Origin of the sequence: Sporolactobacillus vineae DSM 21990 = SL153, assembly GCF_000377985.1 — a bacterium.
Lineage (GTDB): Bacteria > Bacillota > Bacilli > Bacillales > Sporolactobacillaceae > Sporolactobacillus > Sporolactobacillus vineae.
The window spans coordinates 1-49,598 of sequence record NZ_KB899056.1; the positions used below are offsets into that span (position 1 = coordinate 1).

Annotated in this window: 44 protein-coding genes, 9 tRNA genes, 1 riboswitch and 1 other annotated feature; of the genes, 41 read left to right on the forward strand and 12 right to left on the reverse strand. The window is 50.8% G+C overall.

From position 1 onward, the window contains the following. A partial coding sequence (locus D889_RS15275; protein WP_026291242.1) for an SH3 domain-containing protein occupies window positions 1-1,065 on the forward strand: 1,065 nt, incomplete at its 5' end. Between the two features lie 104 nt (window positions 1,066-1,169). Here D889_RS15275 and D889_RS0112460 read toward each other — a convergent pair. Both D889_RS0112460 and D889_RS0112465 read right to left on the reverse strand, forming a co-directional pair. After that, complete coding sequence (locus tag D889_RS0112460) at window positions 1,170-1,754, reverse strand: LOG family protein (RefSeq protein ID WP_026039110.1); 585 nt, start codon at window positions 1,752-1,754, stop codon at window positions 1,170-1,172. A 153-nt stretch (window positions 1,755-1,907) separates the two neighbouring features. Continuing rightward, entirely contained in the window at window positions 1,908-2,717 is an 810-nt protein-coding gene (locus tag D889_RS0112465; RefSeq protein WP_010632353.1) for an undecaprenyl-diphosphate phosphatase, read from the reverse strand. Window positions 2,718-2,955: 238 nt separating this feature from the next. Continuing rightward, window positions 2,956-3,179: a binding site (T-box leader), on the forward strand. Window positions 3,180-3,405: 226 nt separating this feature from the next. Between D889_RS0112465 and argC the strand changes: the two genes are divergently transcribed. From argC to D889_RS0112520, 11 genes are all read left to right on the forward strand, one after another. Then, the gene (argC, locus tag D889_RS0112470; RefSeq protein ID WP_010632354.1) at window positions 3,406-4,443 is read left to right on the forward strand and encodes an N-acetyl-gamma-glutamyl-phosphate reductase; all 1,038 of its coding nucleotides are present in this window, start codon (window positions 3,406-3,408) and stop codon (window positions 4,441-4,443) included. Window positions 4,444-4,468: 25 nt separating this feature from the next. After that, window positions 4,469-5,683, forward strand: a complete 1,215-nt coding sequence (argJ, locus tag D889_RS0112475; RefSeq protein ID WP_193379230.1) for a bifunctional ornithine acetyltransferase/N-acetylglutamate synthase — start codon at window positions 4,469-4,471, stop codon at window positions 5,681-5,683. 27 nt (window positions 5,684-5,710) lie between these two features. Continuing rightward, on the forward strand, window positions 5,711-6,514 hold the full coding sequence (gene argB, locus D889_RS0112480) for an acetylglutamate kinase (RefSeq protein ID WP_010632356.1): 804 nt from the start codon (window positions 5,711-5,713) through the stop codon (window positions 6,512-6,514). Then, window positions 6,507-7,703: an aspartate aminotransferase family protein gene (locus tag D889_RS0112485; RefSeq protein WP_010632357.1), complete on the forward strand. Its 1,197-nt coding sequence runs from the start codon at window positions 6,507-6,509 to the stop codon at window positions 7,701-7,703. The genes argB and D889_RS0112485 overlap by 8 nt, the downstream gene beginning before the upstream one ends. Before the next feature lie 16 nt (window positions 7,704-7,719). Beyond that, the gene (locus D889_RS0112490; RefSeq protein ID WP_010632358.1) at window positions 7,720-8,808 is read left to right on the forward strand and encodes a carbamoyl phosphate synthase small subunit; all 1,089 of its coding nucleotides are present in this window, start codon (window positions 7,720-7,722) and stop codon (window positions 8,806-8,808) included. Then, on the forward strand, window positions 8,792-12,028 hold the full coding sequence (gene carB, locus D889_RS0112495) for a carbamoyl-phosphate synthase (glutamine-hydrolyzing) large subunit (protein WP_010632359.1): 3,237 nt from the start codon (window positions 8,792-8,794) through the stop codon (window positions 12,026-12,028). The genes D889_RS0112490 and carB overlap by 17 nt, the downstream gene beginning before the upstream one ends. Window positions 12,029-12,031: 3 nt before the next feature. Then, the gene (gene argF, locus D889_RS0112500; protein ID WP_010632360.1) at window positions 12,032-12,997 is read left to right on the forward strand and encodes an ornithine carbamoyltransferase; all 966 of its coding nucleotides are present in this window, start codon (window positions 12,032-12,034) and stop codon (window positions 12,995-12,997) included. A gap of 31 nt (window positions 12,998-13,028) precedes the next feature. After that, the gene (locus tag D889_RS0112505) at window positions 13,029-14,288 is read left to right on the forward strand and encodes an argininosuccinate synthase (protein WP_010632361.1); all 1,260 of its coding nucleotides are present in this window, start codon (window positions 13,029-13,031) and stop codon (window positions 14,286-14,288) included. Continuing rightward, window positions 14,245-15,621, forward strand: coding sequence for an argininosuccinate lyase (gene argH / locus D889_RS0112510; protein WP_010632362.1), 1,377 nt, complete (start codon window positions 14,245-14,247; stop codon window positions 15,619-15,621). The genes D889_RS0112505 and argH overlap by 44 nt, the downstream gene beginning before the upstream one ends. Window positions 15,622-15,868: 247 nt before the next feature. After that, window positions 15,869-17,098 (forward strand): multidrug effflux MFS transporter, encoded by a 1,230-nt coding sequence (locus D889_RS0112515; RefSeq protein WP_010632363.1) that lies wholly within the window; start codon window positions 15,869-15,871, stop codon window positions 17,096-17,098. 27 nt (window positions 17,099-17,125) lie between these two features. Beyond that, the gene (locus tag D889_RS0112520; RefSeq protein WP_010632364.1) at window positions 17,126-17,521 is read left to right on the forward strand and encodes a hypothetical protein; all 396 of its coding nucleotides are present in this window, start codon (window positions 17,126-17,128) and stop codon (window positions 17,519-17,521) included. Window positions 17,522-17,587: 66 nt separating this feature from the next. Here the strand turns inward: D889_RS0112520 and D889_RS0112525 are convergent, their stop codons facing one another. From D889_RS0112525 to D889_RS0112545, 5 genes are all read right to left on the reverse strand, one after another. Continuing rightward, a complete protein-coding gene (locus D889_RS0112525) occupies window positions 17,588-18,115 on the reverse strand; it encodes a YceI family protein (RefSeq protein WP_010632365.1) in 528 nt (175 codons plus the stop codon). 72 nt (window positions 18,116-18,187) lie between these two features. Beyond that, on the reverse strand, window positions 18,188-18,823 hold the full coding sequence (locus tag D889_RS0112530; RefSeq protein ID WP_010632366.1) for an NAD(P)-dependent oxidoreductase: 636 nt from the start codon (window positions 18,821-18,823) through the stop codon (window positions 18,188-18,190). A gap of 55 nt (window positions 18,824-18,878) precedes the next feature. Then, window positions 18,879-19,295 carry an Rrf2 family transcriptional regulator gene (locus tag D889_RS0112535; protein ID WP_010632367.1) on the reverse strand — a complete coding sequence of 139 codons (417 nt, stop codon included), beginning with the start codon at window positions 19,293-19,295 and terminating at the stop codon, window positions 18,879-18,881. Window positions 19,296-19,386: 91 nt separating this feature from the next. After that, complete coding sequence (rpiA, locus tag D889_RS0112540; RefSeq protein ID WP_026039112.1) at window positions 19,387-20,061, reverse strand: ribose-5-phosphate isomerase RpiA; 675 nt, start codon at window positions 20,059-20,061, stop codon at window positions 19,387-19,389. A gap of 241 nt (window positions 20,062-20,302) precedes the next feature. Next, entirely contained in the window at window positions 20,303-21,055 is a 753-nt protein-coding gene (locus D889_RS0112545; RefSeq protein ID WP_010632369.1) for a glycerophosphodiester phosphodiesterase, read from the reverse strand. Between the two features lie 284 nt (window positions 21,056-21,339). On the opposite strand from D889_RS0112545, the gene D889_RS0112555 reads away from it, so the two are divergent. The 6 genes from D889_RS0112555 (at window position 21,340) to D889_RS0112580 (ending at window position 29,644) form a co-directional block, all read left to right on the forward strand. Next, window positions 21,340-22,308 carry a DMT family transporter gene (locus tag D889_RS0112555; protein WP_010632370.1) on the forward strand — a complete coding sequence of 323 codons (969 nt, stop codon included), beginning with the start codon at window positions 21,340-21,342 and terminating at the stop codon, window positions 22,306-22,308. Window positions 22,309-22,567: 259 nt separating this feature from the next. After that, window positions 22,568-24,400: an APC family permease gene (locus D889_RS0112560; RefSeq protein ID WP_010632371.1), complete on the forward strand. Its 1,833-nt coding sequence runs from the start codon at window positions 22,568-22,570 to the stop codon at window positions 24,398-24,400. A 471-nt stretch (window positions 24,401-24,871) separates the two neighbouring features. Beyond that, the gene (msrA, locus tag D889_RS0112565; protein ID WP_010632372.1) at window positions 24,872-25,420 is read left to right on the forward strand and encodes a peptide-methionine (S)-S-oxide reductase MsrA; all 549 of its coding nucleotides are present in this window, start codon (window positions 24,872-24,874) and stop codon (window positions 25,418-25,420) included. 81 nt (window positions 25,421-25,501) lie between these two features. Further along, window positions 25,502-25,615: riboswitch (SAM riboswitch) on the forward strand. 230 nt (window positions 25,616-25,845) lie between these two features. After that, on the forward strand, window positions 25,846-27,723 hold the full coding sequence (locus D889_RS0112570) for a bifunctional homocysteine S-methyltransferase/methylenetetrahydrofolate reductase (protein ID WP_010632373.1): 1,878 nt from the start codon (window positions 25,846-25,848) through the stop codon (window positions 27,721-27,723). A 71-nt stretch (window positions 27,724-27,794) separates the two neighbouring features. After that, entirely contained in the window at window positions 27,795-28,100 is a 306-nt protein-coding gene (locus D889_RS0112575) for a Dabb family protein (protein WP_010632374.1), read from the forward strand. Between the two features lie 236 nt (window positions 28,101-28,336). After that, window positions 28,337-29,644, forward strand: a complete 1,308-nt coding sequence (locus tag D889_RS0112580; protein ID WP_010632375.1) for a dicarboxylate/amino acid:cation symporter — start codon at window positions 28,337-28,339, stop codon at window positions 29,642-29,644. Between the two features lie 92 nt (window positions 29,645-29,736). Here D889_RS0112580 and D889_RS0112585 read toward each other — a convergent pair whose 3' ends face one another. Further along, complete coding sequence (locus tag D889_RS0112585; RefSeq protein WP_010632376.1) at window positions 29,737-30,729, reverse strand: LacI family DNA-binding transcriptional regulator; 993 nt, start codon at window positions 30,727-30,729, stop codon at window positions 29,737-29,739. A gap of 249 nt (window positions 30,730-30,978) precedes the next feature. Between D889_RS0112585 and D889_RS0112590 the strand changes: the two genes are divergently transcribed. The 3 genes from D889_RS0112590 (at window position 30,979) to D889_RS0112600 (ending at window position 35,220) form a co-directional block, all read left to right on the forward strand. Continuing rightward, complete coding sequence (locus tag D889_RS0112590) at window positions 30,979-32,358, forward strand: SLC45 family MFS transporter (protein ID WP_010632377.1); 1,380 nt, start codon at window positions 30,979-30,981, stop codon at window positions 32,356-32,358. A 33-nt stretch (window positions 32,359-32,391) separates the two neighbouring features. After that, the gene (locus D889_RS0112595; protein ID WP_010632378.1) at window positions 32,392-34,068 is read left to right on the forward strand and encodes a glycoside hydrolase family 13 protein; all 1,677 of its coding nucleotides are present in this window, start codon (window positions 32,392-32,394) and stop codon (window positions 34,066-34,068) included. Window positions 34,069-34,329: 261 nt separating this feature from the next. After that, window positions 34,330-35,220 carry a DUF1002 domain-containing protein gene (locus D889_RS0112600; protein WP_010632379.1) on the forward strand — a complete coding sequence of 297 codons (891 nt, stop codon included), beginning with the start codon at window positions 34,330-34,332 and terminating at the stop codon, window positions 35,218-35,220. Window positions 35,221-35,381: 161 nt separating this feature from the next. On the opposite strand, the gene D889_RS0112605 is transcribed toward D889_RS0112600, so the two are convergent. Next, the gene (locus D889_RS0112605) at window positions 35,382-36,539 is read right to left on the reverse strand and encodes an MGDG synthase family glycosyltransferase (RefSeq protein WP_010632380.1); all 1,158 of its coding nucleotides are present in this window, start codon (window positions 36,537-36,539) and stop codon (window positions 35,382-35,384) included. Window positions 36,540-36,671: 132 nt separating this feature from the next. Further along, window positions 36,672-37,277 (reverse strand): DedA family protein, encoded by a 606-nt coding sequence (locus tag D889_RS0112610; protein WP_238537692.1) that lies wholly within the window; start codon window positions 37,275-37,277, stop codon window positions 36,672-36,674. A 217-nt stretch (window positions 37,278-37,494) separates the two neighbouring features. Here D889_RS0112610 and D889_RS0112615 point away from each other — a divergent pair, with 217 nt between their 5' ends. The 3 genes from D889_RS0112615 (at window position 37,495) to D889_RS0112625 (ending at window position 39,910) form a co-directional block, all read left to right on the forward strand. After that, window positions 37,495-38,256, forward strand: a complete 762-nt coding sequence (locus tag D889_RS0112615; protein ID WP_238537693.1) for a DsbA family protein — start codon at window positions 37,495-37,497, stop codon at window positions 38,254-38,256. A gap of 111 nt (window positions 38,257-38,367) precedes the next feature. Then, window positions 38,368-39,381 (forward strand): peptidoglycan-binding protein, encoded by a 1,014-nt coding sequence (locus tag D889_RS0112620; protein ID WP_010632383.1) that lies wholly within the window; start codon window positions 38,368-38,370, stop codon window positions 39,379-39,381. A 247-nt stretch (window positions 39,382-39,628) separates the two neighbouring features. Then, entirely contained in the window at window positions 39,629-39,910 is a 282-nt protein-coding gene (locus D889_RS0112625) for a late competence development ComFB family protein (protein WP_010632384.1), read from the forward strand. A gap of 53 nt (window positions 39,911-39,963) precedes the next feature. Here D889_RS0112625 and D889_RS0112630 read toward each other — a convergent pair whose 3' ends face one another. Continuing rightward, window positions 39,964-40,203: a ferredoxin family protein gene (locus D889_RS0112630; RefSeq protein WP_010632385.1), complete on the reverse strand. Its 240-nt coding sequence runs from the start codon at window positions 40,201-40,203 to the stop codon at window positions 39,964-39,966. A 162-nt stretch (window positions 40,204-40,365) separates the two neighbouring features. After that, window positions 40,366-40,977, reverse strand: coding sequence for a rhomboid family intramembrane serine protease (locus D889_RS0112635; protein WP_010632386.1), 612 nt, complete (start codon window positions 40,975-40,977; stop codon window positions 40,366-40,368). Window positions 40,978-41,140: 163 nt separating this feature from the next. Between D889_RS0112635 and acpS the strand changes: the two genes are divergently transcribed. From acpS to D889_RS0112725, 17 genes are all read left to right on the forward strand, one after another. Next, window positions 41,141-41,515: a holo-ACP synthase gene (acpS, locus tag D889_RS0112640; RefSeq protein ID WP_026039113.1), complete on the forward strand. Its 375-nt coding sequence runs from the start codon at window positions 41,141-41,143 to the stop codon at window positions 41,513-41,515. 43 nt (window positions 41,516-41,558) lie between these two features. Continuing rightward, window positions 41,559-43,052, forward strand: a complete 1,494-nt coding sequence (locus D889_RS0112645) for a bifunctional ADP-dependent NAD(P)H-hydrate dehydratase/NAD(P)H-hydrate epimerase (RefSeq protein ID WP_010632388.1) — start codon at window positions 41,559-41,561, stop codon at window positions 43,050-43,052. Window positions 43,053-43,118: 66 nt separating this feature from the next. Further along, entirely contained in the window at window positions 43,119-44,129 is a 1,011-nt protein-coding gene (locus D889_RS0112650; protein WP_010632389.1) for a LolA family protein, read from the forward strand. Window positions 44,130-44,330: 201 nt separating this feature from the next. Then, window positions 44,331-45,515: an alanine racemase gene (alr, locus tag D889_RS0112655; protein WP_010632390.1), complete on the forward strand. Its 1,185-nt coding sequence runs from the start codon at window positions 44,331-44,333 to the stop codon at window positions 45,513-45,515. A gap of 161 nt (window positions 45,516-45,676) precedes the next feature. Continuing rightward, on the forward strand, window positions 45,677-45,955 hold the full coding sequence (locus tag D889_RS0112660; RefSeq protein WP_010632391.1) for a CopG family ribbon-helix-helix protein: 279 nt from the start codon (window positions 45,677-45,679) through the stop codon (window positions 45,953-45,955). Window positions 45,956-45,959: 4 nt separating this feature from the next. After that, window positions 45,960-46,310: a type II toxin-antitoxin system PemK/MazF family toxin gene (locus D889_RS0112665; protein WP_010632392.1), complete on the forward strand. Its 351-nt coding sequence runs from the start codon at window positions 45,960-45,962 to the stop codon at window positions 46,308-46,310. Between the two features lie 301 nt (window positions 46,311-46,611). Next, a complete protein-coding gene (gene sigB / locus D889_RS0112675; RefSeq protein WP_010632393.1) occupies window positions 46,612-47,400 on the forward strand; it encodes an RNA polymerase sigma factor SigB in 789 nt (262 codons plus the stop codon). 277 nt (window positions 47,401-47,677) lie between these two features. Continuing rightward, complete coding sequence (locus tag D889_RS0112680; RefSeq protein WP_010632394.1) at window positions 47,678-48,181, forward strand: SprT family protein; 504 nt, start codon at window positions 47,678-47,680, stop codon at window positions 48,179-48,181. A 135-nt stretch (window positions 48,182-48,316) separates the two neighbouring features. After that, a tRNA-Asn gene (locus D889_RS0112685) sits at window positions 48,317-48,391 on the forward strand. Window position 48,392: 1 nt separating this feature from the next. Further along, window positions 48,393-48,484: transfer RNA gene (locus D889_RS0112690), tRNA-Ser, on the forward strand. A gap of 218 nt (window positions 48,485-48,702) precedes the next feature. Continuing rightward, window positions 48,703-48,774, forward strand: a tRNA-Lys gene (locus tag D889_RS0112695). A 7-nt stretch (window positions 48,775-48,781) separates the two neighbouring features. Beyond that, a tRNA-Leu gene (locus D889_RS0112700) sits at window positions 48,782-48,866 on the forward strand. 21 nt (window positions 48,867-48,887) lie between these two features. Then, a tRNA-Leu gene (locus D889_RS0112705) sits at window positions 48,888-48,973 on the forward strand. An 11-nt stretch (window positions 48,974-48,984) separates the two neighbouring features. Beyond that, window positions 48,985-49,058, forward strand: a tRNA-Arg gene (locus D889_RS0112710). A gap of 8 nt (window positions 49,059-49,066) precedes the next feature. Beyond that, window positions 49,067-49,140 (forward strand) — tRNA-Pro (locus D889_RS0112715). A 12-nt stretch (window positions 49,141-49,152) separates the two neighbouring features. Further along, window positions 49,153-49,226 (forward strand) — tRNA-Gly (locus D889_RS0112720). A gap of 14 nt (window positions 49,227-49,240) precedes the next feature. Beyond that, window positions 49,241-49,317: transfer RNA gene (locus tag D889_RS0112725), tRNA-Ile, on the forward strand. Window positions 49,318-49,598 lie beyond the last annotated feature (281 nt).

The following is a 49,598-nucleotide window of genomic DNA, read 5'->3' on the forward strand; positions in this document are numbered from 1 at the left end:
TCGGCGAAACGGCTGACGACGCTGAAGAAGGGCAGTACGGTCGAAGTAGTCGGCACGAACGGGGGCTGGCTGCAGATTAAGTATGGCAGCGGTACGGCATATGTGTCAGCGGATTTCGTTCAAAAAGAAGGGTCGGTTGCCACACCTTCGCAGCCAGAACAAACGATCACAGGAACAACAGCCAATGGTCTGATCACCGGCTCGGGGGTTCGGTTCAGAAAGAGTCCGGACGGGGAAATCATGACCAGTTTTCAGAGCGGTACAAAGGTAGACTGGCTGACAGTGACTGATGACAAGCAATGGGTAAAAATCAGTTATAAGGGTACCTACGGCTATGTGTCCAGCGCTTACATTAAACAGGAGACCGTTACAATGGCCAAAGCCGGTGATGTCGCCTATGCTTATACAAAATATCCGCTCTCTTTCGGTCAGGCACTGGCGGCAGAAAAGAAAGTCAATTCATCCTCCCAGCTTGCATACTTTCTGAACCCAAATAATTTCAAGCAGGGCACAGATGATTACTATCAATTTTTGACTCTGTCCACGCATTCAGGCGCTACTGCGGAAGAACTGAATCAGTTCCTTAAGAACATCCTGGCCGGTCATGGATCGGATTTTATATATGCTGCTGATAAGTCCGGTGTAAACGAAGTCTATCTTGCGGCACATGCCATGCTTGAAACAGGAAACGGAACATCAACACTGGCCAATGGTGTCTACTATAAAGGGAAAAAAGTTTACAACATGTTTGGTGTCGGTGCATACGATCTTGACCCGAAAAATGGTGGTGCGGCACTTGCATACCAGCAGAAATGGTATTCACCTTCGGATGCAATCATTGGCGGTGCGAAGTGGATCGCAAACCACTACATTTACAACGCAACGTATCAGCAAGACACATTATACAAGATGCGATGGAATCCGGATGCACTTGTTTCGGGTAGTGCCGCACATCAGTATGCGACTGATCCCGCATGGGCAGACAGCCAGTCTAGGATCATCAGTAACATGTACATGAAAATTAAAATAAAAAATCTCATTTTTAATGTGACACAGTACAGCTGAGAGGCTGAATCCTGAACAAATTCAATCAGAATCAATATAAAAGCAGGGTCTGCATGAGTAATCAATCGTTGCAAACTCTGCTTTATAATTATTGGATCTTTTCTTTACCTACCGGACAGCTGCCGCCATTTATTGCCGAGATTCGGCGGAGTATAGGCATCCATTTTATCGAGCAACTGGTCAGGATCGTCGGAAACACACAGCAGACCGAGATTGGACTGGTTGGCAAATTCATGATCAATGCTGTGCTGAATGAGCTGAAGCAAGGGATTGAAATAGCCGTCAATATTCATCAGACCAATGGGTTTATGATGAATGCCAATCTGGGCCCAGCAAAGGATTTCGAACAACTCATCAAAGGTGCCGATACCTCCCGGAAGAGCAATAAACCCGTCGGAAAGTTCGTTCATTTTATCTTTCCGGGCATGCATATCGTCGACCTCAATCAAATGAGTGAGACCTGAATGGGCCATTTCACCGAGAATGAGCCCTTTAGGCATCACGCCGGTTACCCTGCCGCCCCTTTCGAGCATCCGGTCGGCGATGACGCCCATTAATCCGACGGCTGATCCACCGTACACAAGACCGCAGTTTTTGCGGATAATCGTGTCGGCCAGCTGCTTTGCACCGGCTGCGTATTCGGGATGATCACCAAGATTGGAACCTGCATAGATACATAGAGTACGGATCAAACTGCTCATCCCCCCAGACAATGAATTATGATGCTCTTTTCATTCTATCGTAAATACTGCGGGATTAGGACAGCAGAGAAAAAAGAAAATCCTTCCTGAAAGGGTCATACCGGCACCTTTTCAGAAGGGATTTTTCTTATTCGCTCGTGCTTATAACTGGTTGCTGAAGATCATGTATGCGGCAAACACGATGGCCAGTGCAAACCGATAGACGGCAAAGGGCACCAGTGTAAACCTTTTTAGTAATTTCATAAAGGAAACAATAGCCAGCATGGCAACGATAAATGCCACAATAAATCCGACAATAAAGAATCCCAGATCCGCTTTAATGTAGCTGAGGTCCTTTACAAATTCTACACCGCTGGCGCCGAGCATCATTGGAACGGCGAGGATAAAGGAAAATTCTGCTGCTGTTTTCCGCTCGACACCGGCAATCAGACCGCCGGACATCGTTGATCCCGACCGTGAGAAGCCGGACCAGAGAGACAGCACCTGGAACAATCCGATGACAAATGCCTGGCCATAGCTCAGCTGCGTTGTTCCTTTCCCGGGCCGGCTGGCGGCAATTCGTTCAGCGAAAATCATCAGAAGGCCGCCGACAACAAGCGCGACCAGTACGCTGGCCGGTGTGAATAATTTAGACGTAATGAAATCCTTCAATAGAATTCCGGAAATGCCCGCGGGTATACCGGCGATAATAATGTGCAGCAGGTTAAGATTGTGCGGCCCGCGTTTGGGCTCATTGCGGTAGAACCCGAACAGGCTCCACAGCCTCTTCCAGTAAAGGACAACAACAGCCATGATCGAGCCGAGCTGGATGATGACTTCAAAAGCAGTTGCTGTTTTACCGGTAAAGTGTAATAAACTTGCGACCAGAATCAGGTGGCCGGTAGATGAAACAGGCGCAAATTCAGTCAAACCCTCAACTGCGCCGAGAATGATCGCGATCAGAAAAAACAATAGGTTCACCAACCTTTTAAATTGTTTAATTATATATGTACTTTTCTACCCCTTAAGCTCATTCATTATAGCATAATAACATCGGGGCTCTGCCGGAAGAAAGATTAAATTTTAATGAGAATAGTACGGATAAAGTTTAGATCAAAAAGTGTTCAGTCAGGGTTGACATCTGCATCTGTCCGGGTATAATAGAAGTCACCAAGTCAGAAGTAACTGGCAATTCTAATTAATTGAACGGATAAATTCGATGACGAAGAGAGTAGCAATCAGAATCGTTTAAGCGAACCGGGATGATGAGAGCCGGTACGGGAATTGATTGTGAACCGCACTTCCGAGAAGGCGGCCTGAAGCATAAGGTAGGGTCGGCCGGGAACTCCCGTTACAGAGTCTTAAGCAGATTCCCGAATTAAGGGAATAACCGGAGTGGTACCGCGGGCTATGTGATCAACGCTCGTCTCTTTTATCTAGTAAAAGAGGCGGGCGTTTTTTATTGTCTCCGTTGCTGCGGCAGGTCTCTGAAATGCAATGCTCCTGGACTAAGAAGGCAGCAGACACGTTGATAAGCCCGTGATAAAGGCGCTTTTCTACAGCGGCAATTCACTTCGCTGCCGCGGCAGTGCAGGAAAGGATATTTTACTATTTATTATTATTTGAAAAAGGCAAATGTTCATAACTGGAGGCTTTTCAGGTGAAAGCAGGTATTGTTGGCGCAAATGGATACAGCGGAATGGAACTGATCAGGCTGCTGAATAATCATCCGTCGGTCCGTGTGGAGATGCTTATCTCGCATACGACTCAGGGGGAAGCGGCATCGGAAGTTCTGCCGCACTTAACGGGCATTCTGGATCAGCCGCTGGAGGCATTTGATCCGGATCAGCTGGCAGAACGCGTTGATGTGGTCTTCTTCGCCACTCCGGCAGGCGTCAGCAAAGATCTTCTTCCTGAGTGTCTGAAACGCGGTCTCATCTGCATCGATCTGTCGGGCGACTTTCGTCTGAAGAACCCCGGGGATTATGAAACATGGTATCATCACCCGGCGGCAGATCCCTCGATTCTACAGGATGCGGTTTACGGACTTTCCGAGGTCAACCGAAGGCAGATTGAGGGCGCACAATTCATTGCCAACCCCGGATGCTATCCGACGGCGAGTCTTCTGGGCCTTGCTCCTGCATTGAAAGACGGGGCCATTGATCCGGAATCAATCATCATCGACGGCAAGTCAGGGGTATCCGGTTCAGGCAGAAAAGCGGTCATCGGCAATCTGTTCAGTGAAGTGAATGAAAATGTCAGGGCATATAAACTCGGCAGGCACCAGCATACACCGGAAATTGAGCAGGAAATTGCCGAGATTGGCGGGCAGGCTGCAGCGGTCACGCTGACGACACATGTCATCCCAATGACCCGGGGACTGATGACGACCATTTATGCCAGCCTGAAAAAAGGCTACTCATCCAAAGAGTTTCTTGAGATCTACCAGCGCTATTATGAAAAATCGCCGTTCGTCCGCATCCGACCGCTCGGGACCTGGCCGGCAACCAAAGAGGTGCTTGGTTCAAACTACTGTGATATCGGTTTGAATGTGGACGGCAGGACGCGAAGGCTGACCATTATCTCGGTCATCGACAATGTGGTTAAAGGCGCTGCAGGCCAGGCGATCCAGAATCTGAACATCATCAAGGGATGGGATGAACAGACGGGGCTGGGACTTAGTCCGGTCTATCCGTGAAAGGAAGATAAAAGTGGAAAAAATGATGGAACAGCAAATAAAATTAACAACGATCGAAAATGGCAGTGTCGGAACGCCGAAGGGCTACATTACCGGCGGTCAGAATATCGGCATGAGAAAGAGCAAACCGGATATGGGCTGGATTTATTCTCAGCAGCCGGCATCGGCAGCCGGCGTTTATACAACGAATCTTTTTCAGGCGGCACCGCTTCAAGTCAATCAGGCAAGCCTTAAAGAAGGCGGTATGCTTCAGGCCATTCTGGTCAACACAGTCAGTGCCAACTCCTGTACCGGAGAGGAAGGTCTGAAGAACGCGTATACCACCCGTTCATGGATGGCGGAACATCTTGACCTCCCTGAACATCTTGTCGCGGTCGCTTCCACGGGCGTCATCGGGCTTCAGCTGCCGATGGATAAGATGAAAAAAGGCGTGGAAAATATTTCACTGAAGCATGCGGATGCTCCGTTCGAGAAAGCCATTCTGACAACCGACACACATACCAAACATCTGGCCGTCAGCTTCCAGATTGACGGAAAGACGGTGACGATCGGCGGTGCCTGCAAAGGATCCGGCATGATCAAGCCGAACATGGCGACGATGCTCGCTTTCGTGACCACCGATGCGGCAGTGGATGCCGGATCACTTCATCAGGCGTTGAAACAAGTCACGGACCGGACGTTCAACCGGATCACGGTAGATGGTGATACAAGCACCAATGATATGGTTCTGGTCATGGCCAACGGTATGGCGGGCAACGCGATGCTGACGGATGCCCATCCGCAATGGGCCGTATTTGTTGCCGGGCTCAAAGCCGTCTGCCAGGGACTGGCCAAGTTGATCGCCGGTGACGGTGAAGGCGCGACGAAGCTGATTGAAGTTCAGGTAACCGGGGCAAAGGATGAACATGCTGCGGAAGTCATCAGCAAATCGATCGTCGGCTCAAGCCTTGTGAAAACCGCTGTATTCGGCAGCGATGCCAACTGGGGCCGCGTGGTTTGCGCCATGGGTTATAGCGGCGAACCTTTTGATCCGGAAAAAGTGACGATGGGCATCGGCGACACGACCCTGTTTGTTAAAGGGATGCCGGTACCCTTTGATGAAGAAAAAGCAAAGGCACAGCTCGATAAGGATACTGTCGTGATCAAAGCGGATCTGGGAGAGGGAAACGGCGAAGCAGTCGCCTGGGGCTGTGATCTGACATACAACTACGTCAAAATCAATGCATCCTATCGTTCGTGAAATCGGAAAGTGATTCGGGAGGATAAAATGAACCAATATCTGATTATCAAATGCGGCGGTTCGGTCTTTGACCGCTTAACACCAGATTTTTTCAAAAGCATTCGGGCGATTCAGTCTGAAGGCGAATGGAAACCGGTCATTGTCCACGGCGGCGGGCCGGCAATTTCCAGAATGCTGAAAAAGATGCAGATCCCGACCGCTTTCCATAACGGGCTGCGGGTGACGAGTAAAGACGTCCTGAGTGTCGCGGAAATGGTTCTCAGCGGTTCGATGAACAAACAACTGGTCGCAGATCTCAGTGCAGCCGGAGCGAAAGCTGTCGGACTGAGCGGAATTGACGGCCATACGCTCATGGCGAAACCGTGCACGGATCCGGAACTGGGGTACGTCGGCGAAGTTGCTTCGGCTGACCCGGAACTAATCACCTGCCTGTGCGGACAGGGCTACATCCCGGTCATCTCACCGATTTCCATGGATGCGGCCGGTCAGCATTACAACATTAATGCCGACCATGCTGCCGCAGCGATCGCTTCGTCATTAAACGGAAAACTATGCTTTATCAGCGATGTTCCCGGTATACTGGTCGAACAGAACGGGAAGCTGAAGAAACTGGCAAAGGTTTCCGATCTGGAAATTGCCAGTCTGATTGAAAACAAAGAGATTAACGGCGGTATGGTTCCGAAAGTCAAAGCTGCCGTCGACAGTCTCCGGCAGCATGTCCGGGAAGTTGTGATTGTCAACGGCATGATGCCGGAGTGTCTGATTGATTATACACGAGGTGCCGAAGTCGGTACCCGGATTTTCCTTGAAGGGGAGGCTCTCCATGCTTAACACAGAATCTGTTCAAAAAATGTCTCCGGTCATGTCTGCATACGGCCGTTTTCCGCTGAAGATCGTCAAAGGAAAGGGCTGCTATGTCTGGGATGACACGGGTAAGAAATACCTTGATTTTACGGCAGGCATCGCTGTACTGGCGCTGGGCCACGTTCCCGATGCGGTGGAGGAAGTACTGAAGAAACAGCTTGATACGCTCTGGCACTGTTCCAATCTCTTTCATATTCCCTCTCAGGAAAAACTCGCCGGCATGCTGACGTCACTGACTGATTGCGATCAGGTGTTCTTTTGCAACAGCGGTGCGGAAGCTAATGAGGGCGCCATTAAACTGGCCCGCCTTTATGCCCGTAAGATCAAAGGCAAAAAAGACGGCCACATCGTGACGTTCAGCCATTCGTTTCACGGCCGGACAATGGCTACGCTGACGGCAACGGCCCAGAAGAAGATACAGGATGGTTTCGAACCGCTCGTTCCCGGATTCAAGTATCTGACGTATAACAGTCCGGAGGCGATCCGGGAGCTTGAGAAAGATGACGGCTGCATCGCCGTTCTGCTCGAAATGGTTCAGGGTGAAGGCGGCGTGATTCCGGCGGAGCAAGGCTGGGTTACAGAGCTCAGTAAAGTGTGCCATGAGAAGGGCATTCTGCTGATGGTCGACGAAGTGCAGACCGGCATCGGCCGGACGGGTACCCTGTTCGCCTATCAGCAATACGGGATCAGCCCGGATGTAGTGACGATGGCCAAGGCACTGGGTTCGGGCATCCCGATCGGCGCATTCATGGCCAAAAAAGAAGTGTCGCGGGTGATCATACCCGGAACGCATGGATCGACGTTCGGCGGCAATCCCCTGGCAACGACTGCCGGCGTGGCCACGCTGGAAACTTTTAAAAAGGAACATGTGCTGGAACATTGCGCTCAGAGCGCAAAGTATCTGAACGGAAAACTTCTGGAATTGAAGAATAAACATCCTGAGGCAATTGCTGACGTACGCGGAAAGGGGCTTCTGATTGGCGTTGAAACCACATTCCCGGCGATTAATGTTGTGACGGCGCTCAGGGAACAGCATCAGGTTCTCGTCCTGACTGCAGGAGATAAAGTATTGCGGATTCTGCCGCCGCTGATTGTTGAAAAACCGGAAATCGACGGGTTCATCCAGGCGCTGGACGATGTACTGAAAAATCACTGAAAGGGAGGTGCCGGCGATGAAGAAAGGTTATCTGATTCTGGAGTCAGGCAAATGCTTCCCGGGGGTACTTGTCGGCAGTCCTAAATCGGTGATCGGTGAAATTGTGTTCAATACAAGCATGACCGGCTATCAGGAAATTATGACGGATCCTTCTTATGCGGGACAGATCATGACCTTCTGTTATCCGCTGATCGGCAATTACGGAATCAATCTTTCCGACAATGAGAAAAGCCGCATCAGCATGCAGGCTGCCGTTTTCAGTACCCTGTGTGAGCGTCCGAGCCACTATCAGTCGGTTAAGACGGTGGATCAGTGGCTGAAAGAAGAGGGTATTCCCGGAATTGCCAATGTGGATACGCGTGCGGTTGTCCGGACGGTTCGGAAGAAAGGAACGATGAAGGCAGCCATCAGTGATCACCCGGACGCCTCATTAATTGACTGGAGCTTCCCCGTTTCCCGCCATGTCGTCCGGAAAGTTTCGGCATCTTCACCAAAAACTTATGAGGGTGCCGGCCCGCATGTTGTATTGATCGATTACGGGTATAAAAAATCGATGCTGAGTGCACTGCTTTCCGCCGGTTGCAAGGTAACCGTGGTTCCTTATAACATGCCGTTTACGAAAATTGCCGCTTTGAATCCGGACGGCGTGATGCTGAGCAACGGTCCCGGCGATCCAGAGGAACTGAGCAGCCAGTACGGGGAAATCAAAAAAATCACCGCTCATTTTCCGACACTGGGCATCTGTCTTGGCCATCAGCTGATCGCACTGGCCTATGGCGCAAAAACCGAAAAGCTGCTTTTCGGGCACCGTGGCGCCAATCATCCGGTCAGAGACCGGGACACCGGAAAGGTCTGGATCACTTCCCAGAACCACAGCTATGTGGTGAAGAAAGACAGCCTCGACAGCCGAGTCTTTACCGTCACCTATGAGAATGTCAACGACGGGTCCGTGGAAGGGCTGAGACATCGCTATCTTCCGATTGAAACGGTTCAGTTTCATCCTGAAGCCCATCCGGGACCGGATGATACGCATTTTATCTTTGAACAATTTATCGACATGATCAAACAGAGCAAGGGTGAGGTCAGCCATGCCGCTACGTACTGATATTAAGAAAGTGCTTGTTATCGGATCCGGACCGATTGTGATCGGCCAGGCTGCCGAATTCGATTATGCCGGAACTCAGGCCTGCCTGGCGCTCAAAGAAGAGGGCATTAAGGTCGTTCTGGTGAACAATAATCCGGCAACGATTATGACTGATGATCCTATCGCCGACCGAACTTATCTTGAGCCGCTGACTGTTCCGGCGATTGAAAAAATCATCAGCCGGGAACGGCCGGATGGCCTGATTGGGACACTCGGCGGCCAGACGGGGCTCAATCTTGCCGTGGAACTTTATGAGCAGGGCATTCTGGCTAAATATGGTGTGGAACTGCTGGGCACTTCGGTGGCATCGATTCAGCACGGAGAAGACCGGGAACTTTTCAAAAAACTGATGCTTGAGATTCATGAGCCCGTGCCTGAGTCAAGAATTATCCGCGACTATAATGCCGGGCTCGCGTTCACCGAGGCGATCGGTTATCCGGTGATTATCCGTCCGGCCTATACTCTGGGCGGCTCCGGCGGCGGATTTGCCAATAACCGGGCTGAACTCGACCTGGTTCTGCACCGCGGGCTGAATCTCAGTCCGATTCATGAAGTACTGATCGAGAGAAGCATCAGGGGCTGGAAAGAAATCGAATACGAAGTCATGCGCGATGCTAATGATACGTGCATTATTGTCTGCAACATGGAAAATGTTGACCCGGTCGGCGTACATACGGGGGACAGCGTCGTTGTCGCTCCGTCGCAGACGCTCTCCGATGTTCAGTACCAGATGCTTCGCAATGCTTCAGTTAAAATTATCCGGGCCCTGAAAATTGTCGGCGGCTGCAACATTCAGTTTGCGCTTAACCCGGCATCTGATGAGTACGCGATCATTGAAGTGAACCCGCGGGTCAGCCGCTCATCGGCACTTGCCTCCAAGGCAACCGGCTATCCGATTGCCCGGGTGGCCGCCAAGTGTGCGGTCGGATTCCATCTCGATGAAATCCTGAATCCGATCACCGGGACAACCTATGCTTCCTTTGAACCGGCGATTGATTATCTTGTTGTTAAAATGCCACGCTTTCCTTTTGATAAATTCACGGAAGCCGACCACAGCCTGGGCACTCAGATGAAGGCGACCGGTGAAGTCATGGCCATCGACCGGACCTTTGAAGGTGCACTGAACAAGGGCGTCCGCTCAATGGAGATGGGTTTTACCGGACTGGACCGCAGGGCGGATCACGACCGGACTGACGAGGACTTAAAGCAGCAGCTGACAACGGCAACGGATCTGAGACTGTTTGCGATTGCCGAACTGATCCGCCGCGGCGTCACGCTGAAAGAGATTCACAGTCTGACCGCCATCGACTACTGGTTCCTGGACGGGATCAAGAATTTGATTGATCTTGAGCATCAGATTCAGGCACAGAAGTGGGATCAGATTTCCGATGAACTGCTGCAGCATGCCAAACAGATGAATATCGGCGATCGTCGCCTTGCCGAACTGTCCGGTGTTACGGAATCTGATGTCCGTAAACGGAGAAAAGAAGCAGGCCTGATTCCTTCCTACCATCTCGTCGACACCTGTGCCGGGGAATTCGAGGCACAGACGCCGTACTACTATTCAACCTGGCTGGGCGAGGATGAAGCGGCGGTCAGCGATCAGCCGAAGATCCTGATCATCGGCTCAGGCCCGATCCGGATCGGTCAAGGTATCGAGTTTGACTACTGTTCCGTTCAGGCGACACTTGCTGTCAAAAAGTCCGGTTATAAAGCGATTGTGATCAACAATAATCCGGAAACCGTCAGCACGGATTATTCCGTGGCGGATCGTCTCTATTTTGAACCGCTGGCGGTTGAAGATATTTTAAATGTTGCCGAAAAGGAACACGTGCAGGGTGCGCTGGTTCAGTTCGGCGGCCAGACGGCAGTCAATGTTGCCGAGGCTCTGGAGCGTGCAGGGATCCTAGTTCTGGGGACATCGATCTCCGGAATCGACAAGCTGGAAGACCGGGAACAATTTTATCAGCTGCTGACGGAACTGGATATTCCGCATATCCGCGGTCTGAGTGTCGATCATCTCAGCGAGCTGGCTGAAGCCGGAAACCGGCTGGGTTATCCGATTCTTGTCCGGCCGTCATTTGTCATCGGCGGCCAGTCGATGTTTCTCTTCCATCGGCCTGAAGAGCTGGATGCCTACGTGCATAGTGAACATCATTTCGGCGCTCAGTCATTTCCCCTGCTGGTGGATCGCTATATGCCCGGCACGGAGTGTGAAGTCGATGCGATCAGCGATGGCGAAGAGGTGTGCATTCCCGGAGTTTTTGAACATATCGAGCGGGCCGGAGTCCATTCCGGGGACAGCATCGCCGTTTTCCCGTCGTATACGCTGCCGGACAGTGTGAAGCAGGAAATTGAGAAGGATACGGTGAAGATCTGCCGCCGTGTGAAAGTGACCGGTCTCGTGAACATTCAGTTTGTCATTGCGGACGGAACGGTCTATGTCCTTGAAGTGAATCCGCGGGCCTCGCGCACGGTACCGATCGTCAGTAAAGTGACCGGTATTCCGATGGTTGAAGAAGCGGTACGCATTCAGCTTGGTCAGGCTCCGGGTCACCGGGAAAGATTTCAGGGCCTCTGTCCGCCGCCCGGGTTTTTTGCGGTCAAGGCCCCGGTCTTCTCATTTACTAAACTGCCGGGCGTCGATCCTGTACTTGGTCCGGAAATGAAATCGACCGGTGAACAGCTGGGCATGGGGCGCGCAGTAAGGGAAGCATTTATCAAAGCCTGCTTTTCCGGGCGGCAGAGTCCGTTCGCAAATCCAGAAAAAAAAGATCTGGTTCTGTGTTCCGTTGCCGACAGGGCAAGAAAAGAAAGTCTGGGTACCGCCCGGCAGCTTCAGTCCAGAGGGTTTACCATCCTTGCCACTAAGGACACGGCCGGATTCTATCAGACAGCCGGATTGGCTACGGAAAGCATCGGTGAAAGCGAAGACGGCCTGAAGAAGCTGCTTTCAGGTAACCGGGTCGCTGCCGTAATCAATGTTCCGACCGCGGGACGCAACCGGCGCTCATTCGGCTTTGAACTGAGGCTGCTGGCGCTCCGGTACAATATACCGCTGTACACCTGCCTGGATACGGTGAATGCTGTGCTGGCAGCGGCGGACGCGACCGGGGACCTGCCGGTGCACACACTTGATGAATATCGTCAATTAAATGTTGTGATTGAGAAGGGGAAGTGACAGATGGTGACGACGGACAGAGAAACAGCATTTGCATTAAAGGGAAGAGATTACCTGACCATTGCCGACTTTACAACTGATGAACTGCATCTGCTCTTGAAGCAGGCGGCGGATATGAAGGCCTTAACGAAGAAACATATTCCGCATCCCTATCTGAGCGGGAAAACACTGGCGATGATTTTTGAAAAATCATCGACTCGGACAAGAGTGTCGTTTGAAGTCGGCATGTACCAGCTGGGCGGTTCCGCTTTGTTCCTGAGCAGCCGCGACATGCAGCTGGGCCGCGGGGAGACGATCGCCGACACGGCGAAGGTCCTGTCACGGTTTGTGGACGGCATTATGATTCGCACATTTGAACATCAAAAGGTAGTTGGACTGGCGGAACAGGCCAGTGTCCCGGTGATCAACGGACTGACCGATGAGCATCATCCGACACAGGTACTTGCAGACCTGTTGACGATCTATGAACATGAAGGCCGGCTCAAGGGGCTGAAAGCCTGCTTCATCGGCGACGGGTATAATAATATGGCCCACTCACTGCTTGAGGGTGCCGCTGCTGTCGGTATGGATCTCACGGTTGCGTCACCTGAAGGTTATGAGCCGGATCAGAAAATTTTTAAAGCTGCGGAAGCACGTGCAGAAGAGAACGGCTGTCACGTAGCTGTGACGCATTCCCCTCAGGAAGCAGTTGAAGGCTGTGATATTATCATTACGGATACCTGGCTGAGCATGGGCGATGAGAATGAGCAGGAAAAACGGCTGCATGATTTTCAGGGCTACCAGGTGAATGACACGCTTGTTGCCCGGGCAAAACCCGACTATCTGTTCCTGCACTGTCTCCCGGCGCATCGCGGCGAAGAAGTCGCGGCCAGTGTGATCGACGGCCCACACTCGATTGTCTTCGATGAGGCGGAGAACAGGCTTCACGCCCATAAAGCAATTCTCAAATGTCTTCTGGAAAGCAATTAACCTTTTTTCTACTACTAAGGAGGAATTCATAATGGCTAAAGAAAAGATTGTGCTCGCGTATTCCGGTGGTCTGGACACGTCGGTATGCATCAAGTGGCTGCAGGATAAATACAATTACGACGTCATCGCACTCAGCATCAATGTCGGCGAGGGCAAGGATCTGGCGAAGGTCAAGCAAAAGGCGCTGGATGTCGGTGCGATTAAGTCCTATGTGGTCGATGCCGAAGATCTGCTGGCGGACGGCTATCTGACTTCCGCCCTGAAAGCAAATGCTTTGTACGAAGGCGTCTATCCGCTGTCTTCAGGGCTTTCCCGGCCGCTGATCGCCAAGCTGCTCGTCGATGTCGCCCATAAAGAAGGTGCAGTGGCCGTTGCTCATGGCTGCACAGGCAAAGGAAACGATCAGGTCCGGTTCGAGGTCTCGATACAGGCACTGGATCCGACACTGAAGGTCGTTGCTCCGGTGCGTGAATGGGGTATGACCCGTGACGAAGAGATTAAATATGCGGCCAAGAACGGGATTCCGATTCCTGTCGATCTGGACAATCCTTTCTCGATCGATGCGAATATCTGGGGCCGTGCCTGCGAAGCCGGTGTGCTAGAGAACCCGTGGAACGAAGCACCTGAAGCGGCTTTCGACTGGACCAATCCGATTGAAAAGACGCCGGATACGCCGGAGTATATCGAAATTTCTTTTGAAAAAGGGATTCCGGTCGCACTCAATGGGGAAAAAATGGCTTATGTCGAGATCATCAAAAAACTGAATAAACTGGGCGGACTGCACGGCGTCGGCCGGATCGACCACGTCGAAAACCGTCTGGTCGGTATCAAGTCGCGTGAAGTTTATGAAAACCCGGCTGCACTGATCCTGATCAATGCCCACCAGGCGCTTGAGACGATCACGCTGACCAAAGAAGTATCGAAATTAAAACCGCTGATCGATAAAGAAATGTCGCAGGTTATCTATGACGGCCTCTGGTACTCACCGATCAGAGAAGCACTGATGGCATTTGTCGACCAGACGCAGGAAGTTGTGTCCGGCAAGGTCAAAGTGAAACTGTTCAAAGGCAATCATATTGTTGTCGGCCGTGCATCCGCCAAGAGCCTGTACAATGAGAAGCTGGCAACCTACACCAAGGGCGATGCGTTCGATCATAATGCAGCGGTCGGCTTCATTAAACTTTGGGGGCTGCCGACGAAGGTGAACGCCGAAGTGCACAAAGACGATGCGGAAACGGAGGCTAATCATGGCGAAACTGTGGGGCGGCCGGTTTACGAAATCAACCAATAAGCTGGTTGATGCGTACACCGCATCCATTTCCTACGATCAGGAACTGGCGAAAGAAGATATCGAAGGCAGCCTGGCCCATGTGAAAATGCTGGGTGAGTGCGGCATCGTGTCGCCTGAAGAGTCGCAAAAAATTCAGGAGGGTCTGCAAACCATCCTGAAAAAGGTCGAAGCAGGCGAAGCTGAATTTTCTGTCGACCAGGAAGACATCCACATGAATATCGAACGGATGCTGATCGACGAGATCGGTCCGGTCGGCGGAAAACTGCACACCGGGCGTAGCCGCAACGATCAGGTGGCTACAGATATGCACCTGTATCTGCGCAATAAAACGCAGCTGCTGATCTCACTGCTTGAAGACGTCCAGTCTGCGCTGCTTGAAAAGGCGAAGGGCAATGTCGCTACCATCCTGCCCGGTTACACGCATCTGCAGCGGGCGCAGCCCATCTCTTTCGCCCATCATCTGCTTGCCTATTTCTGGATGTTCGAGCGGGACAAGAGCCGATTGCGGGACAGTCAGAAACGGATCAATATTCTTCCGCTCGGTGCCGGTGCGCTCGCCGGGACGACATTTCCGATCAATCGCCGCCGGGTGGCGGAACTGCTCGACTTTGACGACATCTATCCGAACAGCATGGATGCCGTCAGCGACCGGGACTTTGTGGTCGAAGCGCTGTCCGACTGTTCGCTGATCATGGTGCATCTGTCGCGCCTGTCGGAAGAGATGGTGCTCTGGAGCAGTCAGGAATTCCAGTTTATCGAACTGGATGACGCATTCTGCACCGGTTCGAGTATCATGCCGCAGAAGAAGAATCCGGACGTTTCCGAGCTGCTCCGCGGCAAGACCGGCCGTGTCTTCGGCCACCTGATCGGCCTGCTGACGGTTCTGAAAGGCCTTCCGCTTGCTTACAACAAGGATATGCAGGAAGACAAGGAGGGCATTTTTGATACGGTCAAAACGCTGACCGGGGCACTCCGCCTACTGGCGCCGATTCTCGAAACAATGACGGTTAAAAAGGACCGGATGCGTCATGCCGTCGAGAAGGATTACTCCAATGCGACCGACATCGCCGACTATCTGGCGCGAAAAGGCATGCCTTTTCGCGAAGCACATGCGATTACGGGTAAAATGGTGCTTTATGCCATTGAACATAAAAAGTATTTGCTTGACCTCGGACTTGATGAGTACAAACAGTTCAGTCCGTTGTTTGAAGAAGATATTTTTGAAGATCTGAAACCGGAAAATGTCATGCGGGCCCGTGAGAGCGAAGGCGGCACCGCACCGGATCAGGTTGAAAAGCAGATTGCCCTGGCCGAAGCCAGACTGAACAGCTGATCTGCTGGTTTACGGACGCACCTGTCTGATCCGACTGCAACCGTTCATATGCCGGTTAGGGCAGTACGCCCGGTCCGATTGTTGACCCCCCTATAATTCATTTCATTATAGGTTTCTCTATATATGGAGACACCGGATACCCAAATGTGTATTCGGTGTTTTTTTGGCTGCTGTGTTAAGATTAGATCGGATCGTTATTTCCGGAGCCTGCCGTCACGATCAATCAAATGAGAAGGGTTTGCTTTCTTTGCCGCATGCTGTCTCTGATTTACAGATAAACAGAATAAAAGGACCGGAACGCCGGTTGCACGCACATCAGATAATCCTGTTAGGCGCACTCAGTGCTTTCGGTCCGCTCTCTATGGATCTGTATCTTCCGTCACTGCCGACGCTGACTTCAGATTTACATACAGCTGCCTCATATGGGCAGTTGAGCATTACGGCCTGTCTGATCGGGCTGGCTGCCGGTCAGATGCTGATCGGCCCTTTCAGTGACAACCATGGACGAAGGGGACCGCTACTCACCGGGCTAATCGTGTTTGCGCTGACTTCATTCTTATGTGCTCAAGTCTCATCAATCACACTGCTGATCGTGCTGAGATTTCTTCAGGGCCTTGCAGGTTCCGCCGGGCTGGTGATTTCACGGGCGATCGCGCGTGATTTGTATTCGGGTACCAAACTGACCAAATTTTTCTCGATGCTGATGGCGATCAACGGGATTTTCCCGATCCTTGCCCCGATTCTCGGCGGACTGATTCTACGGGCTGCGTCCTGGCGCGGTGTTTTTATCGTACTGACGGGAATCGGAATTGTTCTGTTTCTCGGCACACTGATCAGCCTTCCGGAAACACTGCCGGTGAAAAAGAGGATCAGCGGCGGCATGCATGCGACCGTGTCGGAGATGGGCAGGATCTGCCGGGACAGAACGTTTATCGGCTATGCGATTGTGCTGGGCCTGATCATGGGCGCAATGTTCTGCTACATATCCGGGTCTTCGTTCGTGCTTCAGGACATGTTCGGCGTGTCTCCGCTATTCTTCAGCTTGTTTTTTGCGACAAATGGTCTCGGGATCGTGGCCATGTCGCAGCTGGCCGGACCTTTATCGGAAAAAATGGGTGAGAAAAAGGCCTTGAAAATCGGCGTGATGATCGCGGCAGCCGGCAGTATCATCCTCTTCTCCGGACTGCTTCTTGATCCGCCGCGCCTGATCGCAGTCATGCTGCCCTTGTTTTTTGTCGTTTCCATGGTCGGTCTGGTGAATACGACCGCCTTTTCACTGGCGATGCAATCGCAGGGGCGTGCCGCCGGTACCGCATCCGCCATTCTCGGGCTTGGCATGAATCTCGTAGGCGGCCTTTTATCCCCGCTGGTCGGCCTGGGCGGGACAGGCACATATTTCCCGATGGCACTGTTGATCCTTTTATGTGACGTCGGTGCCTTGATTGTTTATCTATTCTGGATGAAAAAAGAAGCATAATAATAGGTGAAAAAGGAAGGACACACGGTGCAGAAATTTTTTCTTGACCTGTATCAGATCCGGCCCAGCCAGCTGTATCTGGATCAGTCGAAAATCGATCGGCTGGAGGGACAGTTTGACCCGATGAATATCAGAAACAATATGCCTTTGCCGGTAAAAAAAATCGGCGGAGAAGTTTTCTTTACCGACGGGCATACGCGCGCCTACTTATACGATAAAAATAAGATCTCGATGATTCCTGTTTACTGGGACGAGGGCGCAATGGATGCGGATTTGTATCAGGTCTATCTGAAGTGGTGCAGGGAACAGCAGGTTGTGTTCATCAGCGACCTGGGAGACCGGATTCTGCCGCATGATGAGTTCGTGGAGAAATGGATCAATCGCTGTGAAGCCGAAGAGGACAAGTTAAGAAAGAATAAGTGAAAAAGCATCCTGCTCACCGGAGCAGGATGCTTTTCTACATGTATATGCTTTTTAATTGATTCGCGTTCAGGCATTTGGATTCTGGGTAATCTCGGCATCTACATTGACTTTTACTTTGTTGCCGACGACCAGACTGCCGTTGGCGATCGACTGGCTCCAGTTCAGGTTGAATTCGCGGCGGTCAATAGAGAATGAGAGGCTGGCGCCGCTGCGCTTCAGTCCATAGGGATCGTCGACCGGTTCGCCGATTTCTGCAGTGAACGTGATTGATTTAGTGACGTCTTTAATCGTCAGATCACCGGTGATCGTGTAATCTTCATCATCGCCTTTAATCGATGTGGCGACAAAATGAATACTTGGATATTTTTCAACTTCAAAGAAATCGGCACTTTTCAGGTGGTTGTCGCGGTCTTCATTTCGGGTGTCGATGCTGGCTACGTCAATCGTTGCATCGATGCCGGTGATCTTCCCCTGTTCATCGGTTGTTACCGTGCCTGAAGTTGTATCAAAATTTCCTCTTACATTTGACAGTCCCATGTGCTTTACAGAGAAAGAAGTTTCCGTGTGTGCCGTATCAATCGTCCAGTTTGCCATTTTTCATTCGCTCCTTTAATTAAATAACTTTTCTATTTTAATATTCCCCGAATTCCACGATCACTGAGAGGGTCAGCGGGATTCAGAGACAACCGTGAAACGCTCGTTCAGATGATGCGGTTTTTCAATTTCATCAACGAGAGCGGCAGCGTAATCTTCATAGCTGACATAGCTCTTGCCCTCCGCGTTGACGAGCAGGCGATCATGCCCTGTTGTGTATTTTCCTGTCCGTCGGCCGACGGCGAAAATCATTGAAGGGCTGAGAAACGTCCAGTTGACCTGTTCCGAATTTTCCAGATCTTCCAGATTCTTTGCCTGATTAGAAGCTGTGGCATAGAACTGTTTTGGAAAATCAGGACTTTGAATGAGCTGAACCGTCTGCGCCTCGTCGGTGTACAGACTGCCCGCACCGCCGACGACAATCAGCCGTGTGGCCGTTCCTTTCAGTATACTGATCAGGTGCCTGCCCGCCCGGACATGAAACGACTCATCTCCGGCTGGCGCAGATACAGCGTTGACAACAACGTCGAAGCGGGTTAAATCCCCGGCGGTCAGGTCAAGAATATCTTTTTGAATGGCCGGCACCTTCAGATCTGCCAGTTTTTCCGGATGGCGGACGATGGCTGTTACCTCATGGCCGCGATGCTGTGCTTCGCGGACAATTCGTGATCCGGCTTTTCCGGCCGCACCGATAACGGCAATTTTCATTGCAGTTGACCTCCTTTTTTGTAACTGAATTAGTTACAGGATAGAGAATCATAGATCACCCTTCATTAAAAAGATGGTCCATGATACCTTGAATGTTTTGCGCCGCCAGCTTATTCTCCAGAGCTGACTGGGCGCTGTGAAAAGCTTCGTTAAGGACGGCATTGATCCGTTTTCCAACCGGACAGTGCGGGTTCGGGTTCTCATGAACCGCAAACAGTTCAGAATCTTTTTCAACAGCCTGATATACTTCAAGCAGGGAAATCTGAAACGGTTCTTTCGCCAGCGCCGCACCGGCCTTGCCGACGCTGGTCCGGATCAGGCCTGCTTTGCGCAGCATACCAAGAATGCGGCGAATAACCACCGGATTGGTATTCACGCTTGATGCGATGTAGTCGGACGGAAGATCGTCGTGCGGTCTGGAAGCAATCAGCGCAAGAATGTGAATAGCGACAGCAACACGCGAATTAATCAATATGTTCACCACCTGTAACTATCGTAATTACAGGTTACTCATAATTCACCATTTTGTCAAACACTTTTTTTTAAAAAAATCCTGATAATGTTCAATCCCGGTTCAGAGTGTCAACATGACCATCAGGGTAACCAATCAGAATCGTGTCAGTCATCCCGACAAACAGACCGTGTTCGACAACTCCCGTGATGTGGTCCAGCTTGTCGGCCAGTGCGCCGGCATCGGGGATCCTATCGAGATGCAGATCAAGAATATAGTGTCCCGCATCGGTGACATAGGTTTTTCCGGCATCATTCCGGCGAAGTTCAGGACGATGCCCGTCCTGTTTCAGACGGGTATACACCTTTTTCCAGCCAAATGGGACAACCTCGACAGGAAGCGGGAAGTGCCCAAGCTGGTCGACGTACTTCCGGCTGTCGACGATCCAGACACGCCGGTCCGAGGCCTCGGCAACCAGCTTTTCATAGAGCAGCGCGCCGCCGCCGCCCTTGATTCCGTCGAGGGCAGCGTCACATTCGTCTGCGCCGTCGACCGTCACATCGATGTGGTCCACATCGTTCAGCGATTTCATCGGGATTTTCCAGCTCTCGGCCAGCTCGATCGTTTTTGTTGAGGTGGCCACACCGGTAATCTTCAGGCCGGACGCGACTTTCCCGGCCAGTGCCTGAAGGAAGTAGTATACAGTTGACCCGGTACCGAGGCCGACCGTCATGCCGTCTCTGACCTCACGAATAGCTTCTTTTCCGGCAGCTTCTTTTCCATTCATACCGATCACATCTCTTTCTTTGGGGCTGTGTTTAAAACTCATGTTGGTTTTTGACATTCTGCTGTTTGCAGCGGAAAACGACAACCGGGTGACACAGCCTTTTTCCCAAGCATTTCCTGTATCCAGTTTATCTTCTCTTTCGCGGGCGTCAAGCGGGCCGGAAAAAGGCCTGAAAACGCAGGGATACGTTTCCAGGCCTTTATTAGGATAAGTGATCTATAATATCGGGAATCTGAAAAAATTAATCGACGGTATTTTCCGCTTTCTCAAAACTTTTGCGAAGGTCAAGAGCCACTTCCGGATAGTCGGTGATCATGGCATCGATACCCATTTCGAACGTGCGCTGCATATTCTTCGGCTTGTTGACCGTCCAGGCGCGGACTTTGATGCCGTGCTGCTGGAGCTGTTTTCCAGTTTCAGACAGAGCCGACGGTTCCCATAAGTGCTGTGCGGTCGCGCCGACCTGCTCCGTATAAACCCACGGATCAGCCAGACGTTCCCAGAGAAGCAAGGCAACGTCGGCACTGGGATCGATCTTTTTCATCCGGATCAGCGATTCATGATTGAAGGAAGAATAGACAACAGGCAGATTGGCCCGATACTTGTCAACGAGGCGGGCCACTTTTCCCTCAATGCCCGGATAGACATTACGATCCGTCTTGAATTCAATATTCAAGGTGCCGGGGAAGTCCGTCAGCAGTTCGAGCACTTCTTTCAGTGTCGGTACGCGCTCCCCGCGGTATTGCGGGGCAAACCAGCCGCCGGCATCCATTTCTTTAATTTCTTTTAGTGTAAAGTTCTTGATCTGACCTTTTGCATTCGTTGTCCGGTTGACTTTTTCATCGTGCATGACAACCAGCTGCTGATCCTTGGTCAGGTGCACATCAAGCTCAATACCGTCGCTATGGACGCGCATCGCTTCTCTGAACGCAGCCAGCGTATTCTCCGGACGGTTTGATTTGCTTCCGCGATGGGCAAAAACAGCAGTATGCATAAACTACCATCCTCCAGATAGAGTGAAATGTTTCTTCTTTTCTATATACTATTCTTTTATTCAATAATAATATATCATAGAAGGCAATTGTGGCACGGGAATCCTCAGATTGCCGGGAACAGGGACAGATTTCTGTTCCCGTATAAACAATATATCGTAACGATATGTCACTATTTGTCGCAGGGGCTGATCGATCGTATCGTTCCGGTCGTCATTCATTAAGAATTGGTTTGCCGTGAATTCGGCCGGGCCCTGCGGCTGCTGTCAGGAAGAGGTAGGTATCAGTGGCTTTTCAGAAAAGTAAGCAATTGCCAGCGTCATCAGCCGCTCATCTGACCGGTGTGGTTCTGGTTCTCTCCGGCGCTATCCTGTGGGGCGTGTCGGGCAATGTGGCGCAATACTTGTTCCATCAGTTCGCGGTCGATCCGGGCTGGATGACGTCGGTCCGGATGCTGAGTGCGGGAGCACTGCTTCTGCTTGCCTCCGGAGCGGCCGGCCGAAATCCGGATATTTTTCGGATATGGGCGGACAGATCTTCGCGAAATGGGTTGCTCATTTTCGGCATGTTCGGTATGATCGGGGCTCAGTATACCTATTTTGAAGCCGTTGCAGCCGGTAATGCGGCGACAGCGACACTGCTTCAGTATCTGAATCCGGCACTGATTATTATTTACCTGTTAATCAGAGGGCGGAGACGTCCGTCAGGGAAAGAACTGTCGGCGATTCTCCTTGCCCTGGCCGGTGTTTTCCTGATCGTTACAAAAGGTCACCCGGACCAGCTGTCAATCGCCCCGGCTGCTCTGTTCTGGGGCATTTTATCGGCGTTTGGCGGTGCGATCTATTCAATGCAGCCGGCGGGCCTGCTGAAGAAATGGGGCGCGGCGGTCGTTGTCGGCTGGGGGATGATGATCGGCGGTGCGATCATGTGCTTCTTTTACCCGCCGTGGATCACCGGCGTCCGATTTACAGTTCCGGTTCTTTTCTGCCTTTTGTTTGTGATTCTGTTCGGGACATTTGCTGCGTTTTACCTTTATGTGGCCAGTCTCAAATTTCTGCAGCCGATCGAAACAAGCCTGTTGGGCTGTGCAGAACCGCTTTCTTCTGCTATTGTAAGTGTTCTGTGGCTGCGTGTTCCTTTTACAGGGTTCGACTGGCTCGGCACAGCCTGCATCATCTCAGTGGTTGCAGTTCTTTCCTGGTCACCACGGAGGCACCGGGAATTTATGACACAAGACAGAAATAATAGCCGCTGATCCATAATCATTGGAAAATGTTGTCGTTTGCTGTGGATTTCCCGGGAAATGATGCTGACGGATCGATTCGGTGCGATTGATGGAATATCTTGCAAGTTTCAACGGGTTAGCTTAGAATCATTATGCGCCTTGAATCACGGGCATGATAAATTGAATAGTAAGGAATACTAAAAAGGTTGTTCAGATGATTGAGGTCAATATTCTCGGGCAGCCTTTAATTTTTCATTGATTTACTAAGTTCATTGATGAAGGTGAGAATATGTATACTAAGATTAAGAGGCTGCTCATCGGTCGTCCGTTGAAATCAAATGAAATGCACAGCCAGAAATTGAATAAATTAAAAGCACTGGCAGTGCTCTCATCCGATGCCCTGTCGTCTGTTGCTTACGGACCGGAACAGATTCTGATTGTGCTGATCGCCGCAGGAGGCGCTGCATTATGGTTTTCACTGCCGATTGCGCTGGGTGTTCTGATTCTGCTGATTGCGCTGGTGTTGTCCTATCGCCAGATTATTTTTGCTTATCCGCATGGCGGCGGAGCCTATATGGTGTCAAAGGAGAATCTGGGTGTCAATTTCGGACTGACAGCCGGTGGTGCCTTGCTGGTTGACTATATTATGACGGTTGCAGTCAGTGTTTCAGCCGGTACCGATGCGATCACTTCGGCATTCCCGGCTCTTCGCACACATACGATACTGGTTGCGGTAATCATTGTGGTGATCATCACGTTGCTGAATCTGCGCGGGCTGACGGATTCGGCCACATTGCTCTCTTACCCGGTATATTTTTTCGTACTGATGATGCTGCTGGCGATCGGCACCGGATTGTTTCAGGCCTTTACCGGGCAAGCTGTTCCTGTTCACCCGCACGCGGCTGTCGGCACGCCGGTGATGGGTGTCGGCTTATTTCTTCTGTTGCGGGCTTTTTCTTCCGGATGTACGGCACTGACCGGCGTTGAAGCCATTTCCAATTCCATCGCCAGTTTTAAGGATCCGGCTCCGAAAAATGCGGCGAAAACATTGCTGATGATGGGCGGTATCCTTGCTGTCCTGCTCAGTGGAATCGTCTATCTGTCGTTCTTGTTCGGCATCCATCCGATGAGTGATCAGACCGTCCTGTCCCAGCTGGGCAGTTCCATATTCGGAAGAAATATCTTCTATTACCTGATCCAGATTTCCACCGCACTGATTCTGGTACTGGCAGCAAATACTGGCTATTCGGCGTTCCCGATGCTTGCTTTCAATATGGCAAGCGACAAGTATATGCCGCGGCCGTTCAAAGTGAGAGGGGACCGGCTCGGCTATTCGAACGGAATCATCACGCTCGGTGTTCTGTCGATTATTCTGATCATCATTTTCAAAGGGAATACGTCCAGTCTGATTCCATTATACGCAGCAGGTGTTTTTATACCATTTTCATTATCGCAAACAGGTATGATCATCCACTGGATCAGGAAACGCCCTAAGGGATGGATACCGAGACTGTGCATCAATCTGGTCGGCGCACTGATCTGTTATCTGATTCTGATCATCTTTTTTATCACTAAATTTGCCCAGATCTGGCCAGTCCTGATCTTTATCCCTTTGCTGATCTTTACCTTTCATAAAGTTCATCAGCACTATATGCTGGTTGCCAAGCAACTGCGCGTCGATCTGTCGATTCCGCTGCGTTCGATCAACACAACGGATAATGTCATTGTGGTTCCCGTTGCAGGAATTACGAAAGTTGTCGAACAGTCACTGACGTATGCGAAATCATTGTCCAGCAACGTGGTTGCCGTCTATATCGGTGCCAGTCCGCAGGCGATTGAAAAAATGGAAAAGGAATGGAAGAAATGGAACACCGGGATCCGTCTCGTCACCATCCACTCTCTGTATCGAAGCATCGTCAATCCGCTCGACCGGTTTATCGATACGATTAAATATCGTGCAGATAAGAGCGGAGCTACGGTCACCATCGTTTTCCCACAGTTTTATACAAAGAAATGGTGGCAAAGCCTGCTGCATAACCAGTCCGGCGTACTGATCAAAGCCAGCCTGATCCGCCATGCCGATGTCGTGATCGCCACTGTGCCGTTCCGTTTTAAAGAATAGTTGTGCAGAGTCATGATAAAAGGGAGTGAAGTCGCAATCTATGCGGTTTCGCTCCCTTTTTATATTAATCAAAATTTAAGACTGCCTGTCTAAACTGGGAGCATATGAAGAGCTGAAAGCAAGACTGTCCGCCGTCCTCCGGCGAAGCTCGCCGATGAAGCTGGATCACACGTTGCTATACGAGGAACCGGTCTTGGACTTTCCATTGCGTACTGGATCATCCAAAGGCATCACGGCAGGATCGATGTCACCAGCAAACTTATGAAGGAACAACATTCACGGTTCATCTGCCGCTGTTAAAGCAATGAATAGAATCGGCTTAAAATGGTTCCGGTGTCCGGTTCCATTTTAAGGCTGATGCATACCCTCAATTCAGATTAATTGTTATAATAAACTGAACCGGCCTACTTTGAATTTTTCATTGCAGCTTGTGAAAACTTCGATGTGCGAATGAAGGAGTGTTGTCTCGAAATGTCAGGAACAGATCATCAAACGGCCGTAGCTACTTTTGCCGGCGGCTGCTTCTGGTGCATGGTCAAACCGTTTGACACACTGCCGGGTATTGAAAAAGTTGTTTCAGGATATACCGGAGGCCATGTTGCAGATCCGACTTATCAGCAGGTGAAGTCGGGGAAGACGGGCCATATGGAAGCCATCCAGATCGCATTCGATCCAGGCATTTTTCCTTATGAAAAACTTCTTAAACTCTACTGGACACAGATTGATCCGACGGACGATGGCGGGCAGTTCTTCGACCGCGGATCGAATTATCGGACAGCGATTTTCTATCATAATGAAACGCAGCGGAAGCTGGCAGAGCAGTCGAAAGCAGCGCTGGCAGCGAGCGGCCGCTTTCGGAAACCGATCGTCACACGCATTCTGCCTGCGGCTCCTTTTTATCCAGCAGAAGAAGAACATCAGAAATTCTATCAGAAGCACCCTGTCCGTTATCAGGCGGAACGTACAGAATCGGGGCGGGACGCATTTATCCACAGAAACTGGAGCGCGCAGAAAGGCTGACGTGACACGTCTCCTTGAAAAGATGTGCCTGATGATGTAAACTAGCAAACAATCAATTGAATAAAATCTGAACGTTTTACTTTCTTATCAAGAGAAGTCGAGGGACTGGCCCGATGACGCTTCAGCAACCGTTGCCTGACAGGACGACATGGTGCTAATTCCAGCAGACGCAGAAGTGCGGCTGAGGGATAAGAAGATAAGCTTAATGACAAAAAAGCCTTCTTCTTACAAGAGGGCTTTTAATTTTACCAAAAAAATTTTTTGATTGCCAAATCTGTATGTTGTTTTCCGCTGCAGGCGGCTCACTGTTCCCGCAGGAGTCCTGCGCCTTCTGCCCGAAACAACAGGGGAATAAGCTCTAAAGAGCCATATCACAGGCCTTTTTTAAGATTCAAGATAAATGTGGAAACCGGGAGTGGGGAAAGATGAAAGCACCTATAAAGATGAAAGTACCCATATTGGAGGAGCTTAAGAACAGAATTCTGATTGCAGACGGTGCGATGGGGACGCTGCTCTACTCGTATGGCATTGATCGATGTTTTGAAGAATTGAACCGGTCGCATCCGGAAGAAATTGTCCGTGTGCATCGGGCCTATATTGACGCCGGGGCGGATGTCATCCAGACAAATACGTATGGTGCCAACGCGATCAAACTGGCACGGTACGGGCTGGAGCATGAGGTGAGGCCGTTCAATAAAGAGGCGGTCGCCCTGGCGAAGCATGCAGCAGAACCGGGAACGTATATTTTAGGAACTATCGGGGGCATCCGCGGATTCCAGGAACCCTCACTTCAGCTTGATGAAATCAGGCAGAGCTTCAGGCAGCAGGCTGAGGTACTGCTTTCAGAGAATGTCGACGGACTGCTGCTGGAAACGTATTATGACCTTGATGAACTGAAAGAAGTACTGAAAATCGCCAGGAAAATGACATCGCTTCCGATCATCACCCATGTGTCGATGCAGGAACCCGGCGTGCTGATCAACGGGATGCCGCTGGCGGATGCCCTCAGTCAGCTTGAAGATCTGGGTGCGGATATTGTCGGAACGAATTGCCGTCTCGGCCCGTTTCATATGATCGAATCGTTGAAGGGCATCCCCCTTCCGAAGCACGCTTTTCTTTCCGCTTATCCGAACGGCAGTCTTCCGGACTATCGCGACGGCAAGCTCTACTACCAGACCGAACCGGGTTATTTCAAAAAATATGCGGCGGAATTTCGTAACGAAGGGATCCGGCTGCTTGGCGGTTGCTGCGGCACAACGCCAGTGCATATCCGGGCGTTCAAAGAAGGTATTTCCGAACTGGAACCGCTGACGGTCAAGAACGTCAACCGGTCGTCCGACAGAATTGTGATTGCGGATAACCATCCGGACACGCCGCTGTATGACAAAGCCAGGAGCGGCCGGTCGGTTTTTGTTGAATTTGATACGCCACGGAATCTGAGTACAGACAACTTCTTTAAAGGTGTGCGTGCACTTGAACATGCCGGTGCCGACGCGATCACGATGGCGGATAATTCACTGGCATCGCCGCGGATCAGCAATACGGCCATGGCTCGGCTGATTAAGGAAGAATTCACGATTCCCCCGCTTGTTCATCTGACCTGCCGCGACCGGAATCTGATCGGACTTCAGTCCCACCTGATGGGGCTGGATGTGCTGGGCCTTCATGACGTGCTGATTGTCACCGGCGACCCGACGAAAATCGGGGACTTCCCCGGAGCTACATCCGTTTACGACGTTTCATCCATGCAGCTGATCCATCTTGTGAAACAGTTCAACCGCGGTATTTCTTACTCGGGGCGCAGCCTCAGACGGCCGACGCATTTTCGCGTGGCTGCGGCCTTCAATCCGAACGTACGGAATCTGGACCGTGCCGTTCAGCGTTTAAAGAGAAAAATCGAGTGCGGTGCAGACTACTTCATCTCGCAGCCTGTGTTTGACCGTGAACGTATCGTTGCCATCAGTCAGGCACTCCGCGGTGTGACGACGCCGGTATATCTCGGAATTATGCCACTGACCTCATCCAGAAATGCTGAATTTCTTCATAACGAAGTACCGGGAATGTCGCTGCCTGATGATGTCCGCAGCAGGATGGCCGCCGCGAAGTCCAAAGAAGAAGCGCGCCGGACGAGTCTTCAGATCGCGAAAGAACTGATTGATACGGCCATGGAATATTTCCGGGGGATTTACCTCATTACACCGATGACGCATTATTCCATGACCGTTGAATTACTTCACTATATCAAGGAAAGGGAGCGTCGGCTGGCTTCCGGTACGGTGCAGGTGAGCCACCGCATCCGGTAAACGATCTGTTCGCCCGGCGATCGTGTTATGATGAAACTATAGACGGGTATATTCAGAAAAGAGGGGCTACATTGATTCAGCACATTGTATTATTTAAATTCAATGATCAGACAACGGAAGAACAGAAAGAGGAGGGCGCACGCAGACTGCGTCATTTGATCCATGAACTGCCCGGTATCCTGAACATTTACGCCGGGCAGAATTACTCGACAAGAGGCAAGGGCTACTCGATGGCGCTGACTGTTTTGTTCCGTTCCGAGGAAGACCATCAGAATTATACACCGTCAAAGGAACATCAGGCTGTGGTCAGCTATCTGAAACAGATCGGGCTGATTGATACGTTGGCAATTGACTTTAAAATCGGCTCTGAGCAGTAAACCAATCTGCACGCACAGGCACTTTCCCGCTGGTTTAGGTGGCGAAAGTGCTTTTTTTTTTGCTGATTTTAAATCGGACAGGGAAAATTCACGAATCAGCAAACACTTTGAAAAAATAATTAGTATGTCATAATAGGATAAATGTGATATTATAAATTCACAGAACGTTCACATTAACTCTGATGGTTTGTGATCAACGTGATGTAAGCGTTAACAGAAAAAGGAGATGTTTTTAGTTGCGGCTAGTTAAAAACCTGACCTTCCAGGTCGTCGTCGCCATCATTGCCGGTATTCTTGTCGGCGTACTGTGGCCGGGTGTCGGATCGCATCTTCAGGTTCTCGGAACAACTTTTATCAACGCGGTGAAGATGGTGATCGCGCCGATTATCTTTCTGACCATCGTTGTCGGTATTGCCAGAATGGGCAATATGAAGAAGGTCGGTAAAGTCGGCGGCAAGGCGCTGATTTATTTTGAAGTCGTGTCGACTGTTGCTCTGATCATCGGCTTACTCGTCGCTCACTTTTTTAAACCGGGGTCCGGCCTTGACCCGGCTAAAATGCCGAGCGGAAATATCTCTCAGTTTACTTCCGGGGCAGGGTCCCAGATGAACTGGGGCGAGTTCTTCTTCAACATTATCCCCAGTAATGTGGTTGACGCGTTTGCCCGCGGGGATATTCTGCAGGTACTCTTTTTCTCTGTCCTGTTCGGCGTAGGCCTGTCGGCTTTGGGTAAAAAGGGAGAACCGCTGGTACAGTTCTTTGATCAAGTGTCTCATGTCTTTTTCAAAATCATCGGTTACATCATGTATGCTGCGCCGATCGGGGCATTCGGCGCGATGGCTTACACCATCAGCAATTTCGGCCTTCAGACGATCACGCCGCTGATCAAACTGATGCTGTCGGTTTACACGACGATGGCCCTGTTCATCTTTGTTGTGCTGATGCTGATCTGCAAAGTTTCAGGATTCAGCTTATTCACCTATCTCAGATATATCAAAGATGAGATCCTGATCGTTTTCGGAACCAGTTCTTCGGAGGCCGCGCTGCCGCGAATGATGGACAAAATGGAACGGCTCGGCTGTGAAAAGTCCGTGGTCGGTCTGGTCATCCCGACCGGCTATTCATTCAACCTTGACGGCACTTCAATTTATCTCACGATGTCGGTAATTTTTCTGGCCCAGGTATTCAACGTTCCGCTGGGTTTCGGTCAGTTGGTTGCCATTCTGCTTATTCTGATGCTGACCTCAAAAGGTGCAGCCGCGGTGACCGGCGGCGGGTTCATTGTGCTCGCTTCGACGCTGACCGCCATGCATGTCATTCCGATTGCCGGACTTGGGCTGCTGCTCGGCGTCGACCGGTTTATGAGCGAAGCCCGGGCGATCACCAATCTGATTGGCAACGGGATTGCGACGATCGTAATTTCGAAAAGCGAGAAGGCATTCGACAAAGAGAAGGAGAAGCAGGCACTGGCTCAGATGCGCGGACGCGAATCAGTGAATTCGCTGGAAGGCGCTGTGTCGGTGGAACATCCTCACCTTTCCTGATGCATCAACTGCGTGATCCGTGAGAGGAGCAAAAAAGCCATTGTACCGGAGGGAGAGAGCCTCTCCGGCACAATGGCTTTTTACTGCGACACTTACTGCGGTGCAGTGACACTGCTGCCCGGCAGGATATCAAAGGACGTAAATGTGGATTTAATGCTGGTGTGATTAATAAGTATCTGGACACCCCGCCGCCCCATTTCATAAAAAGCCTGCCGGATCGCTGTAAGTTCAGGCCTTACGATATGACATAAGGAGGTGCCGTCAATGCCTAGAACCGATAATTGATCGGGGACCGTCATCCCTAAATCCAGAGCAGTATTCATGACGCCGATGGCAGCCAGATCACTTGCCCCGATGATTGCAGTAAGTTCTGTCGCCCTTCCCCAGCCTTTCATGGCGTTTACGCCGTCCTGATAGGTCCACCTGCCGGATTGAATCCACTCTTTTCGCCAATCTAAACCAGCTTTCTGAAAGGCGCGCTGATAGCCCCGGAGGCGTAAATCACCCACATAAGTTCCCAAGTTCAGACCTGCGAAGCCGATTTTAACATGACCCAGTTTCAGCAGATAATCCGCTGCCTGATAGCCGATATCAAAATCATTTGATGAAATAAACGGAAGATCCTTCTTGTCCAGGGCAGTGGCCAGAAAAATGAAGGGGATATGGCTGGAACGCAGGAGACGGGTATTCTCTTCCCCGGGGACGATGGCGAGTAATAAGATACCACGTACACCGCGTTCAATGACCGTCTTAATCGCCTGATGCTGCAAGGCCTGATCACTTTCTCCCGCATACACGATCATGACGCTCAGGCGGTTGGTTAAAGCGACGGAATGGATCCCCTGAATGATTTCCTCTGAAAAGTTTGTTTTGGTTTCAGAGACAATAACAGCCAGCACATTGCTTTTCTGCGTAACCAACTCCGCTGCTGCAGTATTCTTTTGATAGCCCATCTGAACCGCAATCCGACAAACCCGTTTCACGGTTTTTGAAGCATAATTATCGGTTTGACCCGTCAAAATACGTGAAACGGTAGATGGAGAAACTTTGGCCGTTTCCGCAATGTCTTTAATGGTCACGCGCATCGAAACTACCTCTTTTCATAGGGGCCGTACGGTTATGAGAATACGGATAGTTAAATAATAAGCCACACAAGTAAATTCAACAATATTAATTGACTGATTTGCAAACGTTTGTAATATTGATATAAAGGTATTGCAAACGTTTTCCAAAAGTGCTATATTTCTTCTTGTAAACGATTGCTACAAGGCATCACCCGGAACTTATTCTCAATGAATGCTTTGCTTTCATAGAACAAAAGGAGGTACCTGATCATGGATACGCACAACGGATCAAATTCTTTGCCGCGGCTGTCTTTGATGACGATATTTGCGATGACCTTTGGATTCTTCGGTGTCAATATGGCTTTTTCACTGCAATTCTCCCAGATGGGCCGGATCTTTCAGACGATCGGCGCAGACCCCACCAGGCTGGGTTATTTCTTTATTTTACCGCCGCTGGCCGGAATGATTGTTCAGCCTTTAGTCGGCAAATACTCAGATCTGACCTGGTCCAATAAACTAGGCCGGCGGATGCCTTATCTGCTGATCGGCGCACCCATTGCCGCGCTGGTCATGATCCTTTTGCCGAATTCCGGATCATTCGGGTTTGGCTATGCTTCATTTGCTGCACTGCTGTTTGGTGCGGTTGCCATTCTGTTTATGGATCTGTCAAGTAATGTTTGCATGCAGCCGTTCAAAATGATCATCGGGGACATGGTGAATGAAAAACAGAAAGATCTTGCCTGGTCATGGCAACAATCCTTTAGTAACTTAGGCGGCGTGATTGCCACGATCATCCCCTTTGTCCTGACGGTATTTGGCGTTGCCAATACAGCGCCGCGCGGTGAAGTTCCGTTATCAGTCCGGCTGGCGTTTTATGTTGGTGCCGGTGTGCTGTTACTGACCTCACTTTATACGATTATTTCGGTGAAAGAGTATGATCCGAAGACCTATGCTCTTTATCATCACATGAAAGCCGATGAGCATAAAGACAGTCCTTCGCTCTGGCATCTGGTTAGGAAAGCACCAAGGGCATTCTGGGAAGTATCCCTCGTTCAGTTATTTGACTGGTTTGCTTTCCAGTATCTCTGGACTTACGCGACGGGCGCTATTGCCCAGAATGTATGGGGGACGGCAGATCCGGCATCTGCCGGCTATCAGGCAGCCGGAAACTGGTATGGCATCCTTACCTGTGTTTCATCATTGGCTGCAGTAGCATGGGGCTTCTTAGTCCTTTCCCATACAAGTCAGTTCAAACGGAAATTCTGGCTGCGTGTCGGCCTGCTCAGTGGTGCGCTCGGCTTTATCTGGGTCTTTTTCACCCACAATCAATACCTTCTGATTCTACCGTTCTGTCTGATCGGGATCAGCTACCTGACCATGCAGACAGAGGCGTTCTCCATCTTCACGTCTTCATTAAACGGCAAAAATGAAGGCGCCTACATGGGCCTGTTCAACTGCGGGATTTGCCTGCCGCAAATCATTGCTTCGGTAGCGAGCTTTGCACTCTTTCCGCTGATCGGAAAATCAATGTCGGGAATGATCCTGATTGCCGGTATTGCCATGCTGCTGGGAGCCGCAGCAGTGGCTGCCATTCATGAAGACAAGCCGCAGCGCAACACAGTCCTGAAGAAAAAATATGCAGATGCTTAAAGACATCTAATCAGCTAAAAGGAGAGATTTGTCATGGAGAAACAAAATTGGTGGCAGAGGGCGGTTGTCTATCAAGTCTACCCTCGCAGTTTTCAAGATAGTAATGGTGACGGTATCGGCGACCTTGGCGGCGTGATCAAGCGGCTGCCGTACATTAAAAAACTGGGCGCAGATGTGATCTGGCTGAATCCGATTTACAAGTCTCCGGACAAAGATAATGGTTATGACATTAGTGATTATCGTGATATTCAACCCAAATTTGGTGATATGCAGACTTTCGACACGCTGCTTGCTAAAGCACATGAATTAGGGATAAAAATTCTGATGGATCTGGTTGTCAATCATACTTCTGATCAGCATGAGTGGTTTAAAGAGAGCAGAAAATCGAAGGATAATCCGTACCGGGATTTTTACATTTGGCGTGACGGCAAGAAGGGTAGAGAACCGAATAACTGGGGTTCTTATTTTGGCGGTTCAACCTGGAAATATGATGAAGAAACCGGGCAGTATTATCTTCACCTCTTTGCTGAAGGCCAGCCTGATCTGAACTGGGAAAACCCCCGCATGCGTGAACAAGTCTGGGAACTGATGCGCTTCTGGCTGGATAAGGGTGTCGATGGTTTCCGGATGGATGTCATCAACTTTATCTCGAAGCCGGAGGGCTTGCCGGATGCACCGAACCCTGAACATGCGCGGTACGGCAATGTCGAACCGCTGGTGGCGGATGGTGCGAAACTGAACGACTATTTAAAAGAAATGAATGACAAGGTCCTTTCCCATTACGACGTCATGAGTGTCGGGGAGATGCCGAGTTCCAGACCTGAAGATGCGGTGCAGTACACCGGGCTTGACGCCGGAGAGTTAAACATGGTCTTCCAGTTTGATCATGTGTCACTGGCGGCTAATCCTGATCCGCGTCTTGGGAAATGGAATGATCAGCCCGTGAAGCTGACCGACCTTAAAGCTGCCTTATCTCGCTGGCAATATGCATTGGACGGCAAGGGCTGGAACAGTTTATACTGGAACAATCATGACCAGGCGCGGGCCGTCTCACGGTTCGGTAATGACAGCCCGGAATACCGGGTGCGCTCCGCCAAGATGCTGGGCACGACGCTTCATATGATGCAGGGTACGCCTTACATTTATGAAGGCGAAGAGCTGGGTATGACGAATACCCATTTCACGGATTTGTCCCAGTATGAGGACATTGAGTCGCTCGCCGCGTATCATCAGCTGGTTGACCAGGAACACCTGGTGGACCATGATACCATGATGCGTTATCTTGCTACTAAGTCACGGGATAATGCCCGCACACCGATGCAGTGGGATCGTTCACAAAATGCCGGTTTCACGGATGGCGAGCCCTGGATGTCCGTAAACGCGAATTATCAGACGATCAATGCTCAGGATGAACTTAAAGATACGGACTCCGTTTTCTATTACTATCAAAAATTAATTCAGCTGCGTCATCACAGTGATTTGATTGTCTATGGTGATTATCTCGAGCTTGACCCGGACGATAATGAAGTATTCGCCTATAAGCGCCGGTATCATGGGAAAACGTTGCTCGTGATCAGCAATTTTACCGATCGCAAGCTGACCCGTGACTATGGACAGGACCAGGCACAAGAACAACTCATCAGCAATTATAATGACGATCTGGGAGTTACTCTCCGGCCATATGAGTCTAAGGTTTATGTGTTCAAATGATTCCCGGTAAGCACTGCACAGCAAATGAGATGTCATATCAGCCGTCTGCACGATATACCCATCGTGCAGACGCTTTTTTTTTTTCGCGCAGTCCGACGTCCTTTGAGCTGTCGTCACGTGAATGGTAAAATGAATGCACTCTCGCAATGAGCCTGTTTCAAGACGTGCAATTAATCCGGGTTAACGGCGAATAGAATAGGGTATCTAGAATAATACCTTCATCAGCATGTTTGCAAGGGATCAACCGGAGGGAAAAGGGTTATGAAAAAAATTCTCATGTTGGCATTAACCGCATTCATGGCAATCAGTATCTTTGGGCCGGTACGGGCGCTCGCAGACAGTGCGCCGGGCGACGTCATTGTGACGCTTGGCGCAAATCTGACGGCGGATCAGCGGCAGGCAATGCTGAACGAAATGGGTGTCAGCGGCAGTCAGGTACAGACTGTGACCGTGACCAACAGTGAAGAGCACAAGTATCTCGACAAGTACCTGTCCCCGTCTCAGATTGGAACCCGCGCGATCAGTTCATCGAAAATCACGCTGGGCAAGCAGGGTTCAGGATTGACTGCGAGCACGCATAATATTACCTATGTGACAAAGGACATGTACATCAATGCACTGGCAACAGCCGGAGTGAAAGACGCCGATGTCTATGTGACGGCACCGTTTCCGGTCTCCGGAACGGCTGCGCTGACCGGAATCATCAAAGCATACGAAGCAAAAACGGGCACGACCATTCCGGAAGCGAAGAAACAGGTAGCCAATGAAGAAGTGGTGACGACGGCAGAACTCGGCAACCAGAAGGGTGTCGGCAAGGACAAGGCGACGCAGCTGGTGACGACCATCAAAGACAACCTGGCAAAGAATACGCCTCAGTCCCGTGCCGATGTTGAAAAAGTCGTCCGGAATTCGGCGCAGCAGGTCGGTGTTCAGCTCAGTGATGCCGACATTCAGAAACTGGTCGACCTGTTTGATAAAATGCGGACGCTGAACATTAACTGGAATCAGGTCGGCAGCCAGATGCAGCAGGTTAAGGATAAGCTCACGCAACTGACGAATTCGACGCAGGCCGGAGGTTTTCTGAACCAGGTGTTTACCGCCATCGGTGATTTCTTCTCTTCGATTTTCCATGCGATCGCTTCGCTTTTCTGAATACAGTACTGAAATTAAAGAAGCAGCAGCCGGCTCATTTCCGGCTGCTGCTTCTTGCCTGCATCTTCCCTCCAGGCATTGACGGGGAAAAACTGATTTTTTATAGAACTTTCTTCATATATTTATTAGTCCTGTCCGGATTTTTCGGTACATTGTGCAAATCAGGCAAATTCGATACGGCGCGCGGAGGACAGAAATGATTCTGCGGCACGCAGCACGTGATCCGCCGAATAGCCCTGGCGGGAACTGAACCGCTTCATATTTTGGCGCATGACATCAAGTCCTGCGGGATGGCTGATCAGATCCGTGATATCGTTGATCAGTTCCTGCTTGCCTGGTGCGGCAATCGACAGTCCTGAGGACAGCAGAAATTGCGCATTATCCGCTTCCTGGCCGCCCAGCGGTTTATAAATGATCATCGGAAGCTCCGAAACGATCGCTTCAGAAATTGTCAGTCCCCCCGGCTTAGTGACCAGGAGATCGGCAACAGCCATCCATTCGCTGATGTTGTCGATAAAGCCCTCGACCTGCACTGTATGGTGCGATGTACGGCTGAAATTTTTGAAGTCTTCATAGGCCTTCTGGTTATGCCCGCAGATCGTCACAATCCGGAAATTGCTTTTTAACCGATCGACGTTTTTCAGCACAGGCAGCATATTTTTAAAAATACCGCAGCCGCCGCCCATGATCAGCAGAACTTTCTGGTCAGAAGGAATATTGAGCTTTTTCCTTAACACAGTAATGTTCCGCCTTCCGGAAAAATCCGAAAGAATCGGAATCCCCGTGGTAATGATCTTTTCGGGTTCCACATTCATCGCAATCATCTTCTCCCGGACGGCGTTCGAGGAGACCAGATAACCGTCGGTGCGGCGGTTGACCCAGCTGCTGTGCACCGAATAGTCTGTGATCAGTGTCAGAAATGGAGAAGAAGGAAGCCAGCCGCCCTGCTTGATCCGTGACATCATGACGGACGCCATCGGGAAAGTACTGATGATCAGATCCGGCTGTTCTTTCAGCAGGAAGCTGACCAGCCGGTTGGTACCGAAGTGGTTGATCGATTTGAAAAGCGATGCCGCGGCACTGCTGTTCTGCGTTTTCTTATATAAATAATGGTAAAGCGACGGGAAATGAGTCACACCGGAGATGAATGTGTGCTTTTCCAGTGATTCCAGTTTCGACGGAACAAGCGACGTGACATCCAGCACTCGTGTGGCGAATTTCGAGGGATGTCTGTCAAAGGCCTCAGAGAGCGCAAGAGCAGCCTGTTTATGTCCGCTGCCGTATGATCCGGTCAATATCAGCACTCTGGCAATACCCATCATAATCCTCCTCACACTTGCTTCACAAACATACCTTGCAGTTACTGACATTAAGTCTACTCAACTTATTAACTATTCGTCAAGACAATTCACAAGTTGACGTACCGATATCAAATCATTTTTTGCCTGATATTATCGGCCAGCCTTGCGCAGGCGAATGACCGTGATCGTGATAAACCCGATCAGTAAGAGGAGCCCGATCAGAATCACGTGAACCGGACTGAAAGCCAGAAAGCGGCGTGCCTGGCTTCCGGCAAAAAATCCAAGCAAAATGAACAGTGTCGCCCAGATCAATGCACCGGTCAGCGAAGCGATGAAAAAGATCAGGTAGCTTGCCCGGCTGAGTCCGGCCAGGTAGGGGTTGATCTGACGGACGCCGGGAATAAAATAGCCCGCGGCAATCGCCAGAAATGCATGGCGCTGGAAATACGCCCCGGCTTTTTCCCAGCGGGCGGGCGTTATCCTGATCAGCCTTCCGTATTTCATCATAAACGGTTTTCCTATATAATAGCCAATGAGAAAAGCTGTGACCATGCCGGATACAGAGCCGAGGACAGCCATCGCAATGCAGCCGGCGACGCTGAGTGTCGGGCCGCTGGCAGGCGCCTGTGACAGAGTGACACCGACGAAGATCATAAAAGATTCTTCGGCAGCAGGGATACCGATCAGTCCGCAATACATGAAAGCAAAGACAAATGGATAGCCATAGGTAAAAAATAAACTTTGTATCTGTTCCATAAGCATGTTCTTAAATTAGGACGCCTTTCTTTCCACAGCCGGGAAGGATTATATTTCGGCAGCAACGGGCATGATCCTGATGGGCAGGTCCGGCCCGAAAGTAAGTTCTTTTAATATATTATAACAAGTTTTGTGATTGACTCCTGCCTGCAGGATAGACATTCCCTGCCATTTTTAACGGGTCGGAACGAATCTTATGGATATTCCAAGTGAAGAGGTGTGCCCATTGACCAGGCGAAAGCATCCTGAAGAACCGGAAACAAAGTCGGAGGAATTAAAGCGGGACCGGGGCAGAATGGTGGTCTTCAGTTCCATTATCATTGTCCTGTTAATCGCTGCCATTGCCGTGATGGTTTACAGAGATCAACAGAGAAATGCCGTAAAGCCGGTAAACCGGCAGGCAACCCACCGAACCGCACAGACCGATACGACGAAAATCAATTATGCCATTCAGCCGATACTCGGGAGCACGAACGCACCAGTGAAAATCGCCGAATTTGCCGATTACCGCTGCCCGTACTGCAAGACTTTTGAGGAGACAGTGGTTCCGCGGCTTCAGCAAGATTACATAAACACGAATAAGGCAAGTTTTTCATTTATTAATTACACCATTCTCGGGCCGGAGTCATTGCTCGCTGCCGAGGCTTCGGAAGAGGTCTACCACCAAAACCCGAAAGGATTCTGGGCTTTTCACAAGGCTCTGTACCAGGAACAGGGCAGCGAGAGCAAGCCCTGGGTCACGGAGAAACTGCTGACGGATACCGCCCGGAAGACGGTTCCATCGCTGGATGTGAAGGCCTTCCAGAATGCGCTGACGACACAGTCCCATAAGCAGGCAATCGCCGCAGACAACGAGCTTGGTGAGGATCTGGGCGTGCCGGGAACGCCCGCCATATTTGTGAACGGAAAATATATCAAAAACGGTCAGGACTATAAGGTTCTTAAAAAAGCAATCGATCAGGCGCTGAAGAATCCTTAAATTCTTAAACGTTCCGCTATTGAACGGCGCGTCCTGTCATCTGAATGTAACGTATGAATCCATTTTCCCTCTCATAAACGTTAAAAGACTACGCGACAGGGGGAGATGCCCATGTATTACGGGAGCGCGATTGCCAAAAGTGCGGCGATTGCTGCAACATTCAGCTCGTCGTTCCTTTTTATGCCGCATGATGCCGCGGCGCAGCTGATCCAAAGCGACCGCATTCTGACGAACGGCATGAACAGTGAAGAGGTTCTGACACTTCAAAGGGTGTTAAAGGCCAATAAGTTATATCAGCCATTCCGGCCGACCGGACATTTTGGAAATGCGACAGAAGGCGCGGTCAGGCAATTCCAGAAGTTAAGCGGGATAACCATTGACGGGGTTGTCGGCCAGGAAACCAAAAAGGCACTCCTGGCTTCCGTACACCGGAACATGGCGCAGATGCAGTATGGTTCGACCGGTGAGGATGTCCGCTATCTTCAGAAATATTTGGACCGATTCGGTTATTATAAAGGCGCCCGGGATGGCATTTTCGGCCGGATGACCCGGCATGCGGTCCTTTGGCTGCAGCAGGATACAAAGATTGAGAGGGACGGCATTGTCGGTCCGGAGACATGGGGAAGCATTGAAAAGCTCAGTCAGCAGCTGGCGGACGGGAAGCACGTCAAACCGACCGGTGCGCCGCCGGGAAGGTCTGCCGCTGCTGCCGGGCGCGGCGTCAGATTGCTGACGAAACATACTGAACGGGTATCCGCTCCGGCTCCGTCCGTTCAGCAGCAGCATTCTGTGTCCGCAAAACGGCAGGCAAGGCAGACGGTAAAGCATGCGTCGGTCAAAGAATTCTACGTCAGCAGTACCGCCTATACCGCAAACTGCTCAGGGTGTTCCGGGACGACAGCTACAGGGATCAATCTTCTGCAGCATCCGAATGCCAGGGTTGTCGCCGTCGATCCGTCGGTCATCCCGCTCGGTACAAAGCTCTATGTGGAGGGCTACGGTCAGGCCGTTGCCGGGGATACGGGCGGGGCGATCAAGGGGCTTAAGATCGACGTATTCCTGAACAATAATCAGCAGGCGCTGCAGTGGGGCCGTCGAACTGTAAAAGTCAGGGTTCTGGAATAAGGCCATGTCCCGCAGGAGTCTCGTACCTTCCGCGCCAATCAACGGTAGTCTATGCGGGAAAACACGGAAAAATTTTAATGTTACCGGTGTCTGATTTTAAAATCAGGCACCTTCTTTTTTTATTGGAAAACGGAGGAGCTTTTTGACAGGGACAGACAGCGCGGGCAAAAGTTGAGCAGACGTCACTTCTGTGCTACGATTCAGTGGTAAAGATCACATCATTTAGGATCAGAGGGAGCCAGCCCCAATGAAAATACATAATGTTATGGAAGAAGCAGTGGCAGATCTGCTCGACAGACAATGGGAGAATCTCACTGTATCCTGTCATTGCGACGAATGCAAGACGGACGTGATGGCGCTGAGCCTCAACCGGCTCAAACCTCATTATGTCCGCCAGCAGAAGGGCAGTGCACTGGCAAAGGCCGATCTCCTGACCGGTCAGGCCAGAGCGACGATCCTGACGGCAATCGTTGAGAGTGCAAAAGTGGTTTCCGCTTACCCGCACCATCATGATCGCCGGGAAAAATAAAATAAAGCCCGGCGCATTCTGTGCGCCGGGCCTGACGACCTCATCCAGTCACTTCACCTGTTCTTGAAAAAGTCCCTGTTGATCTGAATGTACTGCTGCTGATCTTCCGGAACTTCATCCTCCGGATAGATGGCTTCAACCGGGCAGACGGCTTCGCATGCGCCGCAGTCGATGCAGACATCCGGATCGATATACATCTGCTTTTCGCCCTCCACAATGCAGTCGACCGGGCAGGTCTCAATGCATTCTCCAGCTTTTTCGCCTTCACAGGCATGCGTAATAACAAATGCCATACGATGATCTCCTTCCGCAATAATCGCTTGCAATAAAAATGTTCGAATTGTTGTCACTTAAAACGGTGTTTCCCGGACAATCTGTCGGATCCATTTTCATTCACTTATTATGAACAACTCCGGTAGGAAATTCAATCCCCGAGGATCCCGGTCCGGCCTGGATCAGCGCTGAAATTTTTTCCCGGAGAAGAGCAGGGGACCAAGCGCCAGGCCGGAGAGAAGACCTGTCAGATGGCCGACGATATCGATCCCTGTACCAATAAATGAAAAGACAAGCGCCAGCGCCAGCGTCACGATAAGAATCGTCTGATCCTGGCTGGTCACCCAGGCGCGCCGGAACACGATCAGGAAGAGGTAAATGCCGAATAGACCGAATACCGCCGCACTGGCACCATAATGACTGAAACCAGCCGGCTGCAGGAAGAGTTCGGCGATATTGGCAATGATGCCGGTTCCGAGAAAGGCCAGCAGATAGCGCCCTTTTCCAAGCATGGCTTCCAGTGCCGGTGCGAAAATAAGAATGGAAAAAGCATTAAAGAGAAAGTGCTGGAACGTGACATGGAGAAAAATCGGGGTGGCGAGCTGCCACAGGGCACCGTTCCAGATTGCCTGGTTCGAGCCGACCAGGAATTGAAATGCGTTCAGAGCCAGAAAAGGCGCCACTTTCCCGGCGATAAAGAAAAACAGGAAAATCAACGTATCAATAGCCAGAATAGCTGAGGTAACCGGGTAATGTCTGAGAAACTGCCTGAATGATTCCGTCCGGATAAACACAGTATGTCCTCCTCAAAAGCATGACCTTCTTTTAAGTATAGGTTAAAATAGGGTATAGCGGAAGTTTGAGTACGAACGGGAACCCGCGCTTCATGGCGGGAACACGGTGACGATCAGGGGCATTGATGCGTCCGGACCGCCAGTTGGTGACGGAGGAAAACAGATGATCAAAGGTGTTGGGATCGATATCGCAGAACTGAAAAGAATCCGGTCGCATATCGATGATACGGCTTTTGTCAGGCGTGTGCTGACTCCTGAGGAACGCGACTGCTTCTATTCGCTGGATGATAAGCGAAAAGCGGAATTTCTTGCCGGCCGTTTCTCCGCGAAAGAGGCCTATGCAAAAGCGAGAGGTACCGGAATCGGTCAGGAGGTATCATTTCAGGATCTGTCGGTGCTGAATGATCCGTCCGGACGGCCTTATGCCAGCGCCCCCCTTTTCCGGCGGGAGAAAATACACCTTTCGATCACCCATACGGACCAGATGGTAGCCACGGTGTGTGTCATCGAAGGCTTGTCCGGGCCTTCTGCATATTAGACGGACTTGCCTCATATAGTTTATTACGCTGGGAGGGACTATTGTGCATGTCGTGTCACGTGAAGAGATGCAGGCTGTCGACAGATACACGATTCAGCAGATCGGCCTTGCAGGGCCGCTGCTGATGGAAAATGCCGGACGGGCAGTCTTCAATGAATTAATGCCGCATCTGAAAAATGGCGAGAAAATCGTTGTGGTTATTGGAAAAGGAAACAACGGCGGAGATGGTTTTGCAGTTTCCCGGCTGCTGCTTGACAGCACGGCCGATCTGTCTGTCTGGCTGCTTCCGGAAGAAACAAAAATCAAGGGCGACGCTGCTGTCCATCGAGACGCCTTTCTGAATGCCGGGGGGTCAATCCGGAAGATTCCGGAGAACAAGGAAGCATTCAACCGGGTCGTGTCCGAGTCGGATCTGATTATCGACGCGCTGCTTGGCACAGGTGTTCATGGTGCCCCCTATCCGGAATATCTTGAGGTGATCAGGCAGATTAACGATTCGGCAGCCAGAGTTATTTCTGTGGATCTGCCCAGCGGTGTACCGGCAGACGGGGGGGCGTTCACTCATCCGGCGGTGTCCGCCGACCGGACGCTGACCCTTCAGTGCCCGAAGCTCGCTCAGTTTCTTCAGCCGGCCGCCCGCTTTTTCGGATCGGTTTGCGTCCTGCCGATTGGTATTCCGGAAGTGTCGGTCGCCCATGCAGGAATCAGAAGGTCGGTGCGGACAGAAGCGGAAGTACGGCAGACGCTGCCCCGCCGCGACCCGTTTTCCCATAAAGGTTCTCATGGCCGGGGACTGATCATCGCCGGTTCCGGACAGATGTCCGGCGCGGCTTTCTTTTCCGCAAAGGCGGCGCTGCGTTCCGGGATCGGATTGCTGAAACTGAGCGTCCCGGAAACCGTTCGGCCGGTGATCGCCGCCCAGCTTCCGGAAGTTATGTATATGCCGAGAAGTGCACTGGATCTGTCCGGACTGTCCGGCATTGCGATCGGGCCGGGTCTGGGCCGAGAGGAAGAAGAAGGGATTCTGGTCCGGCAGGTGCTTGAGGCGGACCGTTGTCCGTGCGTGATCGATGCGGATGGGCTTTATCACCTCAGCCAGATGAAGGAATTGCTGCTGCACCGGAAAAACCCGGTTGTCCTGACGCCGCATCCCGGAGAAATGGCGATGCTGACAGGTCGGACGGTGCCGGAAATTGAAGCTGACCGTTTCCATGTCTCGGAACAATTTGCCGGGAAATTCGGAGTCTATCTGGTTCTGAAGGGGAAGTATACGGTGATTACCGCTCCGGACGGGCGGCAGATTGTCAATCCGACGGGAAATGCCGCTCTGGCAAAAGGCGGATCAGGAGATGTCCTGACAGGCATCGTATTAGCATTTCTGCTTCAGCATCAGGATCCTTTGGATGCGGTTAGCAATGCGGTTTATCTTCACGGCGCCCTGGCGGATGATCTGGTTCGTACCGATCACTCACAACTGGATGTCCTGGCTTCGGATCTGATTGACCGGATCCCCGTCCTGCTGCACCGTCTCAGCTGAAACACGACGTGCACATAAGCATTTCCCTCCTTTGTCGCCGATATGAGACAAGGGGGCTGGAACGAAATGAACAAGAAGGTTGTCCTGCTGGTGCTTGCGATGGCGATCGCCGCCGCACTGCTGCTGACCGGCTGCGGTGCGAAAACCGGGAAAGAGGTCGCCAAGGATCTCAGCAATAAGGTTGAGAAACTGAACAGCTACCGGACCGATGCGACAATGACTTTTCAGCATAACGGAAAATCACAGACTTATCAGGCCAATATCACTTTTAAGAAACCTTACTATTACAGGGTCGCGCTGACGGACAGTAAGAACAAGAATAAACAGATGATCCTGCGTAATGCCGATGGCGTTTTCGTCCTGACGCCTGAACTGAATAAAAGCTATCAGTTTGAGAGCCAGTGGCCCAATAACCGGAGCCAGGCGTATCTCTACCATTCCTTGAATAAAGATATCCAGAATGATCCGGATCCGAGCTTCAGCGCGAAAAATAATAAATATGTTTTTGATACGAAAACGAGTTACAACACGACGCAGCTGGCAAACCAGAGCATCACGCTGAACAAAGATCTGACGCCGGATCAGGTCCAGGTTAAGGACAAGGATCAGAATGTGATCGTGACGGTCAAATTCAGTCATTTCCAGGTCAACCCGCCGCTGGATAATAAATCGTTTGATGTGAAACAGAATATGGCGGCGGCGCGGATCAAAGGATCGCTTGCCGCGTCGGCTGAAAACGCCACGTTCACCGTTAACTATCCGACGGCGAAGATCGCCGGAACCAAACTGGCTGCGGTAAAACCCGAGGTTACGAATACAGGGGAGAAATATGTGCTTCAATACAGCGGGAAAAAGCCATTCACGCTGATTGAGACGAAAAGCGTGCCATCGCTTTCCATCGTTTCGACACTGGCGACAGGCGATCCTGCCAACCTGGGATTCGCTATCGGTGCTTCCGGAGACCGGACCCTTTCCTGGTCTGGCGGCGGTACGGATTATTATCTGGCTTCTGATAAACTGACCCAGGATGAGATGGTGGCCGTCGCCCAGTCGGTCATTGGGAAAATAACAAAATAATCTTCTGTTCCATGCGCTCCGTCCGATACTGGTACGGAGCTTATTTGTCTGGCGGCCGATACACCGGCCGCCTTTCGTTTTATCCCGAATAGTGATTAAATAGAAAAAGAAATTCGTGCCGCAGCCGCCGGAATGCGTCGGATCCGCGGGTGTCCGGCCGAAAATCGATTAATCAACAAATAAAAGGTCGGGAAATGACTAATGGGAACATCTTTTTATAGAGATACCTGGGCGGATATTGATCTGGATGCGGTGGCGTGGAATGTGTCTGAAATGAAGAAACGAATACCGGAAGAAACGGCACTTCTGGCCGTCGTAAAGGCCAACGCGTATGGCCACGGCGCGCTGCAGGTCGCCCGAACGGCGCTGGCACATGGAGCGGAATGGCTGGCTGTTGCGATCTTTGATGAGGCACTTGCACTTCGGAAGCAGGGTATCGAGGTACCGATTCTTGTCCTGTCTCCGATCCCTCCGGAGGACGCCGGCCTGGCTGCCAGATATCACATCTCGCTGACGGCATTTCAGAAAGCGTGGATCCAGGCAGCTGGCCGGTCGTATCAGGGCAGGGAACCGATCGCCCTGCATCTGGCCTGTGATACCGGAATGGGCCGGATCGGCATCCGCAGTAAGGAAGAGGCAGAGGATTTTATTAATGCCGTGAAAAAAGATCCGCGCTTCATCATCGAGGGCCTGTTCACCCATTTTGCGACAGCCGATCAGGATGACGAAGCTTATTTCAATGAACAGTATCAGCGGTTTGAAACGATGATCGACTGGGTTCATGATCTGGGCGTTCATCCGTCTGTGATTCATTGCGGGAACAGTGCCGCGACGTTGAAATATCCTGCGGAAAAACGGCATCTTTTTAATATGGTCCGTTACGGCGTTGCCATGTACGGGATGGCCCCTTCTCCGGAGATGGCTGCCAAGCTCCCGTTCCCGCTGAAACGGGTCCTGTCGCTGCACAGCCGGCTGGCCAATGTCAAAAGAGTCAGTGCCGGCGCATCGATCGGCTACGGGGCTGCCTATCACGCGGAGCAGGATGAATGGATCGGCACGGTGCCGATCGGCTATGCCGACGGCTGGCTGCGCGCCCTGTCCGGATCCGATGTGCTGATCGGCGGCGAACGGTGCCGGATCGTCGGCCGGATCTGCATGGACCAGTTTATGTGCCGGCTGCCTAGTGAATTACCCCTGGGTACCGAAGTGACACTGATCGGCAGAGACGGGGACGACGCGATCACCGCCGACGATCTGGCTGCAAAACTGAATACCATCAATTACGAAGTGACCTGCATGATTCATCCGCGTGTGCCCCGGGTATTCTGGAAAGACGGCCGGAAGACCGGTTATGTCAACCCGGTTTTGGACGGACAGAAAGAATAGCTCTTTTTCGTTCATTTTTCAACAAAAACGGCACATTTTTGCCTGAGGAATAAAATTCCACGCTTTTTGGCGAAAATAGCTTTGAAAAACAACGTTGAAAATGATAGGATATTTTTTAGATAAAAAAGGATTATTCTGATAATAGTGATGGGGGTACAAGCATGCCGGAGTCGAATCTTAAAGAAATCATGCTGAGTCTGCCGCAACATTTGCTGAGTGAAATTGATGGAATGGCAAGCCGTGACAAAATGAACCGTACTGAATTTCTCCATCGCGCAATCAGAGTGTATCTGCGTGAACGTAACAAGGGCAGCGTCCGTGAGATTATGAGACGAGGATATATGGAAATGGCCAAAATTAATCTCAATATTGCTTCTGAAGCTTTCCTGGCTGAAGAGGAGGCAGAGGTTACTCTCGAACGCTCCGTCAGCGGGGTGTGAGGCCGTGATCGTTAAACGCGGCGATGTTTATTTTGCGGACCTTTCACCTGTTGTCGGTTCGGAACAGGGGGGTGTCCGCCCCGTTCTGATTATTCAGAATGATATCGGCAATCGCTTCAGCCCGACCGTTATCGTGGCAGCCATTACAGCACAAATCCAGAAAGCAAAATTGCCGACTCATGTCGAAATTGATGCGAGACGCTATGGATTTGACCGTGATTCCGTTATTTTAATGGAACAGATCCGGACGATTGATAAGCAGCGTCTGACAGACAAGATCACTCATCTGGATGAACAGATGATGAACCGGGTCAATAAGGCGATCCAGATCAGTCTCGGCTTGATTAACTTCTAGTTGACTGTATCTTCCTGTCGATAATAATTTGAAAAGCAATCCGCCGGATGGGGCGGATTTTTTCGTGCATAAAAATTCGATTAAATTCAAAAAGGCCCCGGTTTTGTAAAAAAATTAATCTTTTTCAGATTTTTCAATAAAAAATTTGCCAAGACAGCGTTCTCATGGAATAATAGACTCAGGCAGTAAATTTGCTGAAAAATGTTGAAAGAGGAAGATAAGTTTCCGGATGCATGCTGCATATTCAAGTCCCGGCTGAACGGCAATTGAACAATTCTTAATTGAGGTGAGGTGGAACATTGTGCTGACAAAGTCTCTGCCGCAACAAAACGAGATTCATCAATTGATCATTGCTTACCAGAAGTGCCCTGACGACGAAAGCCTGCAAAACCGCCTGATCAGTCAATATAAAAATCTGATCGGTTCCCTGTCCGGCAAATATTCCGATCACCGCGAAACCAGAGAAGACCTTTACCAGGTGGGGATGGTGGGACTGATTTCTGCGCTGAAAAGGTACAACCCTTCCTTTGGACGCAGCTTCGAATCGTTCGCCGTACCGACCATTGTCGGCGAAATAAAACGCTATATCCGTGACAAGACCTGGAGCGTTCATGTGCCGCGGCGAATCAAAGAGCTCAGTCCACGCGTGCGTAAAATTTCCGAGGAGCTGACAGGCAGCCTGCAGCGTTTCCCGGATATCCGCGAGATTGCCGACGAGCTCGGCGAAAGTGAAAAAGAAATTCTTGAAACGATGGAAATGACACACAGCTACCGCGCTCTGTCTGTTGATTCAGAATTTGAAAACAATCCGGGCAAAGGGACGACCACTTTACTTGATCTGGTAGGCCGCCCGGACCAGGGCTACGAACGTGTGCACAAGAAGATGATGCTGGAAACCGCTTTTCAGATTCTGTCGAAGCAGGAGAAAGAAGTCTTGCTGTTTACGTATTATGACAATCTGAGCCAGAAAGAGGCCGGGGAGCGCCTTGGCATTTCCCAGATGCACGCCTCACGGATTCAGCGCCGCGCACTGGACAAGCTTCGCCGTTTTCTGGACTCTGATGGGGTCATGATGCCTTATGCCCGGTAACGGTGAGATTCCCGACCGAATGCTTCAGAACAGCCGCCTGTGCAGGCTGTTTTTCTTTTGACGTGGACCGGCTATATTGGCTTCAGCCGTTGATTTTCCACAGCAACTCTCTCCAACGAACAAAACCGTTATGAACGTCCCCATGCCTTTTTTCACCATTCATTAGCCAGAGAAAATTTGCTATGATAGAAGTCAGCATTTAACGAGCAGGAGATTCCGACGGTCCATTTAAGTTAAGGTTAGAGGGATTGCCGGTGAGGCAGGTGACAATTAGTTTATGAACGATGAAGAACTGCAAACTTTGGTTGAAAAAGTATCCATCGACAGTTTTCGTCTTCCCTTCGTCCACAAAGCGCTGTTCAACGACCGGTTGCGGACGACCGGCGGGCGCTATTTACTGCGCAGCCATAATCTTGAATTCAACAGGCGCCAGCTGCAGTATTTTGGACGCACAGCCTTTGTTAAGATTGTCAAACATGAGCTTTGCCACTATCATCTGCACCTGGCCGGACGGGGCTACCGGCACCGCGATCCGGATTTTAAAACGCTTCTTCGCCGGGTCGGCGGGACGAGGTTCTGCGGGCTGATTCCCGGGACAGAAAATCAGGCCGCCTTCTGTTATATCTATCAATGCCTGCAGTGCGGCAACACTTTTGAAAGAAAAAGACGCATGAATTTAAAACGGTATGTATGCGCTCTGTGTGGCGGGAAGCTTCGTCTCGTGACCAATAATCGGAATCTGGCAAAAAATAGCGAATGTGAAAAAAATGAAAAGGGTTGACGCATCATTTGTTTTTGTGTTAAATTATTAAGGTCGTCGAAAGGACGAAAGGTTGTTGATTCTCTTTTTGGTCGTTGACAATTGGAGAGCAACCGTGTAAAATATTCTTCGACTTTGTTGTGGAAAGTCATTTATTCCACAGTAGCTCAGCGGCAGAGCAATCGGCTGTTAACCGATTGGTCGCAGGTTCGAACCCTGCCTGTGGAGCCATGGAGAAGTACCCAAGCTGGCTGAAGGGGCTCCCCTGCTAAGGGAGTAGACGGTGTGAATCGTGCGAGGGTTCGAATCCCTCCTTCTCCGCCATTTTATTTGTGGCCCGTTTGTTCGAATGGTCGGGATCCTGCCTGCACGGCAGTCCGCGGGTTCAAGTCCCGCACAGGCCGCTTTGATTGCATTTTTTGACATGCGGATACAATAGATGTGTGCAAATGCGTTTATGCAGCTTTGGCTGATCAAAAATAATGATTCTTTTCTATCTTATAGAGAAATCGTTGACTTGGAATTGGCCGGGTGATCCACATGAGCCGCTAGCTCAGGGGTAGAGCATCTGACTTTTAATCAGAGGGTCGAGGGTTCAAATCCCTCGCGGCTCATTTTTCAGCGGGTGTGGCGGAATTGGCAGACGCGCTAGATTTAGGATCTAGTGTTTTGCGACGTGGGGGTTCGAGTCCCTTCACCCGCACCATCTTCATTAATTTAATATTATGCGGTAGTGGCGGAATGGCAGACGCGCTAGCTTGAGGGGCTAGTGGAGGCAACTTCGTGGAGGTTCGAGTCCTCTCTACCGCACCATTTATTTTTTTGCGCCATTAGCTCAATTGGATAGAGCGTCTGACTACGGATCAGAAGGTTGGGGATTCGACTTCCTCATGGCGCATGGCTTTTCGGGAAGTGGCTCAGCTTGGTAGAGCATCTGGTTTGGGACCAGAGGGTCGCAGGTTCAAATCCTGTCTTCCCGATCATTTTCCCCTGCGGGTGTAGTTTAGTGGTAAAACAAGAGCCTTCCAAGCTCTGGTCGTGGGTTCGATTCCCATCACCCGCTCCACTTTATTTGTAAATGGGCCTGTAGCTCAGCTGGTTAGAGCGCACGCCTGATAAGCGTGAGGTCGGTGGTTCAAGTCCACTCAGGCCCACCATTTATTTTAAAAATATGGATATTGTTCCTTGAAAACTGGATAAAAGCCAAGCGTGATTGGAAGGGTAAACCCCTTTTAGTCAATTCAATTTTGCTGAGGATCGAATGAACGAAAATGTAAGAAACGGAAGCTGAGGCTTTCGCAGGGATCGTTCAAGGGCGAGGACAAAAAGGGCCGAGGAGTTCGAGGAAGCGAAGGCGCGAGTACCGGAGCGTATTGCGATACGTGAGGAATGAAGCGACAAGCTGACCAAGAAATCCGACAGCCATTTTTCCCGGAGC

Bases quoted from the DNA above. Each gene is read 5' to 3' on its own strand.
- argJ (WP_193379230.1), top strand. From the start codon at position 4,469: ATGGAACAGCAAATAAAATTAACAACGATCGAAAATGGCAGTGTCGGA.
- argB (WP_010632356.1), top strand. From the start codon at position 5,711: ATGAACCAATATCTGATTATCAAATGCGGCGGTTCGGTCTTTGACCGC.
- D889_RS0112485 (WP_010632357.1), top strand. From the start codon at position 6,507: ATGCTTAACACAGAATCTGTTCAAAAAATGTCTCCGGTCATGTCTGCA.
- D889_RS0112490 (WP_010632358.1), top strand. From the start codon at position 7,720: ATGAAGAAAGGTTATCTGATTCTGGAGTCAGGCAAATGCTTCCCGGGG.
- carB (WP_010632359.1), top strand. From the start codon at position 8,792: ATGCCGCTACGTACTGATATTAAGAAAGTGCTTGTTATCGGATCCGGA.
- argF (WP_010632360.1), top strand. From the start codon at position 12,032: ATGGTGACGACGGACAGAGAAACAGCATTTGCATTAAAGGGAAGAGAT.
- D889_RS0112505 (WP_010632361.1), top strand. From the start codon at position 13,029: ATGGCTAAAGAAAAGATTGTGCTCGCGTATTCCGGTGGTCTGGACACG.
- argH (WP_010632362.1), top strand. From the start codon at position 14,245: ATGGCGAAACTGTGGGGCGGCCGGTTTACGAAATCAACCAATAAGCTG.
- D889_RS0112525 (WP_010632365.1), bottom strand. From the start codon at position 18,115: ATGGCAAACTGGACGATTGATACGGCACACACGGAAACTTCTTTCTCT.
- D889_RS0112530 (WP_010632366.1), bottom strand. From the start codon at position 18,823: ATGAAAATTGCCGTTATCGGTGCGGCCGGAAAAGCCGGATCACGAATT.
- rpiA (WP_026039112.1), bottom strand. From the start codon at position 20,061: ATGAATGGAAAAGAAGCTGCCGGAAAAGAAGCTATTCGTGAGGTCAGA.
- D889_RS0112545 (WP_010632369.1), bottom strand. From the start codon at position 21,055: ATGCATACTGCTGTTTTTGCCCATCGCGGAAGCAAATCAAACCGTCCG.
- D889_RS0112560 (WP_010632371.1), top strand. From the start codon at position 22,568: ATGTATACTAAGATTAAGAGGCTGCTCATCGGTCGTCCGTTGAAATCA.
- msrA (WP_010632372.1), top strand. From the start codon at position 24,872: ATGTCAGGAACAGATCATCAAACGGCCGTAGCTACTTTTGCCGGCGGC.
- D889_RS0112570 (WP_010632373.1), top strand. From the start codon at position 25,846: ATGAAAGCACCTATAAAGATGAAAGTACCCATATTGGAGGAGCTTAAG.
- D889_RS0112585 (WP_010632376.1), bottom strand. From the start codon at position 30,729: ATGCGCGTGACCATTAAAGACATTGCGGAAACGGCCAAAGTTTCTCCA.
- D889_RS0112590 (WP_010632377.1), top strand. From the start codon at position 30,979: ATGGATACGCACAACGGATCAAATTCTTTGCCGCGGCTGTCTTTGATG.
- D889_RS0112595 (WP_010632378.1), top strand. From the start codon at position 32,392: ATGGAGAAACAAAATTGGTGGCAGAGGGCGGTTGTCTATCAAGTCTAC.
- D889_RS0112600 (WP_010632379.1), top strand. From the start codon at position 34,330: ATGAAAAAAATTCTCATGTTGGCATTAACCGCATTCATGGCAATCAGT.
- D889_RS0112605 (WP_010632380.1), bottom strand. From the start codon at position 36,539: ATGGGTATTGCCAGAGTGCTGATATTGACCGGATCATACGGCAGCGGA.
- D889_RS0112610 (WP_238537692.1), bottom strand. From the start codon at position 37,277: ATGGAACAGATACAAAGTTTATTTTTTACCTATGGCTATCCATTTGTC.
- D889_RS0112620 (WP_010632383.1), top strand. From the start codon at position 38,368: ATGTATTACGGGAGCGCGATTGCCAAAAGTGCGGCGATTGCTGCAACA.
- D889_RS0112625 (WP_010632384.1), top strand. From the start codon at position 39,629: ATGAAAATACATAATGTTATGGAAGAAGCAGTGGCAGATCTGCTCGAC.
- D889_RS0112630 (WP_010632385.1), bottom strand. From the start codon at position 40,203: ATGGCATTTGTTATTACGCATGCCTGTGAAGGCGAAAAAGCTGGAGAA.
- acpS (WP_026039113.1), top strand. From the start codon at position 41,141: ATGATCAAAGGTGTTGGGATCGATATCGCAGAACTGAAAAGAATCCGG.
- D889_RS0112650 (WP_010632389.1), top strand. From the start codon at position 43,119: ATGAACAAGAAGGTTGTCCTGCTGGTGCTTGCGATGGCGATCGCCGCC.
- alr (WP_010632390.1), top strand. From the start codon at position 44,331: ATGGGAACATCTTTTTATAGAGATACCTGGGCGGATATTGATCTGGAT.
- D889_RS0112660 (WP_010632391.1), top strand. From the start codon at position 45,677: ATGCCGGAGTCGAATCTTAAAGAAATCATGCTGAGTCTGCCGCAACAT.
- D889_RS0112680 (WP_010632394.1), top strand. From the start codon at position 47,678: ATGAACGATGAAGAACTGCAAACTTTGGTTGAAAAAGTATCCATCGAC.